The sequence below is a fragment of the Curtobacterium sp. NPDC089185 genome (assembly GCF_040685235.1).
Classification (GTDB): domain Bacteria; phylum Actinomycetota; class Actinomycetes; order Actinomycetales; family Microbacteriaceae; genus Curtobacterium; species Curtobacterium citri.
The window spans coordinates 1-56,468 of record NZ_JBFBHK010000013.1; the positions used below are offsets into that span (position 1 = coordinate 1).

Here is a 56,468-nt window from a genome sequence, read left to right on the forward strand (position 1 = left end):
GCGTGCAGGTCACCGTGGAGCAGAAGGGAACCCTGGCATGACCACCACCAACCGCGGCTTCAACCGGGTCCTGCTGTTCCTGATCGGCCTGATCGCAATCGTCGCCGGGGTCGTGATCGGCGCCGGGGTGCTGCAACCCGTCCGCGACGCGGTGCAGCAGTACGTGACCCTCCCGCAGCAGGTCACCGTGCCGGACACGGCACTGTGGATCATCGCCGCCGTCTGCGCAGTCGTGATCGTCCTCGCGTTGGTCGTGGTGTTCACCCGCGGTGGTGGCGGCACCAGCGTCGCGGTCCGGGAACGCACCGGTGACGACCAGGTCACCGTCAACGTCGCCCTCGTCCGCGACGTCATCGACCACGAACTCGCCGACGTCCACGACATCGTCACCACCAAGGTCGACACGTACCTGGTGAAGAAGCAGCGGGCGGCCCGGATCCGGGTCCACGTCCGCCGCGGCGGCGACGCGGTCACCGTCCTCGACGCCGTCGACCACGCCGTCACCACCCTCGACCACACCCTCGGCCGAGAAGTACCGGTCCTGGTCCACCTCACCGGCGGCACCCGCACCGCACTCGCACGCACCACCCGCGTCCACTGACGCACACCACCACACCACCACCGCCGGGGACGACCCCGGCCCATCAGGGAGAGGAACCCACCATGGGACTCGACGACAAGATCAAGAACGCCGCCCAGGACATCGCGGGCAAGGCCAAGGAGGCCTTCGGCAACGCCACGAACGACGACTCGAAGGTCGCCGAGGGCAAGAAGGACCAGACCGCTGCGAGCGCGAAGCAGACCGGCGAGGACATCAAGGACGTCTTCAAGAACTAGCGGACCACGGCCGTCGCTCCCCCTGCGGGAGCGACGGCCCTGCTGTCCCGAGGAGGAAGCCATGCAGCACGATCCGAACGCACGGACCCAGGTGACCGAGGTCGACCTGCCGTCCGAGCTGACCACCCCGCTCCCCGACGACGCCGGGCCCCTGGTGGTCGCCGCCCGCACCGCGGCGGAGACGGCGCTCGGCGTGCCGGGTGTCCACCACCTGGGCAGCCTCGCGGCCCGCGCCGCCGACCGCGTCCGCTCCCAGCTCGGGCGGTCCGCCGGAGCACCCGGGGTGCAGGTGGACGACGCCGAGGACACCATCGACGTGACCGTGTCGGTCGTCGTCGAGTACCCGCGGAACGTGCGCGAGGTCGCCGCGGCGGTCCGCGACCAGGTGTCCGCGGCGGTCTCGCAGCTGGGCGACGGCAAGCCGACCACGGTCGACGTCCGCGTGCTCGACGTGCACGGGCCGTTCGACGACGAACCGTCGGCCATCGACCGCGCCACCGACGCCGTCGGGGCCGCCGCGAGCCGCACGAAGGACGCCGTGGCCGGTGCCGCGGAGGACGTCCGCGCGAGCGCCGCCGACGTCGCCGAGCGTGCACGGGACGCAGCGCAGGACGCCGCCGCCGCCACGCGTGAGGCCGCCGGCAAGGCGAAGGACGCAGCGGGTGACGCCGTCGACGCCACCCGCGCCACGACGGCCGACCTGGGCGACCGCGCCGCGGACGCGCTCGACACCGCACGCGCCGCGACCGCCGACGCCGTCGACGCCGCTCGGACCCGCACCGCCGACGCGGTGCACGACGCCCGGGCAGCGGCCTCCGACGCCGCGGACCACGCGGCGCGGAAGTCCTCGGAAGCAGGTGACGCGGCGCAGGACGCCGTCAGCGCCGCGAAGGACGCCGCAGCCGACGCGACCGCCGAGGTGCGCGACCGCGCGTCCGGTGCCGCTGCTGCCGCGACCGACGCGGCGGCCGAGGCCGGGGCAGCGGCGTCCGACGCCACCGACTCGGCGGTCACAGCGACGCAGGCCGCGACCGCCGATGCGAGCCCGGACGCAAGCCCGGACGCGCACTCGGGTGCACCCACCGCGCACGACACCGGGTCGCCGGCCGAGGACGGCCGTGTCGCTGACGATCGTGTCGCTGACGAGCGCGTCGCCGACGCCCTCGACGACGCCGCGGACCGCATCGAGCACGCAGCCGACGTCGTCCGCGACGAGGCCGCCGCCCGCCAGCCGGACGGGGACGGCGGAGCCGCACGGTGATGACCGCGTGGGTGGGGCGGCGGGGCCCGTCCCGGCGGCCCCGCCCGCGCGGCGTCTGGGTCGCATCGGGCACCGGCATCGTGCTCGTGCTCGTCGTGGCCCTCGGCGCGTACCTGCCGCTCGTCGGCTTCCTCGGCGGGGTCACCGCCACGACCGCCGGGCTCGTGCCCTTCCCCGTCGTCCGCATCACCCTCGTGACGCTGCTCGGGGTCGTCGTTGTCGTCGCCCTGCTGCTGCTCGCCCTCACCCGCCGCCACACCGCGACGTCGGTGGTCGCCGTCGTGGTCGCGGTGCTGGTCAGCCTCGCCGTGACCGCCTACCCGGTGGTGACGATCGCTGTCGCCTCCGCCGACCGTGCCGGCGACGTCTGGCCGGTCGTGACCGAGCTCTGGCAGCGGTTCACCGGCTGACCACCACCACCGGCGGGACGGACGGCGCTCATCACGGATCGGTGACGGATCCGGCGCGTCGTGTCAGGATCCGCGCGCTGCCGACATCGTTCAGGTGGAGGGAGCACCGTGGACGACACCGCAGACGACGACACCGGCCTCGCACGGCGCCTCGCGACGGGGGACCGAGCAGCACTGGCGATCGCCTTCGATCGCTTCGCGCCGACGCTCACCCGGTACGCCTGGGCGATCGCGGGGAGCAAGCAGGACGTCGAGGAACTCGTGCAGGACACGTTCCTGACCCTCTGGCAGAAGGCCGACAGCGTGCAGCTGCCGACCGGGGAGCTGCTCCCCTGGCTGCTCGTGGTGTGCCGCGACCACGCCAGGAACCTGGCTCGGCGCAGCGCGGAGCACGCCGGGGACGAGCTGCCCGAGGAACTCGCCGCGCCGGCCGGTCCGTCGGAGGGAGCGGACGAGCTCCGGTGGGTCCGTGACGAGATCGCGGCCCTGCCCGAGGCCGACCGGCTGATCTGCGAGCTCTGCCTGGTTCGCGGGTACTCCTACGCCGAGGCCGCGCAGCTCCTCGGCGTCGGTTCGGTGACGCAGCGCGTCTCCCGGTCCCGACGACGACTGCGCAAGGCGGTGACGCACGATGAACACTGAGCCCCCCGTGGGAGACGAGCTGCAGCGCATGCTCGTGTCGATGAAGCAGCACGTGCTGGAGCGCGCGGAGTCCCGGCCGCGTCGACGCCGTCTGACCGGCATCGCGATCGGCGTCGTGTCGGTCCTGCTCCTCGGCGCTGCCGGTGGCGGGGTCGCGCTCGGGCTCATCCCGACGTCGCTCACCGCGGAACCGACCCCGACGGCGACGAGCACTCCGGAGCAGACGGCCTCCGAGACACCGTCCGGTGCGCCCGTCATCGGACGCCCGACGCCGCGGTCCACGCCGACCTCGACGCCGACCTCCACCCGTGCGCCCTACTCGGTCGCGGACCCGTCCACCTGGACGATCTCGGGGAACGAGGTCGGTCCGATCGCCCTCGGGGCGCCGATCGCCGGGGAGCTGGACGACCTCGGGAGCGCCTACACGCGCGAGGTCGAGTACGCGTGCCCTGCTCCCGAGGTCACGAACTGGGACCGCCCGGACAGCCCTGGGATGACGGTCATCGAGGGGGACGACGGGACCGTCAGTGCTGTCGCCATCGGTTCCGGCCCCGCCGGGGACGATCCCGGTCCGACCACCGCCGAAGGGTTCGGGACGGGCAGCACGGTCGAGGAACTACGCGCCGCCTACCCGGACCTGACGTTCGTCCCCTCGAGCTACGGTCCCGAACCGGACGGGCCCTCCGCCCAGTGGACGATCGAGCGGAACGGGTACCACGTCACCTTCGTGACCGGTGAGGACGGACGGACGGTCGGGATCGTCTGGGTCAGCTCGGTCGCGCAGGCTCCCCCGGAGTTCTGCGGCTGACCCCGGGCCGACGACATCGAGGCGAGGGACAGCGCGTGCAGCGCGGCGCGGGACAGCGGTCGCAGCCGCGTCAGCAGGTCGCCGCCGCCAAGCGGTCCAGGCCCTCGTCGACGGACATCGCCGGCGACCAGTGGAGGTCCCGCCGGGTGCGACGCTGGTCGAACCAGTGCGCCGTCGAGAGCTGCTCCGCGAGGAACCGCGTCATCGGCGGCTCGTCCGCCCCGGGCCGCACCCGCCACACGGCCTCGACGACCGAGCCGGCCACCCGGGCGAGCCCGGCGGGGACGTGCAGTCGCGGTGCCGGCACCCCGGACGCCGTGCAGATGCCGGCGAGCAGTTCGGCGACGGGTCGCGGCTCGCCGTTGGTCACGACGTAGGCGTTGCCGTGCACGGCGTCGTCAGCGGCGTGCTCGAGGGCCGCGACCATCGCCGAGGCGGCGTTGTCGACGAAGAGCGTGTCGATGAGCGCTGCGCCGGAGTCGAGCAGCGGCAGCCGTCCGGCCCGTGCACGCGCGACGATGCGGCCCACGAGCTGCGTGTCCCCGGGCCCCCACACCAGGTGCGGCCGGACCGCGACGACCGCGAACCCGGGCTCGTCGGCGGCCAGCGCCAGGAGCTCCGCGGCGGCCTTCGTCCGGGCGTAGTGCCCGCGCGCGGCCGTCGGTTCGGCGGGGTCCGCTCCTGCGCCCGAGAGCGACGAGCCGGTGTGCGCCACCGACGGCGACGAGACGAAGACGAACCGGCCGACGCCCGCGGTCCGCGCTGCGGCGAGCAGCGTGCGGGTGCCGTCGACGTTGACCCGGGCGAAGTCGGCCGGGTCGCCGGCGAGCGAGACCTTCGCGGCGAGGTGCACGACCGCGTCGACCCCGGCCACGGCCCGCTCGACCGCGGCGGCATCGGTCATGGTGCCGAGGGAGTCCTCCACCCCGTCGACGCCCGAGGGTCGGCGCTGGAACGTCCGGACGTCGTGCCCGGCGTCGCGCACGGCGGCGGCGGTCGCGCGGCCGAGGAACCCGCTCGCGCCGGTGACGAGCACCCTCACGGACGCACCATCCGCCCGCCGCCGAGCACCGTGGTCGCCCACCGCGACAGGCGTGCACGGTCGACCTTCGAGTTGTGCCGGACGTCGGTCGGCAGCACGGGGACGACGAGCACCGCCGCGACCGGCACGCCGGCTGCTGCACGCACCGCACGGGCCAGAGCGGCCGGTGCGAGTCCGGGACGACGCGCGGCCGGCACGGTCTCGACGACCGCCACGACCTGCTGCGTCCCACGCGGCCCGGTGCCCGCGATGCCGACGCGTCCGACGCCGGCCACCCGCTCGATCCGCTGCTCGGGACCGACGGGTGTCACGACGCCCTCCGCCGTGGTCACGACGTGCTGCAGCCGCCCCTCGATCCACAGGCGCCCCTCGGCGTCCAGGTGGCCGACGTCACCGGTCCGGTGCCCGCGCGGGTCGTCGACGCCCATGCGGGAGACCCGGTCCGTGCGCCAGAGACGGTCGTAGTGGTCGCGCACGTGCGGCGCCGCCACGACGACCTCGCCGGTGACCCCGGCGGCGTCGGTCGGGGCACCGCTCGGTGCACCGTCGTCGTCGAGCGGTGCGATCCGCACGCGGACGCCGGTGGCCGGGGCCCCGACGCAGATCCCCTGCTCGTCGACACCGTCGGTGGCTGCGGCACGCACCCCGTCCAGGTCGACGTCGGTCATGAGCAGCCCCTCGGTCATGCCGTAGGGGGTGTGGGCCGACGCGTTCGGCATGAGCGCGGTCGCCGCGGTCAGGAGCGACGCCGACACCGGCGCGCCGGCGGACAGGAACAGGCGGACCCGGCCGAGCGCCTCGCGGTCGCGGTCGGTCAGCGCCGACGAGGTCGCGACCACGTTCGCCAGGGCCGCGGGCGAGAGGAACACGACGGTCGCGTCGGCCGCGGCGACGGCGTCCGCCACCGCGCGGGCGGTCAGGGTCCGGGGTGCGGTGACGTCCATGTCGGGTGCGACCGAGCGAGCGCCGAGGGCGGGGCCGAGCAGGGCGAACGGCGCGAAGCCGGCGACCAGGCCCGTGCCGACACCGACGTCGTACTGCGCCGCCAGGACGTCACGCACCGCGGCGAGCTGCCCGTGCGTGTAGACGACGCCCTTCGCGGGGCCGGTCGACCCGGAGGTGAACAGGACGGCCGCGGGGGCGTCCGGCGCCGGTGCGACGGGCAGGGCGGCCCCCGCGGCGAGCCGTCGGGCACCGCGACGAGCGACCTCGACGAGCGTGTGCTCGACACCGAGCGCCGCGCGCGCGACTGCCGGGAGCGCGAGGGTCGCGATGCGTCGGCCCGGCCACCCGAGGGCCCGAGCGGCACCGAGGCCCGGCAGCGCACCGATCACCCAGTCCGGACGCGCACCGCGGACGGCGCGGGTCAGGCCGCGCAGGCCCAGCCCGGCGTCCGCGACGACCACGACCGCACCGATCCGGACGCTCGCGTAGAGCGCGGCCGTCAGGTCCGCGCCGGGCGTGACGAGGAGCGAGACGCGGTCGCCCGGACGGACGCCGACGTCGAGCAACCCGGCGGCGACCTCGTCGACGCGTCGGGCCAGGAGTCGCCAGCTGATCGTCCGGGGACCGCCGGCGGCGGCCATCTCGATGAGCGCCGGCTCCTCCGAGTGGCGCAGCCCGTCGAGGGCGGCCCACAACGGGTGCGTTCCCCCCGCCCCGGCCTCGGCGCGGTCCGGGAGGCGCGGGTCGTCCCCGCGGGTCGTCGTCCCGTCCGGCAGGCGGTCGCCCAGCCAGTCGAGCACCGTCCCGGCGACGTCGGCGTCGTCGGGCAGCAGGTGGCCGGCACCCTCGAAGCGGTGGACGTCGGCGTGCGGCAGCCGGTCGACCAGGTCGTCGAGGTACCGCTCCAGGAACACCGGGTCGCGCGGCCCCCACATCACGAGCGCGGGCACCTCGAGCGCGGCGACGCCGGCGGCGATCCGGTCGAGCTCGGCCGCGCTGGGGTGGGACGCGTCGACCGGGATGTCCGCGACGAAGCCCCCGATACCGCCGCGACGAGCCGCACCGCGGTAGGGCGCACGGTAGGCGTCGGCGGTCGCGCGGTCGAGCCGCGGGTGGGCGATCGCGAGGGTCGTCTCGAGGAACGCCGGCGTGACGACCGTCCCGCGGCCGAGCACCTCCGGGCGCAGCGCGAGCCGGAGGGGTGCCGGGACCGGGGCGTCGTCGGGCTGGTGCACGGCGGTGTTGCACGTCGCGACACCGACCACGAGGTCCGGGTGGTCGACCGCCCAACCGAGCGACACCACGCCGCCCCAGTCGTGCCCGAGGGTCACGACGGGGCCGGTGAGTCCGAGTTCGTCGGTCAGGGCGCCGAGGTCGCGCACCCGGTCGGCCAGGAGGTGCTGGTCGGCGGTGCGCTCCGAGAAGCCCATGTCGAGCTGGTCGACGGCGACCACGCGCCAAGCCGGGCCTCCCGCCCGGGCGGCGTCGAGCGTGCGGGCCGCGACGGACCGCCAGAGGTACGACCAGGTCGGGTTGCCGTGCACGCAGAGCAGGGTGCCGACCGGGGTGACGCCGAGCGCCTCGAGGGAACCGGCCGTGTCGAGGAGGTGCCAGGTGCGCGCGGGGCGAGCCGCGCCTCCCGGCCGACCGTCGTCACCACCCGGAACGGTGACCAGTCGCGACCACGCCGGGTCGAGTCCGGGCAGGGGCGGCGGGAGCGTCGCCGGGGCCGTGCTGGCGGCGACGCTCGGGAGGCCGGACCTCACCAGCGCAGTTCCATCATCGCCGTGTTGATGCCCGAGCCCACGCCGCCCAGGAACACGCGGTCGCCACGGGTGATGCCGCCGCGGGCGACCTCGTCGGCCAGGGTGATCGGGATCGACGCCGGACCGACGTTGCCGAAGCGCTGGTAGGTCGTCGGCACCTTGTCGCGCGGGACGCCGATCGCCTCGACGAAGGCGTTCGTGTGCACGTCGGAGACCTGGTGCAGGACGTAGCGGTCCATGTCCGCCCAGTCGAAGTGCGCGCGGGCCTCGTTCCAGGCCGCGACGACGAGCTCCATGCCGCCCTTGAGCAGCATCTTCGCGTCCGTGAACATGCCGTCGACGCTGCCGACGCACAGGTCGTACCACTGCGTCGCCGCGCGGGTGACGCCGCCGACGATGCGGTGGCCCTCGGGGTGGACGTCGCTCGGGCCGAGCACGGCGGCCGCGGCACCCGACCCGAGGGTCAGGCTCGCGAACTCGCTCATGAAGTCCTTGCGGTTCCGGCCGCCCTGGTTCAGGCGGTCGATCGTGTTGAGCTGCACCTGGTCGGCGTCCTCGCCGTCCACGACGAGCGCGTACTTGATCTGCCCGGAGTCGATCATGCCCGCGGCGACGCTCATGGCGTTGACGAACCCGAGGCAGGCGTTCGCGATGTCGAAGTTGATCGCCGACGTCGGCAGCCCGAGACCGTGGTGCAGGCGGACCGCGACCGAGGGCTCGAGGTGCGGACGGGTGACGGAGGTGTTGATGAGGAGCCCGATCTCCTCCGGACGCACCCCGGCCTCGGCCATCGCCCGACGGCCGGCGTCGATCGCGGCGTCCTGGAAGGTCTGCCCCTCGCCCCAGTTGCGGCGCTCGGTCACCCCCGCGACCCGCTCGAGCAGGCCCATCGGCAGGCGGAGCCGACGGAGGGCCCCACGGAGGCGCTCCTCGATGTCGGCGGACGTCGTGACACGCTCGGCGGTGGTGGTCGCCACCGACAGCAGCGACACGTTCTGGTGCTTCGCCGTGGCGTTGCCGGGGCGCTCCGGTTCGCTGCTCGTCGCCTGGTCGACCGGCCGTTCCGTCATGATCGTCACCGACACATACTTCCGCATCCGACCTGGGTGCGCGATCCGGGTGCGCTGGGCGGCACCGGTCAGGCGTCCTTCGGGAGCTTGCGGACCTTCGATCGGCGTCGCCGCCGGTCCGGGATCATCGACCGCATCTCCTCCAGCTTGCCGAAGCAGAGCAGGCGGTCGCTGGCCTGCAGTTCGACGCCGCTGCGCGGGTTCGGGATCACGGACGCGCCGCGGTGCAGGGTCAGCACGGTGATGTCCCGGTCCCAGAGGCCGGACTCCTTGATGGTCCTGCCGACGAGGTCGGCGTTCGTGTGCACGAGCAGCTCGGCGACGCCGTACCCGGTCGAGACGCTGAGGCGCTGCCGGACGTCGATCTCCGGGAACGCGACCTGGTTGCCGATGAAGTCGATGATCGCGCCGGCGACGTCGAGTCCCGTGGCGCGCTCGATGCCCTCGAGACCGGGCGACGAGTTGACCTCCATGACGAGGGGACCGTCGTTGCCCTCGAGCATGTCGACGCCGGCGACGCGCAGGCCCATGATCTGCGCGGAGCGGACCGCCGCCTCCTCGTACTCGGGCGTCAGCGTGACCTTCTCGACGGTGCCGCCGCGGTGGACGTTCGAGCGGAACTCGTCGCCGCTGGCGCTCCGGCGCATCGCGGCCACCACGCGGTCGCCGACGACGAGCGCGCGGATGTCCTTCCCGCGGCTCTCCGAGATGAACGACTGGATGAGCACGTTCTGCTTCGTCGAGTGCAGGGTCTCGACGATCGACTCGGCGACCTTCGCCTCGGGCGCGAGGATCACGCCGATGCCCTGGGTGCCCTCGAGCAGCTTGATGACGACGGGCGCGCCGCCGACCCGGTCGATCGCCCCGCGCACGTCGGCGCGGCTGTTGACGAACGTGGTCGCCGGCATGCCGATGTGGTGCCGGGACAGGATCTGGTTCGCCCGGAGCTTGTCGCGCGAGTTCGTGATGCCCGTCGCGGTGTTCGGCGTGTAGACGTCCATCTGCTCGAACTGCCGGACGACCGCGGTGCCGTAGTACGTGATCGAGTTGCCGATGCGCGGGAGCACGGCGTCGTAGTCGCTGAGGAGCTTGCCGCGGTAGAGCAGGTCGGGCTCGTCGGCGGTCAGGTCGATGGCGAACCGCAGGGTGTTCAGCACCTTGACGTCGTGCCCGCGGTCGATCGCCGCCGCGCGGAGACGCTGCGTCGAGTACGCGTGCGGGGCGCGCGACAGGATGGCGAGTTTCATCGGGGTGCTCCACGGGTTCGAGGACGACGACGGCGACGTCTCATCCAAGCATGCGACAGGATGGGGCCATGGCCCGGAACACGACGATCGCAGGTTGGCGTGAGTGGGCTGCCCTGCCCGGGCTGGACCTGCCGTGGATCAAGGTGAAGCTCGACACGGGCGCACGCAGCTCGGCGCTCCACGCCTTCGACCTCGAGGAGCTCCCCGGCGACCGGGTGCGGTTCTCGGTGCACCCGTGGCAGGACACCGACGCCGACGCGGTCACGCACGAGTGCGCCGTGCACGACCGACGCACCGTCCGGAGCTCGACCGGGCACACCCAGGAGCGGATCGTCGTCCTCACGCCGATCACCCTGGCCGGTCGCACGATCAACGCCGAGGTCACGCTGAGCAACCGCGACCAGATGGGCTTCCGCATGCTCGTCGGCCGCGAGGCGCTGCGGCAGGGGTTCCTGGTCGACCCCGCGCGGTCGTTCCTGGCCGGGCGGGCGCCGAAGGAGATCCGGCGGCGCAACCGCGGTCGCGCCTGAGCGGTCGCGCCTGAGCGGTCGCGCCTGCACGGCGGTGGCTCGGCGGTCCCGGCTCGTCGATGACGCCGCGTGACGCCACCCGTACCGGCGGCGCGCCGCGGTGCCTACGCTCACCCCACCGGCGCCGTCGCCGGATGCGTCCCGGACCCGAGGAGAACGACGTGACCGACCAGACCATCGCCCGCCAGGTGGACGAGTTCAACGCGGGCTTCACCGCGCAGATCGGCCCGGAGCTGTCCGCGGTCTTCGACGGTGAGCAGGCCGACCTGCGCGCCGCGGGCGTGCCCGACGGGGTCGTCGCGGTCGGCGACGACGCACCCGACGCCCCGCTCGTCACCCCGACGGGCTCCGCGACCTCGTTGGCGGACGTCCGCGGTGACGCCCCCACCGTCCTCGTGTTCTACCGCGGCGCCTGGTGCCCCTACTGCAACATCACGCTGCGCACCTACCAGCAGGAACTCCTGCCGGCCCTGCGAGAGCGCGGGGTGCAGCTCGTCGCCGTGTCGCCCCAGACGCCGGAGGCGGCCGAGCAGTCGATCGCGAACGGCGAGCTCGCCTTCCCGGTGCTGACCGACCCCGAGAACGTGCTGGCGGGCCGCTTCGGCATCGTCACCGCGCCGAGCGACGCCGCCCGTGGGGCGCACACCCGGCTCGGCTTCGACGTCGCCGACAGCAACGCGGACGACACCGCGGCGATCCCGTTCCCGTCCGTGTTCGTCATCGACGCCGCGGGCACGGTCCGGTTCGCGGACGTGCACGTCGACTACACGACCCGGACCGAGGTCGCCGAGGTGCTCGCCGCCGTCGACGAGCAGCTCGCTCCGGCGAGCTGACCCCGCCTGCGAGGCGCGAGCACCGCGGTCCGACGGGAGGCCCGCCCAGGGGTGACGCGCGTGCGTCACCCTGGGCGGGCCTCCCGTCCGTCCACGGCTCGCTCAGGCGGTCAGGTGTCGACCCAGGAACGCGATCTGGTCCGGCGCCGTCCGGCGCCAGTAGGCGCGGTCGTGGCCGCCGGGCTCGAGGCCGCCGGCCGGGGCGACGCTGAAACCCTGTCGGTAGGCCCGCACCGCGGGCTCGAAGCCGTCCCCGGTGCCGCAGTCGACCCGCACCGCGACCCCGTCGAGTGCGCGCTGCCGACCGAGCACGGTGTTCGCCCGGAAGTCCGCCGCGTCGTCGAACGCACCGCGGGCGGTGTCCCCGGCGGTCGTCCAGAGGGCCGGGCTGAGCGCTGCGACGACCCGGACGCGCTCGGCGCCGAGCACGCCGCCGAGGTGCAGTGCGCCGTAGCCGCCCATCGAGTTGCCGGTCAGGCCGAGCCGCGTGGTGTCGAGGCCGCGGTCACCCAGGAGCGGCAGGAACTCGTCGACGACCATCGACGCCGGGTCGTCCCCGTCGGCACGGCGGTGCCAGTACCGGTTGCCCCCGTCGACCGCCGCGACGGCGAACGGCGCGCCCCCGCTGCGCAGGTGCGCGGCGAGGAAGCGGTCGTACCCGAGCGCGTTCCCGGAGAAGGTGCGGTGGTCGCCGCCGTACCCGTGCAGGGCGACCGCGACGGGCAGCGGCGTCGCCGAGTGCGGCGCGGTGATCGTCCAGCCCACCGTCCGACCGCCCCGTGCCGCGGAGACGAACGTGCCCGAGGTCGAGGGCACCGGTGGCACGTCCGGGATCCTGCCGGCGGGACCGTCGAGGCCGAGCACGCGGTACATCGTCGACCGACCGGGGAGGAGCCGCTGGTCGACCGCCTCGAACGCCCCACCGGCGAGGAGCAGCGAGCCGCCGGCGGCGAGGAGCGCGCGACGGGTGATCGTCGTGGCGCGGGACGGGGTCGGCACGTGCTCATCGTGTCGGGCGGGAGGGGTGCTCCGCTGCAGATCCGCCCGGACGGAGCCGCGGGAACGCTCAGGGAAGGAGCGCCTCCGCGACCGCGCGGGCGGTCGAGGAGTCGGCGCCCGGGTCGCGGAGGCGCATCGCGAGCGATCCCGACACGACGAGCAGCAGCTGTGCGGCGAGCGCCGGAGCGCCGTCGCCGACGAGCGGGCGGGCCGCCTCGGTGAGCCGCCGTCGGAGCGTGTCGGTCTCGCGGTCGAGGACGGTCCGGAGCTCCTGCGGCGCGTCCACGTACTCGGCCGCGGTGCCGAGGAAGGCGCACCAGCGCGAGCCCGTCGGGGTGGACCGGAACGCGTCGAGCGCGTCGAACACGGCGAGCAAGCGTGCGCGGTCGTCCGTCGCCCGCTCGACCGCACGGTCCCAGGCCGCGGTCCACTCGTCGTGGCGGCGGTCGAGGGCCGCGGCGACGAGGGCCTCCTTGCTCGGGTACCCGCGGTACAGCGTCGCCGACGACACCCCGGCGCGCTCGAGGACGGCGTCGATCGGGGTCGCCGCGATCCCCCGGGTGAAGAAGAGCTCCTCGGCGGCGTCGAGCACCCGCTGCTCGGTCCCTGGACGCATCACCACGCAGCCAGCCTAGGGTCGCAGAAGTGAAACGATCGTTTTCTTTGTCGGACCGCGTCCTGCTCGCCGCCGGACTCGGACTCGTCGCCGCGACCTACGGTCTCGTGCGCCTGGCGTACGGGCTGTTCCTGCCCGACGTGCAGCACGACCTCGGGTTCGGCGCGGACGTCGGTGGCGCGGTGTCGTCCGGTGCCTCCGTCGTCTACTGCGTCGGTGCCGTGGCGGGGTCCGTGCTCGCGGCACGGGCGGCGCGGTGGCTCGTCGTCGCCGCAACCGTCACCGCCGGCGTCGGGGCGCTCGTGATGGCGTCGAGCCCGACGACCGCGGTGTTCGGGACCGCCGCGGTCGTCGCCTCGGCCGGGGCGGGCCTGGCGTCACCAGCGATGGCGCAGCTCGTGACCGACCGCATCCCGGCGGACCGTCGCGGGCGGGCGCAGGCGGTCGTGAACTCGGGGACCGGGCCGGGACTCGTCGCGGCCGGGGTCCTCGCCCTCGTGCTGCTGCCGGACTGGCGCACCGCATGGGCGGTGGCCGGCGTCCTCACGCTCGCCGTCGGCGCCGTGCTGTTCCTCGCCGCGGGCCGTCCGGAGCGCGGCAGGACCCCGGCGCTCCCCGGGAGGTCGTGGTTCGTCGCGCAGACGGTCCCGGTCGTCGTCGCGCTGCTCTTCGGCGCGGGGTCGGCCGTCGTCTGGACCTACGGCCGATCGACGCTGGTCGACGCCGGGGTCCCGACGACGGCGACGGTCGTCGCGTGGATCGCGCTCGGTGTCGGTGGTTCGACGGTCGCCGCGACGGCGCGGTGGACGAGTGCGATGGCACCTCGACGTCAGTGGGTGCTGACGACGACCGTGGCCGCGGGGGCGGTGCTCGCGCTCGGGCTCCTGCCGGGGTCGGTCGAGGTCGCACTCGCGTCCTGCGCCCTGTTCGGCTGGGGGTACACCGCGGCGACCGGCGCGCTGATCGCCTGGACCGCGGCGATCGATCCCGAGCAGGTCGCAGCGGGCACCTCGGTCCTGTTCGTCGTGCTCGTCGCCGGGCAAGCCGTCGGCGCCGCGGTGGCCGGGGTGCTCGTCGGGACGATCGGGACGACCACGACGTTCGTCGCCGGGGGCGTGCTCGTCGCGGTGTCGTCGGGGCTCTCGCTCCGCACCGGGGACCTGCGGACGGCGGTCGCCACCCGCTAGCGTGGACCGCATGGGGCGGACGACGGAGGAGTGGTCGAGGCTGCCCGTCGGGCGCCGTGAGCACCGGCAGGACGCCCTGCTCGCACTCGTCCTCGGCGTCGGCCTCGCAGTGACGACGACGCTGTACGGCGCCGCCGGGGTTTACGGTGACGAGCAGGCAGCGTGGTGGGTCTCCGCGCTCATGGTGGTCGCGAACGCCGCACCGATCGCGTTCCGCCGCCGCTGGCCGATGACGGTCGCCGTCGTGTCCGCGCTGGCCTTCACGGCGACGCAGCTGCTCCACGTGCCCGAGATCGTCCTCGTCAACTTCACCCTCTTCATCGCGCTCTACACGGTCGGCGCGTGGTGCTCGGACCGCGTCCGTTCCGAGGTCGTCCGCTGGGTCGTGATCGGCGGCATGTTCGCCTGGCTCTTCCTCGCCATCTCGTTCGGGTGGTCGGTGCCGAGCGCCCTGCCGAACGACGACGACGCACTCATCCCGCCCTACGTCGCGTACTCGCTCGTCAACGTCCTCATCAACGTCCTGTACTTCGGCGGTGCATGGTACGCCGGCAACCGGGCGTGGTCGGCCGCCCTCGCCAAGCACGAGCTGGCGGAGCGCACGGACGAGCTCGCGGCGGAGCGAGAGCGGACGGCGGCCCAGGCCGTGACGCTCGAGCGTGTCCGGATCGCCCGCGAACTGCACGACGTCGTCGCGCACCACGTCTCGCTGATGGGCGTGCAGGCCGGCGCCGCCCGACGGGTGGTCGACCGCGACCCCGCGCAGGCGACGGTGTCGCTCGGCGTGGTCGAGGACAGCGCCCGGACGGCGGTCGAGGAACTGCGGCGGATGCTCGGCACCCTGCGCGAGGACGACCGGACCACGGGCGGAGCGGGCCCGTCGGACACGGCGCCCAGCACCGCCGGACTCGGACGGATGCCGGAGCTCGTCGAGGCGGCCCGCACCGCCGGCCACGGTGCCGGGTACGTCGTGGTCGGCGCGGAGCGTCCGGTCCCGCCGACCGTCGGGGCCGTCGCCTTCCGGATCGCGCAGGAGGCCGTCACGAACGTCCTCAAGCACGCCGGGCCGACGGCGCGGGCCGACCTGCGGCTGCGGTACCTCGACGACGGCATCGAGGTCGAGGTCGCCGACGACGGGCACGGTGCCGGGGCGGCGCGCGACACGAGCGGCAGCGGACTCGGGCACGTCGGCATGCGCGAACGCGTGGCCGCGGTCGGTGGCCGGATCGAGATCGGGCCACGCGCCCGGGGAGGGTTCCTGGTGCGGGCATGGCTGCCGACGACCTGACGATCGTGCTCGCCGACGACCAGGACCTGGTCCGGGCGGGCTTCCGCGTCATCCTCGAGTCCGAACCCGGCTTCCGGGTGGTCGGCGAGGCCGCGGACGGCGCCGCCGCCGTCGAGGCCGTCGTCGCCCTCCGACCCGACGTCGTCTGCCTCGACGTGCAGATGCCCGGCGTCGACGGGCTCGAGGCCGCGCGGCGGATCGGTGCCCTCCCGGAGCCGCCGGCCGTCCTGGTGCTGACCACCTTCGACGACGACGGCGCGCTCTTCGCGGCGCTCGAGGCAGGGGCGAGCGGCTTCCTGCTCAAGAACGCCTCCCCCGAACGGCTGATCGACGCCGTCCGCACCGTCGCGGCCGGGGACGCCCTGCTCGCCCCGGACGTCACCCGACGGGTCATCAGCCGTGCGACCGCCGGCCACGGCCCCGGCTGTCCGGGCAGCGGCCACGCCGGGGCGCCGTCGGGCGGCGAGCCCGTGACCGCCGGTGTGGACCCCGTCGCCGCGGCGGGCCTGACGGAGCGGGAGGCCGAGGTGCTCCGGCTGCTCGCCCGGGGGCTGAGCAACGCCGAGATCGCCCGCGAGCTCTTCGTGGGCGAGGCCACCGTGAAGACCCACGTGTCGAACGTCCTGCAGAAGACCGGGGTCCGCGACCGGATCCAGGCGGTCGTCTGGGCCTTCGAGCGCGGCGTCGCCTCCGCGAGCTGACGGAGCCCGCTCCCCCGTGCGGTGGAGTCGGGGCGTCGGGAAGTCCCGCCTCCCGCCGGAGGTGGGCCGCGCCTCCCGGCCCGTAGCGTCGAGACGTCGGCGAGGACCGCCGGCGGAAGGGGAACGGGCGATGCTCACCATCGAAGGGGTCACGAAGCACTTCGGCGACCGCCGGGTGCTCGACGACGTGGGGTTCACGGTCGGCAGCGGTCGGTTGACCGGGTTCGTCGGCGGCAACGGCGCCGGCAAGACGACGACCATGCGGATCCTGCTCGGCGTCCTGCAGGCCGATGCCGGTCGCGTGTCGATCGGCGGCACGGAGGTCGGTCCGGCCGACCGTCGGCGGTTCGGCTACATGCCGGAGGAACGCGGGCTGTACCCGAAGATGCCGGTCGCCGAGCAGATCACCTACCTCGCGCGCCTCCACGGCGTCGACAAGCGGACCGCCGGTCAGCGCACGACCGCGCTGCTCGAGCGTCTCGACCTGGGCCAGCACGCCGGCGACGCCGTCGAGAAGCTCTCGCTCGGCAACCAGCAGCGCGTGCAGGTGGCCGCGGCGCTCGTGCACGACCCCGAGGTGCTCGTGCTCGACGAGCCGTTCTCGGGCCTCGACCCGATGGCCGTCGACACGGTGCTCGGCGTCCTCCGCGAGCACGCCGCCAAGGGTGTCCCGGTGCTCTTCTCGAGCCACCAGCTCGACGTCGTCGAACGGCTCTGCGACGACGTGGTCGTGATCGCCGACGGCACCATCCGCGCCGCAGGGCCGCAGGAGGAACTCCGCCGGAACGCCGGACCGGCCGCGTGGGAGCTCCTCGTCGACGGCGACGTCGCCTGGCTCCGCGACGAGGCCGGTGTCACCGTCCGCGAGTTCGACGGCGGGTACGCCGTGTTCGAGGCCGACGACCACACCGCGCAGCGTGTCCTGCAGCGCGCCGTCCAGCACGGCACCGTGGGGTCCTTCGCCCCGCGGGTCCCCCGTCTCAGCGAGGTCTTCCGGGAGGTCGTCCGATGACCAGCCACTTCGTCGACGCCGTCCGGCTCGTCACCGTCCGCGAGATCCAGGCGCGGGTCCGCAGCAAGGCCTTCGTCGTCTCGGCCGCGATCCTGGTGCTGGCCGTCGTCGCGTCCGTCGTGATCGCCGGCATCGTCGGCAAGGCGACCGCGGACGACACCACGCCGGTCGCGGTGGTCGACGGCGTCTCGCTCCGCTCCGACGACGGATTGTCGGTCACACCGACCCGGACCGTCGCGCAGGCCGAACGCCTTGTGCGCAGCGGTGACGTCGACGCCGCGATAGTGCCGTCGGACGACGCGATCGGCTACGAGGTCGTCGGTCTCGAGGACGCCCCGACCGACGTCGTCCAGGCCCTCAGCGTCGCGCCCAGGGTGGAGCTCCTGGAGCCCGGCGCCCTGTCGGCGGGTCTGGTGTCCGCCATCGGCATCCTGTTCGGTGTCGTCTTCTTCACCTCAGCGGTGACCTTCGGATCGTCGATCGCACAGAGCGTCGTCGAGGAGAAGTCGACACGGGTCGTGGAGATCCTCATGGCCGCGATCCCCGCCCGGGCCCTGCTGGCCGGCAAGGTGCTCGGCAGCAGCATCATGGCCTTCGCGCAGATCATCGCGATCGCGATCGCCGGCGCCGTGGCACTCGCCGTGACCGGGCAGACGAACTACTTCTCGATGCTCGGTCCGAGCGTGCTCTGGTTCGTCGGCTTCTTCGCCGTCGGGTTCGTGCTCATCGCCGCGCTGTTCGCCGCGTCCGCCGTGCTGGTCTCCCGCCAGGAGGACGTCGGCAGCGTGACGATGCCGGTCATGCTGCTCGTGATGATCCCGTACATCCTCATCGTCTCGGCGGCGGACAACGAGACGATCGTGGGGATCATGTCGTACGTCCCGTTCAGTGCGCCGATCGGGATGCCGATGCGGATCTTCCTCGGGACCGCCGAGTGGTGGGAGCCGATCCTGTCGCTCGTGGTCGTCGCCGCGTCGGTCGTCGTCGTGGTCGCCGTGGGTGCGCGCATCTACGAGAACGCGCTGCTGCGGACCGGCGGGCGGGTGAAGCTGGCGGAGGCGATCCGGGGTTGACACCGCCGGACGGACGAGCGGACGGATGGGAGGCGCGGTGCCGGCTGGCACCGCGCCTCCCGTCCGTCGTGTGGGCGGGGCGGGCGCGGGGCGCGCCGCACGACGCTCGGCACGTCGCGCCACGGGATCGCGTGGCGCGACGTGCCTACGGTTGCGCGGGAGCGACCCGCGTTGCGCGGCCGCCAGCGCCCGGCCCCGCTCCCGCTCCCGCTCCCGCGTCAGAGCTGCCCGAAGGCCGCCTGCACCCCGAGACTCGTGACCGCGACGAGCACCCAGAGCGCGATGCCGAGCAGCATCGGCCGGAACCCGGCACGGCGCAGCGCCGCGAAGTCCGTCGAGACCCCGACCGCGGCGAGCGCCACCGTGATGAGGAAGGTGGCCGCGGTGGAGAACGCCGGGGCCACCGACGCCGGCAGGACCCCGACGGTCCGGAGCAGCACCACGACGAGGAAGCCGACCAGGAACCACGGCACCAACCGGAACACGCGGACGCCCCCGGCGCGACCCGAGCCGTCGACGGAGGCGGGCTGCGAGCGGGCGGTGCGGCGGGCCTCCAGACCGGCGAGCCCGACGACGATCGGGATGATCATGAGGGTCCGGACCAGCTTGACGACGACCGCGGTGTCGGTCGCCTGGCGCCCGTAGATCGTGGCCGTGGCGACGACGGAGGAGGTGTCGTTCACGGCGGTGCCGGCGAAGACGCCGAAGGCGTGCTGCGACAGCCCGAGCGCGTGTCCGACCAGGGGGAAGACGAACACCGCTGCGATGTTGCAGAGGAAGATCGTCGACAGGGCGTAGGCGACCTCGGCGCTGGCGGCACCGACCACGGGCGTGACCGCCGCGATCGCCGAGGCGCCGCAGATCCCGGTCCCGACGCCGATGAGCGTGCGGAGCGTGCTCGAGACCCGGAGCAGCCGTCCGATCCCCCACGCGGCGACCAGGCACACCACGAGGGTGGTCAGCATCACGGGGAGGGTCTCGCCGCCGATGCGCAGGACCTCGCCGATCGAGAGCTGCGCCCCGAGCAGGACGACCGCGGCCTGCAGCACCCGACTCGACGCGAACTTCACGCCCGGCTGGAGCCCGCCGAGGTCCGCCGCACCGCCGTCCTCCTGCCGCCGACGCCGCACGAGCCACCCGACCACCGCCCCGAGCAGGACGGCCGGCACCGGCCCGCCCACGACGGGGACGGCGCGGCCGACCAGGGTCGCGGCGAGGCCGATCACGACGGCGAGCGCGACACCGGGCAGGGCGGCGACGACCGCCGGGCGGGACAGGGGCATGACGACCAGCATCCCACCGCGGTGCGTCCAGGGGGCACGGGCAGGATGGCGCGGTGCAGGTCGAGTCGTCCCCGTGGGTGCAGCGGCTGCGGGACGGGGTGGTCCCGCCGCTCCGGCCGTTCGTGCTCGGAGCAGTGGGTCTGCTCGCCCTCTCGGTCGGCGTGCTGGTGGTCGAGGCGCTGCACGCGGACGCGATCGCGTCCGTCGGTCGGGTGTCGGTCGTCGTCATCGTGCCGTTGCTCGGCGCCGTGTTCTGCGTCGTCGTGCCGATCAGCGCGTGGCGGGACACCCGGCAGGACCGGCGAGCCCTCGCACACGCCCACCGGCACGGGCAGCCGGCGTTGCACCTGCCGGTCAGCGCACGCGGCATCAGCGCACCGCAGGACCTGCCCGACCGGCGGATCACCCTGTTCACCGTCGACCGCTCGGGGCTGCTCGGCTGGACCGCGGTCTCGCCCGACCCGGTGATGACCATCCCGTGGTCGAGCATCGAGCGGATCGACCTGGCGACGAAGGACGACCGCGGCCGTCGCGTGGACTACGGGCTCTGGCTCACGACGACCGACGGGGCGGTGGTGCTGCAGCCGCGGTCCGCCCTCGGGCGGCCGTTCGAGGCGGGCCAGCCGAAGCTCGACACGCTCCGACGGGTGCTGCGGTCCCTGCGACCCTGATCGTCAGGGCGTCGGCGGGACGTCGCCGGTCATCTCGACGCGACCGGCGCCGTCGTCCCACGTGTAGGTCGCAGTCGCGCGACCGGTCGGGTCGGCGTTGCTGTCCGCGGGCATCGCGTAGCGGTACTCGACCCGGAGGGCGTCCGGCGCGGTGCGCGTGACACCCGGCACGAAGGCGTACTGCTCCTTCGTGGCGGTGCCGAGGTAGGTGCCGTCGTGGAAGAGCAGGACCGCGACCGGCGAGCTGGCGGTGGCGTCGACCACCGAGACCGTCACCGCCGAGAGCGCGGCGCACCCGTCGTACGCCGTGGTGTCGGCACGGGACGCGTCCCATCGAGCGCCCTCGAGCCCGGCCGGCACCGGCAGGTCGGCGATCGGTCCCGCAGCCGCAGCGGCACCGTCGGCGGGACCGCACGTCGGGGTGGACGACGGGGTCGTCGACGGGGTGGACGACGACCCCGCCCCGGTCGCGGTCGTCGGCGAGGCCGCCACGGTCCGCGTCACGGTGGCGGTCGGGTCGGAGCCGGCACCACCGGTGCACCCGGCGAGCGCGACGGTGCCGGCGATCGCGAGGACGAGGAGACCGGTGGTGCGGACGGTGCTGGTGGTGCGCATGGGACCAGGATGCTCGCCGCGCTCTCCGGATGTCCGTCCACCGGGCGCACCGTGCCCTGGATGGACGCCCGGGCGAGGCGTACCATGCAGCCGGAAGCAAGGGCGGTTCCAGTCATTCCCCGACGCCCTGACACCCGAGGGCCCGGGTCGAGCAGACCAGATCAGAGCACGCCGTGACCGAACACCTCATCGAGTACGTCGCCCGCGACCGCACGGGCATCACCGCCGTCGTCACCACGACCGGCGTCGTCGACGTCGACACCGTCATCGACCACATCCACGCGGGCCACGCCGGCTACTACGTCGCCGCCGACTCGTGGAAGCGCACCCCCGTGCGGAGCATGTCGTTCATCGGCGGCTCGTACCTCTTCGCGAACTGGGACGGGTCGAAGCGGAACATGCTGCACGACCTCGCGTTCCGGATGCCGACGCGAACCGTGCAGGTCGTCGACCGGCCGGAACGTGGGGGTCGGCTCGGGCGCGCGCTGCGCGCGCTGTTCACCCGGGCAGCCTGACACCGGGCTGGACCACGGAACGGACGGGACCACGGAACGGACGGGAGGCCCGGTGCCAGCTGGCACCGGGCCTCCCGTCCGTCGGGTCGTCGCGTCAGACGTCGCGCCGCTTGACCGTCGCGAGCGCGAGCGCGCCCAGCGCGACGACCCAGGCGGCGAGGACGCCGAAGCCGGCCCAGCCGTCCAGGACGACGCCCTCGGTCTGCTGGGTACCGGACGACTCGTACGTGTACAGCTGACCGCCCGCCTGGTCGGGCAGGAACCGCGAGACGTCGAGCAGCCACTGCTGGTTCACCAGGCTGGCGACGAGCTGCAGCACGATCGGGAGCACGAGGAGCACGCCGAGGGCGATCGCGATGCCGCCGGCGCTCGACCGCACGAGCAGTCCGATGCCGAACGCTAGCAGGGCGATGAGCGTCACGAACACGGACGACCCGAGGATCGGCATGAAGACCGACGGGTCGGCGAGGTCGGCGTGCACGCCCTTGTCCGCCTGGAACAGCGCCACCAGCGCCACCCCGATCCAGGTCGCGACCGCACTGACCACGAAGGTGGCCACGGCCAGGACGACCGCCTTGGCCAGGACCGCACCGGTGCGGCGCGGGTCGGCGGTGAAGGTCGACCGGATCTGACCGGTGCCGTACTCGCCCGTGATGATGAGCACGCCGAGCACGGCCGCCACCAGGACGGTGAACCCGACGGACGAGGTGCTGAGCATGACGATCTGGCGGTTCGCGACCTCCTGGGTCACCTCGGCACCATCGGGCAGACCGATGACCGGTGCGTTGAGGCCGATGAGCGCCCCGAGCCCGATCGTCAGCGCGACGATGATGGCGTAGCACCAGAACGTGGAACGGATGCTGCGGAACTTGATCCACTCGCTGCGGACCAGTCGGCCGGCGCCGAGCCCGACCCGGCCGGGCATCGCGGTGGTCGTCGCGGCGCTCATCGGGTGACCTCCGCCTGGTACTCGACCTCGTCCTTCGTGAGGGCCATGTACGCCTCCTCGAGGCTCGCACCCATCGGGGTGAGTTCGTGGAGCACCGCGCCGGTCTGCGCCGCGACGGTGCCGATCTGCTGGGCGTCGGGGCCGACGACCACGAAGGCACCGTCCTCGCGCGGGGTGATCGAGGTCGCCGCCGACCCGACCGCGGTGAAGAGCTGGTCCGGGTGCGGCGTGCGCACCAGCGTCCGCGCTGCCCCACCCTGGCCGCTGCCGGCGACGAACTCGGCGATCGGGGCGTCGGCGAGGACCTTGCCCCGGCCGAGCACCACGACGCGGTCGGCCGTCTGGGCCATCTCGCTCATCAGGTGGCTGGAGAGGAACACCGTGCGCCCCTCCGACGCCAGGTGCCGCGCGAGCTGGCGGACCCACACGACGCCGTCCGGGTCGAGGCCGTTGACCGGCTCGTCGAGGATCAGGGTCTTCGGGTCGCCGAGCAGTGCCGCCGCGATGCCGAGCCGCTGCCCCATGCCGAGGGAGAAGCCCCCGACGCGCTTCTTCGCGACCGACTCGAGCCCGGTGAGCTCGATCACCGTGTGCACCCGGGACTTCGGGATGCCGTGCGTGGCCGCCAGCGAGAGCAGGTGGTTGAAGGCACTGCGTCCGGAGTGGACGGCCTTCGCCTCGAGCAGGGCACCGACCTGGCGGAGCGGGTCGCGGAACGAGCGGTAGTCCTGCCCGTTCACCCGGACGCTCCCCGCGGAGGGGGTGTCGAGGCCCATGATCATCCGCATGGTCGTGGACTTGCCGGCACCGTTCGGCCCGAGGAAGCCGGTCACGATGCCGGGACGGACGACGAAGGACACGTCGTCGACGGCGGTCTTGGCGCCGTAGCGCTTGGACAGATGCTCGATCTCGATCACGACGGCAACGCTATTGCCGCGTCCGGCCGGAGCGCGTCCCCCCACGGGTGGAGACCGCGCCTCATCCCCGAGGAGGACGCCGGATTGCGTGACGAGGGGGACGAAGTCGGATCAGATCTGACCAATCCGGCTGGACAACTGCTACGAAAGACCTGAGAGACGACGCCACCACCATCGCGCGGTGGCCCGGGAACGTCGTCAGGCGACACATTCGGAAGGACTGGCATCATGACCAGCAACGCAGCAACACGCACCACCGGTTACGGCTCGACGCTGACGCAGAAGGGCGCGCTCCTGTTCGGGGTGGTCTTCCTGATCGTCGGCATCGCGGGCTTCATCCCGGGCCTGACGATGGACATGGGTACCATGTCGTTCGCCGGCAACGGGTCGATGGCGATGCTCCTCGGCCTGTTCCAGGTCTCGGCGCTCCACAACATCGTGCACCTGCTCTTCGGCATCGTCGGTCTGCTCGCCGCACGCACCGCCGGTGGGTCCCGCTCCTACCTCCTCATCGGCGGCATCATCTACGCCGTGCTGTTCGTCTTCGGCCTGTTCGTCGCGAACATGGCCGGCGCGGCGAACTTCGTGCCGCTGAACAGCGCCGACAACGTGCTGCACGCCTTCCTCGCCGTCGCGATGATCGTGCTCGGCCTGGTCCTCCCCCGCGCCGGTCGTACCGCGCGCTGACCCGTCGACGTTCCGTCGGTGCTGGACGGTCCGTCACGAGAGCGGTGGCCACCACGGGATCAGGGGTCACCGGACGCCCCCGTCGCAGCAGCGGCGGGGGCGTCGTCGTGTCCCGGCGCCCCGACGCCGTCGTCCTGCGCTTCGTCGACCCTGACGACATGCGTCGCTGCGTCACGGTTCTCCACAGCGATGTACGAGATTCGTGCGTCGGTGGAGACGGGCCGTTAGCCTGCTGAATGACCGAGGGGGGCCGATGGCACAGGGTTGGAACGTCGACATTGCGGGGGCGGAAGCGGTCGTCAGGCGAGCTGCACAGGCCGGAACGACGATGCAAGCCGCCGCACTCGACGTCGACAGCGCGATGCGCGCAGTTGTGGCGTCACTGAGCGGGACCGACGCATCGACAGCCGCGCAGTCCTTCCGCACCTCACGCCAGGGCGATGCACCGGCAGCAGTCCGCGGAGTCGTCGACGCGGTCACCGCAGCGACCGGCGCCGCAAACGCCTTTGCGACAGCAGACAGCGAGATGGCGGATCGGGTCGCCGCGGCCACCAGGCACGGCGACGGCGTTCCCGGAGCTGAGCCACGATGAGCGCGACCTTGATCGATGCCTCGGCGCTACCGGCCGTCAGTCCCACGGCGGGAAACGTGAGCGATGGTGCCAGCGCACTGCTGAGCGCGACGGCAGGCGTGCGGTCAGCCGCCGGTGATGCAACCAGGGCCTGGGCAGGCATCGGGTCGGTCCTTCGTTCCCCGGGCGCGACCGACGCCCTGCCGAGGGCCATGGACGCCGTCGGCAGGACCGCAAGCGACCTGGCCTCGGCCGGGGCCGCGGTCTCCGCCGCACTCGAGGCCTTCGCCGTCGAGGTCGCGACGGTACGGAAGCGCCGACGTGCACTGCTCGCGGACATCGAAGAGCTCCGAGCTCGTGTCGCAGCGTCCGACTCGGACGACGCGGTCCCGCACGAGTACCGCGCCGACAACGACGACCTCCACACCCGCGCTCGACGTCTCCGCGCCGAGTGGGAGCAGGCGCAGGACGACCTGACCAGAGTCATCCGCTCCCAGGTCGGGGACGGCTCACCGTTCCTGCCCGGGCTCGGGGGCGGGATGATCGCGCCACCACTAGTGATGACCGACTTCGGCCGCGTCGCACGGAACTTCGGTGACGCTCTCCGGCTGCCGTTGCTCAAGGAGCTCGCGGCTCGGGGGCCGCAGGCACTCGAGCAGTGGGCTGCCGAGCACCCGGACCGAGCAAGACGCCTGCTCGACGCTCCGCCCGACGCAGAGACGGTGAAGGGGTGGTGGAACGCGCTCAGCGCCGACGAGCGTACGGCGCTGATCACCGGGCTGTCGGCGGTGGTCGGCAACCTGAACGGCGTGCTCTACGCCGACCGTGGTCTAGCGAACCGGCACACGCTCGAGGTCGAGCTTCCCAGGGCACGTGCGAGGTACGAGGAACTGTCGGCTCGAGTCGCGAGAGCAGAACCGCTCTCGGTCGCGGAAAGGCAGGAGTACGCGGCGCTCGCCGAGCGGGTCGGGGCGCTCGAAGCACTGAAGCGAACCCTCCTCGCGTCCACGGCTGCAGCGCCGCGCACGATCATCGCGCTGACCCTAGGGCATCCGCCACTCGCTGCGGTGGCCGTGGGGAACATGGACACGGCGACCAACGTCACCGTCGACGTCCCCGGGATGGGAAGCTCGGTCGCGGGCAGCATGGAGGCCTGGACGGGCGGAGCGGAGAACCTCTACAACGAGCAACGCAAAGTCGCGCAGCAGACGGGTGCGAGCCGCGATGTCGCGACGGTCGCATGGCTCGGTTACGAGGCGCCTGCCATGCCCTTGTCGACCGAAGTACTGCGCTCCACCAAGGCCGAAGCCGGCGCACGCCACCTCGGCGACTTCCTCGACGGAGTGGCCGCCGCACGCGGATGGCCCCACGGCGAGCACCTCTCGGTCGTAGCGCACTCGTACGGCACGACCACCGCGACGTTGGCCGCGGCACACACTCCGGTCGACAACCTCGTCCTGCTCGCGTCGGCGGGTGTGGACCCGCGCGTTCCAAACGTCGGTGCTGTGTCGGTGCCCGAAGGGCATGTCTGGGCATCGCAGGCGAAGTCGGACTTCACGGCGAATGTCGGCCGTGGGGCCATCGAAGTGCCGAAACCCGGCTTCGGCGGCGACCAACCGATCAGCGAGGCGAACCCCTTCGCCTCGAACAGGACCCTGGTGCTGCCCCTTCCGAGCACGCACCCGCTCAACCCCGGTTCGGACGCCTGGGGAGCCCGGACGTTCTCGTCCAACGACGAGCGCGTCGACGGCGATGATCTGCCAGGCTCGGACGGGCACGGCGCGACGCCTGCGACCGAGGCTGCTCTGGCGGGCAACCCCGTCACCGAGCGTGGTTACCTCGACGCCGAGACGTCCTCCATCCGCAACACTGCCTACACGAGTCTCGGGTACACCCCGGACGGGAAGAAGCTTCCGTGAATCTCCGTGGAGCCACGATCCTGCCCGCCGTCGCCGTGTGCGCCGGGATCGTCGCACTGACAGCCTGTTCGTCCGCCCCCGTACCGAAGGAGCCCGCCGTGTCTGGAACTGATCAGGACGCCGCAAAGAAGGTCTGGCGGACGATGAACGCCGAGGTCGAATCGTCGCAGGACGTCGTCGGGTCGGGGTGGCTCGCGTCGGACACAGCTGCGCGTGCATGCGGGACTCGTGGGGTGCAGTGGGTGATCAATCGCTACGGCCCGGCGACGACCGGGGCGGAGCGGACCAGGGTGCTCGACGACCTGGAACGTCGCTGGACAGCGCTCGGATGGCAGCCCGTGCGTGCCGCCATCACCGGCGACGCGCCGGGCCAGCGCCTGCGCTACCCAGCAACGCGGTCGCTCGACGACGGGTTCTTCGTCGAGTTCGGGACCACCGAGCACGGGTCGACGCTGCAACTGCAGACGCCGTGCACGCCGGGCGACATCACCGCGCTCAACACCGAGAAGTACGCGGAGCGCCACACGAACACACCGCCGGACGTCCCCGGGGCGACCCCGGCCTCGACGCCCTCGGCCGGCGCCGGCTCCTGACCGGACTCCCGGCAGGGACGCGCGGGACCGGCCACACGACGGACGGGAGACCCGGTGCCAGCCGGCACCGAGCCTCCCGTCCGTCGCCCGGTCACCTACACCGCGGCGGACGCACCCTCCAGGGTCGCCGCGAGCGGGTCGAAGTCCTCGGGCAGCGACGCGATCGGCGCGACCGTCGACTCGACGGGCACGAACGCCCGGCGCTCGACCGACTCCTCGACCGCGACCATCGTGTCGAGCACGTGGTAGCCGACCTCGCCCGTGGCGATGTGCGAGCCGCCCCCGCGGATGGCCCGCGCCATGTCGAGGATGCCGAGCCCGCGGCCGACCGTGGGCTCCTCGTCGGACAGCGTCTCCCACTCCTGCTCGAACGGGAACGACACGTCCGCACCCAGCGGTCGAGCGATCCGGATCGGGTGCCCGCCGCCGAAGGTGTTCGGGTCCGGGAGCACGATGGTGCCCTCGGTGCCGTTCACCTCGAAGACGCCGTGCCGGAACAGCGGGGTGTCGAACGACAGCAGCGACTGGGCGTTGCCGCCCTGCTCGAAGGACGTCAGGACGGAGAGGTGCGTGGGCACCTCGACCGGGAACTCCTGACCGGCGTTCGGGCCGACCACGAGCTGGCGGGTGTCGCGGGACCTCGTGCCCGTCGCGACCACCGACTCGACGGGGCCGAGCAGGTGCACGAGCGCCGTGAAGTAGTACGGGCCCATGTCGAACAGCGGCCCGGCACCCTTGGCGTAGAGGAAGGACGCGTTCGGGTGGAACACGTCGGGCCCCTGCCACTGGAAGCTCGTGACGGCGGTCAGGGGCGTGCCGATCGCGCCTGCCTCGATCGCGCGCTTGGCGGTCTGCCAGCCGGTGCCGAGCACCGTGTCGGGCGCGATTCCGAGCTTGAGGCCGAGTTCGTCGGCGAGCGCCACCAGGCCGGCCGCACTGGCACGGTCGACACCGATCGGCTTCTCGCTCCACACGTGCTTGCCGGCACGGAGTGCGGCCGTCGAGACCTCGACGTGGGTGGCGGGCAACGTCAGGTTGACGACGATCTCGACGTCGGGGTCGGCGAGGACCTCGTCACCGGTGCCGGAGGCCGCGACGCCCCACTTCGCGGCCGATGCTGCGGCACGCTCCGTGTCGATGTCGCCGATCCGGACGACCTCGACGTCGGGGAACGTGGTGAGGTTGGTCAGGTACTGCTCGCTGATCATGCCGGCGCCGATGAAGCCGACGCCGACGCGGCCGGTGCGGGTCATGCGGACACCTCGGTCGCGGCCGTCTCGTCGGATCCGGCGAGGGTGGCGCGCAGCCACCGGTAGGACTGCTCGACACCGTCGAAGACGTCGCCGTCGAAGCCGTCGAACTCGATGACGGCGTACTCGAGGGCCGGGGCCGCGGCGAGCGCGTCGGCCAGGCGGACGTCACCCTGGCCGGCCGGGGTCTGGTCGGTCGGCACCTGTGCGGTGGAGATCCCGTCGCGCATCGGCCCGTCCTTGACGTGCACGGCGACGATGCGGTCCCCGAGCTCCTGGACGAACGCGACCACGTCGATGCCGGCGGCGGTCGCCCAGTACAGGTCGAGCTCGAGCACGACGCGGGGGTCGAGCAGCTCGGCGAGCACCTGCAGCGCGGGCTTGCCGTCGATGTGCGGGCGGAGCTCGTGGTCGTGGTTGTGGTAGCCGACGCGCATGCCGTGGGCGGCGGCTTCCTCCGCAGCGGCGTTCAGGCGAGCGGCGACACGTTCGACGCCCTCGCGGGTGGTCCAGGCGGCGGGTCCGACGAACGGGTCGATGACGATCTCGATGCCGAGTACCTGCGCCGCGGCGAAGGTGTCGGCGTGCGACGGCGCGGTCATCGAGGTGCCGTCCGGCAGCGGGACGGACTCCTCGACCAGGAAGGCGTGACCGGTCTTCGCGCTGATGCCGTGCGCGTCGAAGGCCTGCTTCAGCTGCGGGGCCCGGTCGACGAAGGCGAACGCCTCGACGGTGTCGAAGCCGATCGCGGCGAGCCGGGCGACGCCGGCGTCGAGGTCGGGCTCCAGCGCGGCGTTGACCGTGTAGAGCTGCAGGGAGACGGTGGGGCGCACGGGGGTCACCGGACCTTCTTGATCGGGAGGATGACGAGCGCACCGAGGAGCACGGCGACGCCGGCACCCCAGAGCATGAGGGTGTAGTTCTGGCCGCCGCCGATGCCGAGCAGGAACAGGCCGACCGCCGGGGCGAGCGACTGCGGCAGGGCGTTGGCGATGTTGATGACGCCGAGGTCCTTGCCGGGACGCTCCGGGTCGGGCAGCACGTCGACGACGAGCGCGGTGTCGATGGCGGCGTAGATGCCGTAGGCGAACCCGAGGACGATCTCGGCGAAGTAGAACCCGCCGACGGTGTCGATGTGGGCGAGGATCACGAGGCCGACCGCGGTGAGGGCCGTCGAGCCCCAGACGAACACCTTGCGGCGGCGCACGCGGTCCGAGACCCAGCCGGAGACTGCGGCGCTGACGAGCAGGGCGACCGTGTACAGGAGCACACCGAACGCGACGGTCGCCGTGGCCTCCTGCAGGCTCTCGATGCCCAGGTGCTCCTGCATGTAGAGGAGTCGGTACGTCGTGAACATGAACGTGCCGAAGGTGATGAGGAAGCGGCCCCACCAGGCGAGCCCGAAGTCGGGGTTCTTGATCGGGTTCGTCCAGAACGAGGCGATCAGGGTGAACCAGCTGAAGGGCTTCGTGGTCGACGGCAGGTCGTCGCGGGCGACGAACGCGTAGACCAGGATCACGACGATCGCCAGGACGCCCGGGGCGATGAAGAGGACCGGCAGGTTCCCGACCAGGTACACGGCCAGGTAGAGGCCGGCGAGGATGGCGGTGTTCTGCGCGAGGGCGATGACGCTCGACGCCTTGCCGCGCTGGAACTCGGGCACGTTGTCGGCGAAGCTCGCCGTCAGCGTCGCGAGGACCGCGTTCGCGGCGACCTGGGCGAGGACCCACGCGAGCGTGAGCTGCAGCACGTCCGGCGAGAACGCCAGCCAGGCGAGGGCGACGACGAAGACGACGACACCGGCGACCATCCAGGGCCGGCGGCGGCCCCAGCGGGTGCGGGTGCGGTCGGAGAGCGCTCCGGCGAGGGGGTTCGCGAGCAGTGCGCCGAGGGCACCGAACGGCAGGACCGAGCCGACGATCGTCTCGGGGCTGTCCGGGTTGAGCTGCGTCGCCTTGATCGACATGCTCACGAAGACCGGGGTGAGCAGTGCGGCGAACAGGCCGAACTGGGCGAGGCTGAGCGCCCACAGGTAGCCGGCACCGACGCGCATGGTGCTGACCGACTGGGTGAGGCCCTCGACCGAGAACGCACGCGATGCGGCGGCGGGGTCGGAGCTCGTCGCTCCGGCGGCGGCGGTGACCGGCGGGTTCGCGGTACCGGCGAGACCGGACTGCGGTTCTTCCTTCGACGTCGGTGTCGACATGACTCCTCCTCGAGTCATCGGGGGCGGGGGCCCTCTGAATACCTAGCGGTGCTAGGTGAAGAGGACGGTAGCACGCAAAACCTTCCTCCGGAAGCTTTTTGTCACACCGGTCTCGGACGAGGGCGGCGGGACCGGCTCGGAACACGGACGGGTGCCCGGCGGTTGGCTCGACGGGTGGCCGAGGTGCGGCCGCCGCAGACGAAAGGTGCACCCGTGACCCAGACGGTCTTCCTCGAGGTCCAGTTCCGCGACGACGTCGACCAGGACGCCATCGACGCGGCGGTCCGCGAGACCCTCGCCCAGACGGCAGGCTTCCCCGGCAACGAGTCGCTCGAGGTGCTGGTCGACGACGCCGACCAGCACCGTGCCGTGGTGCTCGAGCGGTGGACGACGGCCGGCGACCACGACGCGTACGTCGCCTGGCGTGCGACCCCCGAGGGCGCGGCGAACGCCCTCGCCGCGGTGCTCGCCGGCCCGCCCGTCACCCGGACGTTCGGCCGCACGCTCGACCTCGACTGACGCGCGCCCACGGGTCCGTCGCACCGCCCGGGAACGGGTACCGTCGTCGGGGGCCTGCCTGCGCCCCTCGCCGAGCGATCGAGCGACCGAGAGACCTGGGAGACCCACCGTGCGCCGAGCGGCTCGATGGACCGCCGACCGACCCCTGCTCGGACTCGCGGTCCTGATCGGCGTGCTCCTGCCGGTGACGGTCGCTGCGCTGAGCGGCAACCTCGCGATCCCCCACAACGACGGCTGGGCGTACAGCCGGATCGCCGAGACCTTCGGCAGGACCGGTCGCGTCGAGCTCGTCGGCTGGAACCGATCGACCCTCCTCGGCCAGGTCGTGCCGCTCGGACCCCTCGCCCGGTCGATCGTCGCGCAGCAGCTGTTCATCGCGGTCTGCTCGCTCGTCTTCCTGACGAGCGTGCACGAGCTCCTGCTCCCTCGTCTCGGTGCGGCCCGTGCCGGGGTCGCGACGATCGTCGTCGCGCTCTGGCCCGGGTACGCCCTGCTCAGCACGTCGTTCATGGGCGACATCCCCGCCCTCGCGCTCGCCGGCGTCACGGTGCTCGTCGGCACGCGGGCACTCGAACGCGACTCGCCCTGGCTGTTCGTCGTCGCGATGCTGATCGGCCTGTGGGGGTGCACCGTGCGCCTGCAGGCGATCGCAGCACCGGCGGCCGTCGCCCTCGCGTTCCTCCTCGCGACCAGACGGAGCGCTCCCCGACGCGTGGTGCGAACGCGGCCCGTCCTCGTCCTGGGCGTCGCGGTGGGCCTGACGGCCGTGTTCGCCCTCTACCTGGTCTGGTTCAGCCACCTGCCGAACAGCGATCCGGCCGAGTTCGGCCTGCGGCGGCACGCACTGGTCGAGACCGCCTCGCAGGCCGCCCGCGGGTACTTCGAGCTCGCCCTCGTGGGCGCGCCGGCCGCACTCCTGTTCGCTCGTCCCTGGCAGTGGCGCTGGCGGGGCGCGACCGCGATCGTCGTCGTCGTCGGCGTCGGCCTGTGGTCCCTGCACCGGAACGGCGCCGGGCGCTTCTTCCTGCCGAACTACCTGTCCAGCGGTGGGGCGTACGCCGACGCGGTGCCGCCCGGTCGCGTCGTGTTCGCGCCCGAGGTCTGGCAGGTCGTGGCCGTCGTGTCCATCGTCGCGGGCGCACTGCTCGCCGCGTGCTGGGCCGAGCGCACCCGGACCCCCCTCCGCCTGCCGGTCCTGACGTCGTACACCGTGTTCGCCGTCGTCGGGACGCTCCTCGTCTTCGCCACCCCCCAGCAGTCCTACGGCCGGTACCTGATCGCGGTGCTGCCCTTCGTCCTCGCCGGCTGCCTCCTCCCCGGCGCGCGACGCCGTGCCGAGGCCGGGGACCGCGCGGTCCGGTCACCCCGACGGCTCCCGCGACGGCTCCCCCGCGCGCTGACGACGCTGACCGCGGCCTGCCTGACCGTGGTCGTCGGGACCCTGTCCGCCGGCATCACCCTGAACGCGTTCTCCTACGACATCGCCCGCTGGCGAGCCGGGGAGCGCGCGGTCGCAGCCGGGTTCCCGGCGTCGCGGGTGGACGCCGGCTTCGAGTGGGTCGGGATGCACGCGGCCGGTGGCGTCGTCAACCGCAACGCCTTCGAGCCGGGCTGGGGCTTCGAGGCCAAGTTCTCCGACACCCCGGCCTGCGTCGTCGTGACCGACGCGACACCGCGACAGATGCAGCGGTACCGCCCGGGCAACCGCTGGACCGTGCGCGAACACGTGCCGTACGCGACCTGGCTCGTCGCCGGGCAGCGGCAGTTCGTCGTCTACGAGACCCACGAGACCGGCTGCCCCTGACGGACGGACGGGAGGCGCGTGGCGGGCCCGCCACGCGCCTCCCGACTGCGAGCGCGTCGACCCCGCCACGGCTCGGGTTCGTGACGGGGCGGATGCTCCGGTACCGACCCTGCACCTCGCGTGGCCGTTCCGGGGCGGTCGTGTGCGCTTTCGAGTGATCGACCGCCGGTCCGTCCGCCCGGGCCGGACCGCCGGCGGGCGTCGACACGAGCGACGACCCCCGAGGAGTTCCCGGGGGCCGTCGTGTCAGGCCCGTCGGCCGCCGGCTACTGCGCCACTCCGTTCGTGTAGGTCGTCACGGTCTGCGGCTGTCCCGACACCGCCCCGGTCGCGGCGGTCCCCTCGCCGTTGATCACGTGGTCGATCGTCCCCGCGTTCGTGTTGAGGGCGACCGTCGTCAGGTCGTGCATGACGACACCCGGTCGGTCCGGCACCTCGAACGACTGCGTCGCGTGGAGGCTCGGGTCGACGTTCGTGTAGATGTAGCTGCCGAGGCCCCACGCTTCGTGGGTCCTGACCGAGTCCGCCACCTTGTACGCGGCCCAGCCGTCGACCTTCCCGTGGCGCCACGCAGCCTGGTCGGGTGCGTCGTACGGTAGCTCGTTCTGGAAGAACACGGTCCGTCCGCGCTCGCCGTTCCACACCACGTTGTACCTCTGGTAGTGCTCGACGAACAGCCCGGTTGCGGTGACGTCGTCGCCGTTCACGACGACTCCCGTGTCGGCGGTGTTCACGGTCCATCCGACGGATCCGGGGACCCCGTGGTCGGCGCGCCAGGCCCAGACGTCGTCGAGGATCGTGTGGTCCGAGTTCACCTCGAGGCTCGTCGTCGCCTTGCCGACGTGCGGGCCGCCGATACGGAAGAAGACGTCCTGCAGCGCGGTCGGGTCGGCGGCACTGGCGACGTGCGGACCGCCCTTGTCGTGGCCGCTTCCGATGCGCAGCAGGGTCGGCGAGTCCACGGTCCCGGCGTCGAAGGTGAGGCCGGCGATGTCGACCCCACGCACGTCGGCGACCGTCATCGGTACGGCGCCGTTCTGCGCCGTGAGGGTCGCCAGGCCGAGTCCGAGCACCACGGTGTCGGCCCGCTTGATCGCGATGCTCTGCGCGACGTCGTACACACCGGGGGTCATCAGCAGGTTCTTCCCCTGCGCGAGCGCGGAGTTGATCCGCGCGATCGGGTCACCCGGGTGTGCCACGAAGAAGCTGCTCATCGGCAGCGAGGTACCGGCCGTGTGCCCGTCCGCCCAACTCGTGCCGACCGAGTTCGTCCGCGCACTCGGGACGAAGACCCGGTAGGCACCCGCGGCATCGACGTACAGGTACGGCTTCTCGCGGGAGACCGGGGTCGCGGTGAGCGTCGTGTACGGCGGCACCGGGAACGACTGCGCCGGGGCGTTCAGGTCGCCGGAGAACACCTGGTTCCAGACGCCGTTCGACCAGCCGGCACCCAGGTCCGTGTTGCGGACGTAGAACTGCTGCTGGGACCCGTTGAGCGCCCCGCCCTCGAGCCGGGAGTCGGCGACGAAGCCCCCGCTGGCGTAGTTCGGGCTCTCGCAGTACGGCATGAACGTCGTGTAGTCCTTCACGTCCACCCGCCGCATCGGCGCGGCCTGGGACACCGCCCACATCTCGTTGCCGGTGTGGCAGGCGTCCGCGGTCGGCACGACCTTGATCGTGAGGTTCGACACCGACCGCCAGAAGGTGTCGAGCGAGCCGCTGCCGTTGCGACCCGTCGCGGTGACGCCGCCGTTGATCGTGACACCAGATGGGTCCTGCCCGAGGCCGTCGACCTCGGTGTTGTACCCGACGCGGACGTCGAGCGGGTCGGACGCCGAACCGTAGACGCCGGGCCGGAACAGCAGCGCGTACCGGCCGGTGCCCATCTCGTCGTCGACCTGCCGGTCGTGGACGGCGTCGACCTTCGCCTGGATGTCGGCCTGGGGCATGTCGGGCGAGAAGACGAGGACGTTCGGACCGAGGTCGGTGGGCGGCGGCATGAGCGGTGCCGCGACGGCGAGCTGCGCCGGGCCGACGACGCCGAGTGCCGCGGCGCCGACGACCGCGACGATGCCGAGCGCGCGACCCGCCGTGCGGGTCCTCCCGGCTGACGAGTTGATGGATGAGGACACGCTGACCTGCTTCCTTGCAGACACGTGGCCGCTCGCGCGGAGGGAGGACGTCGCTGTCCTCGGGGCGCTCGTCGACGGCCGCCGGTGGTGGGTGGCAGCAGCGTAGCGCGGCGGCGGCCCGGTACGACCGGTCCGGTACGTATCGCGCAGTCAGGACCCGGTACCCGACGGACGGGAGGCGCGTGGCGGCCCCGCCCCGCGCCTCCCGTCCGCCGTCCGCTCACCCGGCGGGCGCGACCAGTTCCTGCTGCCCCGGTGCACGACCGACGGCGAACGCCGTCGACGCACCACGCACGTCCGCCCGGTACTCCCCCCGGAACCCCCGCACCGACACCCGGCCCCGCTCGTCCGTGCGCAGCACGGTCGGCGCCGTCCACCACTCGTCCTTCACCAACCGCCGCAGCGCCTCGTAGGACGGCTTCGGCGACCCGTCCGCGCGCACCAGGCCGATCGGTGCCCCGAGCCACGCGCCCGCGTCGGTGATCCCCCAGTACGTGACCGACTCGACCGCCGGGTGCCCGACCAGGCTCCGGTAGTGCCGCTCGACCTCGTCGGCCTGCCGGGCCTCACCCTCGGGCGTCGACGGCCACGAGGGGACCTGGTGGTCGTTGAGGTCCACGATGTGCGCGGGCATGAGGTCACCCGACACGAGCGACGTCTCGGTCAGGTGCAGCGGCAACCCGTAGCGGGCGAACCGGTCGACCATCGCGAGCATCGTCTCCTCGCCCCAGTACCCCTGGTGCATGTGGGTCTGCAGCCCGATGGCGTCGATCTGCACGCCGGCCTCGAGCACGCCCTCGATCAGGCACTCGTACGCGCTCGACAGGTCGAAGTCGTTGAGCAGCAGGGTCGCGTGCGGGTTGGTCGCGCGCGCCTCCTCGAAGGCCATCCGGATCGTCGGGATGCGCCCCTTCGCCCGGGCGAGCGGGGTGATCGCGTTGTCGCCGTTGTCGAACACCGGCATGATGACGACCTCGTTGATGGCGTCCCAGGTGTCGACGAGCCCCGCGAACTCGCCGACCTCGCGGCGGATGCGCTCGCGCTGCAGCCGCTCGACCTCGTCGAGGGGCAGACCGAGCAGCCAGTCCGGCTGCACGGTGTGCCAGACGAGCGGGTGCCCCTTGAGCGCGACACCGCGGTCGCGGAACCACTCGGCGGTGCGCCGGAGCCGGGCGGTGTCGGGTCGGCCGCGCTCGGGCTCGAAGCGACCCCAGTAGAACGGCAGCGTCGCGGTGGTGAAGACGTCGGTGTACAGGTCGGCGAGGTGCTCGGCGGCGGCGGCCGCGCTCCCGGTCAGTTCACCGTTCGCCAGCTCGAGGAAGTCGAAGCCGATGTTGCCGAAACCGAAGTCGTGGCGGGTCTGCTCGACGGTGACCTCGGTGTCCGCCAGCGGCGTCCCGTGGTGGTCGACGACGGTCAGGACCGTCTCGCCCGTGCGGTGTGCGACGGCCTGCTGCGGGGACCCGCCCGTGCTCGTGGTCGCTCCGGTCATGGTGCTCCTTACGACGTCATCGTCTGTCCAGGATTTGTTGTGCGGCCGAACATAGCGGGTGCTCGGCCGGTTGCCCAGCCCCGAGTGCAGATCGTCCGGCGACCGCGACCCGCACCAGCACCCGGTACCGCACCTGAACGAACCCGCGGTACCGGGCCTCCCCGTGCACGGCTCCTCCATCGACTCCGGCGGGACGCTCGCCGCATGACGACGAACGACCCCGCCCGCTGGTGGCGGCAGACCCGCGGGGAGCGTGCCACGCTCGCCGCGATCGTGGTGCTCGGCGCGGTGCTCTCGAGCTGGAACCTCGGGCGCGGCGGCGACCTGTCCTTCTACGCGGCCGCTGCGCGGTCGATGTCGGAGTCCCTGCCCGCGTTGATGTCCGGCTCGTTCGACCCGGGCGCGACCGTCACGCTCGACAAGCTCGCGGGCTTCGCGGTCCCCCAGGCGATCAGCATCCACCTGTTCGGCATGTCCACGGCCTCGCTCGCGCTGCCGCAGGTCGTCGAGGGGGCCGTCACCACCCTCGCGGTCTCGGTCGTCGTGCTCCGGTGGCTCGGCGCCCGTGCCGGCCTGGTCGCGGCCGCCCTGGCCGCCGGGACCCCGATCTTCGTGTCGATGTTCGGGCACCCGATGGAGGACGGCCTGCTCACGGCGGCCCTGGCCGTCGCCCTGGTCTGGTGGCAGCGGGCCGCGCTCACCCGGACGTGGTGGCCGCTGCTCCTGGCGGGACTGGCCGTCGGCGTCGGCTTCCAGGCGAAGATGCTGCAGGCGTGGATGGTGCTGCCCGCGCTGGTGCTCGGCACGGTCCTCGCCACCACCGGTCCCGGGCCGCGCCGGCGCCGCGCCGTCGGGCACGTCGCGGTGCTCGTCGGCGCGACGGTCGTCGCGAGCCTCGGCTGGTCGGTGGTCGTCGCGCTGCTGCCGACGGCGGACCACCCGTACGTCGACGGGTCGACCGACGACAGCGTCTTCGCGATGGTGTTCGGCTACAACGGCGTCGACCGGTTCCTGCCCGGCGCGTGGCCCGGTGCGGTCGGCGCGCTCGGGCACGCCTCGGCCCACGCCGCGGATGCGTGGCGTGCCGTCGCCGGGCACCGGCCCGGTCACTCCCTGCTGCAGCTCGTCACACCGCGCTACGCGTCGCAGGTCGGCTGGTCGTGGCCCGCGGCGCTCACCGGCATCGTCGTGGGTGCGGTCCGCTGGTGGCCGGGGCGCACCGTCCGGGAGGCCCGGGTCCCCACCGCCACGTTCCTCACCCTGGTCGTGTGGCTGGGCACCGGGTTCGTGGTGCTGTCCGCCCTCACCCTCCCGCACACCGCGTACGTCGCCGGCATCGGCGTCCAGCTCGCGGCCCTCGCGGCGCTCGGGTGGTGGAGCGCCGCCCGGCTCGTCGACGCACCCGACCGCCGGCTGCGGCTGGTGCCCGTCGCGTTGCTCGTCGTCCAGGGCGCGTGGTGGGCGTGGCTCGCGCGCGCGTCCTCGGAGCCGACGCTCCTCGCCGTCCTCGCCGTCGGTGCCACGGTGGCCGCCCTCGTCGCGCTCCTCGTGCGGTGGCGCCGGGCGGCGGGTGCGCCCTCGACGCGGGTCGCCGGCAGCCGGAGGACCGCCGCCGGCCTGCTCGTCGCCGCCGTGGTGCTGGGGCCCGCGTGCTTCTCGCTGCAGGTGCTCGACGCGTCCCGGGACGGCAGCGGGTCGGACGCCTCGGTCGGGGTCGCGCAAGGGGCGTTCGCCCGTTCCGGTGGGGCCCCGACACGGGCGCTCGCCATCGGCCGCTCGCCGGTCGGCCGCTCGCCGGTCGGCCGCGGACCGGGGCACACGGACACCACCGGCTTCTCGGTCTCCGCGCCGGACCCGTGGGGCGGACAGACGACCCTGCCCGGCGAGGACCGGGAGCTCGTCGCCGCTGCACGGCGTGACGGGGGCGGCCGGGACGGCGCACCGCTCTTCCTCACCGACTCCTGGCGGCTCGCCGCGGACGTCATCGGTGCCACCGGGGACGAGGTCCTGACGGACGGCGGGTTCTCCGGGCAGGTGCCGGTGTTCACCACGGCGCAGGTCGAGTCCCTCGTGCGGTCGGGTCGCACCCGCCTCCTGGTCGTCGCGGCCGGGACGCCTCCGACCGACCCCGTTCGCCAGGCCGCCACGGACCTCGGGTGCCGGGTGGTGCAGCGGTGGGGGTCCGCCCTGGGGCAGTCGCAGCCATGGCAGAGCAGGGGCGGGTCGGCCTCCACGCTGGAGCGCTGCTCCTGACCCCGTGGTCCCGCTCGGGCCGTCGGTTGCGGGCCGCCGTGGCTAGGGTGCAGGCATGGCCGGGACGGTGAGCGTGGCGCACGACGCCGTCCTGCTCGCCGGCGGGCGGGCGTCGCGCATGGGTGGGGCCGACAAGACGGCGCTCGTCTCGGGGGGCCTGACACTGTCGGACCACGCGGTCGCCGCGGCCGGACGGGCAGCGACGGTCGTGCTCGTCGGGCTCCGTGACGGGCGCTCGGCCCCCGACGGGGTCGTCCACGCCCGCGAGGACCCGCCCTTCGGCGGACCGGTCGCCGCGATCGCCGCGGGCCTCGCCGCCGTCGCCGACCCGGCACCGTGGACGCTCGTGCTCGCGTGCGACCTGGTCCGCCCCGAGGCCGCCGTCGCGCAGCTGCTCGGCGCGGCCGACGACGCGGGTGACGACGCCGACGGGCTCGTCGCGGTCGACGAGGGCGGGCGCCGGCAACCGCTGCTCGCCCTGTACCGCTCGGACGCGCTGCACGCGGCGGTCCGGGCGCTCGGCGACCCCGACGGTGCGGCGGTCCGGCGGCTGACCGCGGACCTCAGGATCGTCGAGGTCCCGCTGGATGCCGGACTCTGTGCGGACGTGGACGAACCGGCCGATGCCAGGCGGGTCACCGACGGGTCGGGGCTGCTTGACTGACCGCATGACCACTGACGACGTCCTCGCCGCATGGACCGCCGAGCTCGCCGAGGCGCTCGGGTTCCCCGAGGACTTCACGCTCGACCGCGACGTCGTGCTCGACCTCGCCCGCGACGCCGCGCACGGGGTCGCCCGTCCGGCCGCCCCGCTCACCACCTTCCTGGTCGGGTACGCCGCGGGCCTCCGGGGCGGGTCGAGCGCCGACGTCAGCGACGCCGCGGCGACCGCCACGCGCCTGGCCCTGGCCAGCGGCGAGGCCCCCGCATCCTCCGAGCCCTCCGCATCCCCCGAACCCTCCGGGTCCTCCGAGCCCGACGCCCGGTGACGGCGGTCCTGCTCCCCTGGGACGACGCCCGCGCCGAGGCCCACCGGCAGGGCGGTCGGCTCGCCGCGGACACCGCCGTCCGGGACCTCGGTGCCGGTCCGGTGCGGCTCGACCTGGCCGGTGCGCTCGGACGGACGCTCGTCGGCGACCTGCTCGCACCGGGCGCGGTCCCCGGGCACGACGGTGCCGCCATGGACGGCTGGGCGGTCGCCGGTGACGGCCCGTGGGTGCTCGGGGCGGCCATCGTCGCCGGTGCGGTGCCGTCGGACGAACGCCTGACGCCCGGGCACGCTCGGCCGATCACGACCGGGGCCCCCGTGCCGCCGGGCACCGACGCCGTGGTCCGCTCCGAGGACGCCGCGGTCGACCACTCAGGGTTCCTCGTCCGGCACACGCCCTCGACGCGTCGCCACGTCCGACCGGCGGGCGAGGAGGTCGCGCTCGGGCAGGTGCTCTTCGCCGGCGGCACGGTGCTCACCCCGCCGCGCGCAGCACTGGCCGCGGCCTCCGGCGTCGACGACGTGCTCGTCGCGCCCGCCCCGACCGCCCGGGTGGCGGTGCTCGGGGACGAGATCGTCGGCAGCGGCGTGCCGCGCCCGGGGCAGGTCCGCGACGTCTTCACGCACACGCTGCCCGCGGTGCTCCGCTCGTTCGGCGCCGAGCCGGTGGCCACCGAGCGGGTGTCCGACGACGCCGACCACACCGCCCGGGTCCTGGACACCGCCCGCGAGCGCCTCGTCGTGACCACCGGCGGCACGGCGGGGTCGTCGACCGACCACGTCCGCGGTGCGCTCGACCGCATCGGCGCCGAGCTCCTCGTCGACCGGGTGGACGTGCGCCCCGGACGCCCGATGCTCCTCGCCCGCCGGGGCGCCACCCTGTACCTCTGCCTGCCCGGCAACCCGATGGCCGCGATGGTCGGCCTCGTGCTGCTCGGCGGGCCGCTCGTCGCGGGGCTGCTCGGACGCCCGCTCGAGCCGACCGGGTCGGTCCGACTGGCGGTCGACGTGCCGAACGACCGTCCGGGAGGACTGGTGCTCGCGTACCGGGCGACGCCCGACGGTGCCGTGCCGGCGTCCCACCAGACGTCGGCGATGCTGCGCGGCCTGGCCGACGCGGACGGTCTGCTGGTCGTCGGGTCCGGGGGCCGCGTGGCGGGCGATGCCGTGCCTCCCGTCCGACTGCCGTGGACCTGAGGACCGGGACAGGCAGGACGGCGAGATCCGCACCGCCCTGGCGGCAGTCGGACGTGGATGGTAGACCCGGACCATGAGCCGGATCACCGCGCGGAAGCGCGTCACCCGCATCACGGTCGCGACGTCGCGCTCCGTGCGCGACGACCTGCTGGCGGTCGAGGAACCGCTCGAGATCCGCGTCGGCGGCAACTCGCTCGCGATCACCATGCGGACCCCGGGCAACGACATCGACCTCGCCGCCGGGTTCCTGGTGTCCGAGGGCGTCATCGCCCGCGGTGACGACTTCGCCGCCGCGCGGTACTGCGCCGGCGCGACCGACGAGGGCCTGAACACGTACAACGTGCTCGACGTGACGCTGGCCGCGGGCGTCCCCGCGCCGGACCCGAGCCTCGAGCGGGCCTTCTACACGACGAGCTCCTGCGGCCTGTGCGGCAAGGCGAGCATCGACGCCGTCCGGACCACCTCGCAGCACGCGGTGCAGCACGACGACCTCGTGCTCGATCCGGGCCTCCTCGCGACGTTCCCGGACCGGCTCCGCGAGGCCCAGGACGTCTTCGAGAAGACCGGCGGCCTGCACGCGGCGGCCCTGTTCGACGGCCGGACCGGGCGCATGCTCGTCCTCCGCGAGGACGTCGGGCGGCACAACGCCGTCGACAAGGTCGTGGGCTGGGCGGTGAAGGAGGGACGGCTGCCCCTCAGCGGCACCGTCCTCATGGTCTCCGGGCGGGCGAGCTTCGAGCTGACGCAGAAGGCGTCGATGGCCGGGATCCCGGTGCTCGCCGCGGTGTCCGCACCGTCGTCGCTCGCCGTCGACCTGGCGAAGGAGGTCGGCATCACGATCGTCGGCTTCCTGCGCGGCCAGAGCATGGTCGTCTACAGCCGACCGGAGCGGATCGTCGAGCCCGCCCGCACCGCAGAGCCCCAGCGAGAGACAGTGAGCGCACCGTGACCGAACAGCCTCCGAAGGACGACGTGACCGACGCCGAGATGACGGTCGGCGAGCCGAAGGAGTGGGCGGCCGGCGTCCCCGGTGTCCTGCACTCGATGACCCCGGCGATCGAGCAGCTCGGCGTCGCGCGCACCGCCAAGCTCATGCTGAACCTGAACCAGAAGGGCGGGTTCGACTGCATGAGCTGCGCCTGGCCGGACCCGGACAAGCGCAAGACCGCCGAGTTCTGCGAGAACGGCGCCAAGGCGGTCGTGTGGGAGGCCACCCCGGTGCTCGTGCCGCGGTCGTTCTGGGCGGAGCACTCGGTCGACGACCTCGCCGACAAGACCGAGTACTGGCTCGGCATGCAGGGCCGCATCACCGAGCCGGTCTGGAAGCCCGCGGGCAAGGACCACTACGAGCCGGTCAGCTGGGAGCGGGCGTTCCGGATCATCGCCGACAAGCTGAACGGGCTCGACTCCCCCGACCAGGCCTCGTTCTACACGTCCGGGCGCACCTCGAACGAGGCGGCCTTCGTCTACCAGCTGTTCGTCCGGGCCTTCGGCACGAACAACCTGCCCGACTGCTCGAACATGTGCCACGAGTCGACGAGCCTGGCGATGGCCGAGGTCGTCGGCATCGGCAAGTCGACCATCGCGTACGACGACTTCGAGGAGACCGAGCTCATCATCGTGATGGGCCAGAACCCCGGCACGAACCACCCCCGGATGCTCACCGCGCTCGAGGACGCCAAGGAGAACGGCGCCGAGATCGTCGCCGTGAACCCGCTGCCCGAGTCGAGCCTGAAGCGCTACAAGAACCCGCAGAAGGTCCGGGGCATCGTCGGCCGCGGGACCGAGATCGCCGACCAGTTCGTGCAGATCCGGCTCGGCGGCGACATGGCGCTGCTGCAGGCGCTGTCGAAGCGCGTCGTGCAGGCCGAGCTCGCCGCCCCCGGCACCGTCGTCGACCACGCCTTCATCGCCGAGCACACCAGCGGGTACGAGGCGTTCGTCGAGCACGTCCTGCAGGTGGACGACGACGAGGTCGTGCGCGCGACCGGGCTCACCCTCGAGGAGATCGACGAGCTCGCCGAGCGCTACATGCGCTCCGAGCGGACGATCATCACGTGGGCGATGGGCATCACGCAGCACACCAAGGCCGTCGACACGATCAAGGAGATCATCAACCTCCTGCTCCTCCGCGGGAACATCGGCCGTCCGGGCGCCGGCGCCTCGCCGATCCGCGGGCACAGCAACGTGCAGGGCGACCGCACGATGGGCATCTGGGAGCAGATGCCCGACTCGTTCCTCGACGCACTGGCGAAGGAGTTCCACTTCGAGCCGCCGCGCGAGCACGGGGTCGATGCGCTCAAGGGCATCAAGGCGATGCAGCGCGGCGAGATCAAGTTCTGGATGGGGATGGGCGGCAACCTCGTCGCCGCCATCTCGGACTCGAAGCTCGCCGAGGCGGCGTTCCGCGGCACCGAGATGACCGTGCAGGTGTCGACGAAGCTCAACCGCTCGCACGCCGTGGTCGGCGACGAAGCCCTGATCCTGCCCACGATGGGCCGCACCGAGATCGACGTGCAGGCCGCGGGCCCGCAGTTCGTCTCCGTCGAGGACACCGTCTGCTCCGTGCACGGCAGCCACGGCCAGGTGCCGCCGGTCGCCCCGGGCCTGCTGTCCGAGGTCGCGATCGTCTGCGAGCTGGCGAAGGCCACGCTCGGCGACCGCGTGGCCGTCGACTGGCAGGGCATGCGTGACGACTACGACGTCATCCGCGACCACATCAGCCACGTCGTCCCCGGCTTCGAGGACTACTCCCGCCGTGCCGCGAGCAAGGAGGGCTTCGTCCTGCCGAACGGTCCCCGCGACTCGCGGACCTTCGCCACGAAGACCGGCAAGGCGATGATCACCGTCAACGAGCTGGAGCACGTCGAGCGCCCCGAGGGCACCCTGCTGCTGCAGACGCTGCGCGCCCACGACCAGTACAACACCACGATCTACAGCCTGAACGACCGGTACCGGGGCATCAAGAAGGGGCGGCACGTCGTCTTCGTGAACCCGGACGACCTCACCGAGCTCGGGCTGCAGGACGGCGACCGGGTCGACGTCGCGACGGTGTGGGACGACGACGTCGAGCGGGTGCTGCGGGACTACCGCGTCGTGGCGTACCCGAGCGCCCGGGGCTGCGCGGCCGCGTACTTCCCGGAGGCGAACGTGCTCGTGCCGCTCGACAGCGCGGCGAAGGGCAGCAACACGCCGGTGTCGAAGGCGGTGCCGGTGCGGTTGACGCGGGTGGCGGTGCCCGCGGGGGTGTGAGGCGCGGGCAGGCCGGCCCGTCCGGCACGCGTCCTGCGACATGACCGCTGTCGTTCGACAGCGGACTTGTCGCATCATGCGCACGCATCCGATGCACGAGCATGGTGCGACAGAACAGCTGTCGTTCGACGAGTGCAATGTCGCAACGGGCGACGGACGGTCTGACCGTCGGACGGGAGGCGCGGTGCCAGCTGGCACCGCGCCTCCCGTCCGTTGCGGTGCCGGCCGGTCAGTCGCGCAGCGCCGGATCCACGGGTGGCTCGTACGGCATCGGGTGCTCGCCCTGCCAGATCGTGTCGACGTCGTCGAACTCCCGCGGGTAGCACTGGGTATCGAACGCCTCCACGCTCTCCGAGGCGATGCCGTACTGGTACCAGGGTCCGTCGCCGCCCGGCGTCGAGCTCCAGAGCCCGTCAGCGGAGTACGTGAGCGGGACCTCACCCATCGGGTGCCCCGCCTGCGCCATGCACGCCTGCAGTCGGTTGAACGCCGTCGTGTACTCCTGCAGCGTGACGACCCCGTCGGCGGTCTCGGCGGCCTGCTGCGGGGACGGCTCGGCGATCGTCGCCCGCTGCACCCACGACACCCAGACGGCGTAGTGCGCCGGCCCGGAGCCCGACAGCGTGACCGTGCTGTTGCCGGAGCCATCCACGGGGGTCATGCTCCACGACGTGCGGTCGACGTCCTCGGTCGAGGGCAGGCACGGGTCGCCGACATCCACGCGCGTCCCGTCGACCGCCACCCTGAGGTCCGCCCGGTCCAGGCACGTCCACGACACCGTGATCGCGTCGGCACCGCGCGGTCGGTCATCCAGCGTGATGGTCCGGTCGCCGTGCGTGACGAGGAAGGTCGGGGTCCCGAGCACCGTCGCGTGGTTGCTCTCCTCCACCTGGTAGCGCGCGGATGTCGCCAGCTGGCTCTCGACGGCGGCGTCCGGGTCTGCTCCGGGGAGCGCGGCCGCGGTCAAGCCGCCGGTGAGCCCGCCACCGACCACGAACGCCGCGAGGACGGCCAGCACCGTGGCCCGGGTCGGGCGTCGGCGCCGGACCGGAGTGGTGCCGGCAGCGCCGGTCCGGTCGACCTCGGCGACGAGCGCATCGCGCATCGCGGTCAGGCGTGGGGAGAAGTCGTCGTTCACAGTGCGCCTCCGAGGGGTTCCGCTGTGGCTGTGTACCGCTGGTGGAGCCGGGCCTTCGCCCGGTGGAGTCGGGACTTCACCGTCCCGGGCCGCACGCCGAGGACGGCGGCTGCCTCGCGTTCGCCGAGCCCCTCGAGCACACAGAGCGTCAGGACGCGCTGGTCGTCGAGCGAGAGCCGACCCATCGCGGCGACCGCGCCGCCGTCGGAGAACTGCTCTGCGGGGTCCGGCGCCGGTTCGGGCATGGGGAACCGGCCGAGGAAGGCACGGTGCCGACGAGTCGACCGGGTGACGTTGTGCGCCGTGTTCGTCGCCGTCACGAGGAGCCACGGCAGCAGGGAGTCGTCGACGAAACGGACGGTGTCCCGGCGGCGCCACGCCTCGAGGAACGTCATCGCGACGACGTCGTCCGCGTCGGCGACCGCCGAGGTCGGAACGAGGCCGACCGCGTGCCGCCGGAGCCTCGCGGCATGCCGGTCGAAGACCCTGCCGAAGGCCTGCCCGTCGCCCGCGAGGCTCAGGGCCCAGTCGGCCCGGTCCCCCGTGATCTGGTTCATGTCAGGTGGTGTCCGCAGACTGCCGACGGGTTCCCGGTCCGGCGTGTCGGACCGTCACCGGGCAGACGGGTCAGCCCCTGCCGTCGCTCCCGTGCTGTTCCGTGATCCGCTCCCCGGTCTGCGGGTCCCACCCGATCGTCCGCGGTTCGACCCGGCGCGGCCGACGCTCGGCCTTCGGGAACCACGGGCGGGCCGAGGGCAGGTAGGTCAGGACCGCGGCGACGCCGAGGGCGAGCGGCTCGATCATCGTCCAGCTGGGCTCCGCGAAGAAGACGGCGATCACCAGGTTGAGCACCGCGAAGGCGCTGACCAGCGCGAGCCAGAACCGGGCGGTCCCGGAGCCACGCGCCGTGCGCAGCGCGCCCCACGCGAGCAGCGCGCAGAAGCCGATCCCGAGCACCGCGCCGACCAGCCCGGCCGGCAGGATTGCGGGGTCCTCGCGGTCGAGCCGGACGATCCCGACGACGACGAGCACGGCCCGCACGGCGAGCACCGTCCACCAGATCGCGACCGCGACGGTCACGACCGTCGGCCGCCCCGCTCCACGCTGCTCCGACACGTCGTCCATGCTGCCCCCTCCGCCGGTCCCGGGGACGGCCCGGGTCACCTCTGCACCGCGAAGCTACCGGACCCGACGCGCTTCGACCCCGCACCCGACACGGAGACCGCGTGCTTCCCGACCGCCGTCGACGCCGAGACCGTCCAGGCGAGGGACACCCGACCACGACCGTCCGACGTCACACGACCGGCGACGCCCTGGTCGACCCGGAACAGCACGGACTCGCCGGCGCGGAAGCCCGAGGCGCTGAAGGTCACCCGCTTCCCGCGCTGCACGGTCGCTGCACTCGTCCCCACGGTGGTCGGGGCCGCGGTGGCCTCGGCGCAGGCGTCACCGGCCGTGCCCACGGGGACGGCCGAGGCGACGGTGCGACCACGGTCGTCACGGACGCCGTCGTCCTCGCGGACGGTCAGCGTGCCGACCCCGTCGCCGAGCACGGCGCCGCCCTGGGTGTTGCTCACGGTCATCGGGTAGCCGGTCGTCGGCGCGGTGGACGGGCGACGGTCGCCGAGCAGCGGCACGCTCACCGCCCTGCAGACCTCCCCCGGTCGGAACACCACGGGCTGCATGGTCGGGGTGAGGTGCTCGTCGTACACCTCGGACAGGTCGAAGTACGCGGTCGTGGTCTGCTGCGCGGGGCGCGAGAGCACGACGGCGGCGCGGACGGTGCCCCGGCCGGAACCCTCATCGACGGTGCGGTCGGCGATCCGGACCGTCGGACGGTCGACCACGGCGGGGTGCCCGACGGACGACGCCGGGAGCACCGACAGGTCGCTGAGCAACACGCCGCCGTTGCCCGCGGGGACGTCGACCGTGACCTCGCGCACCGCGGTCAGGTCGACGCCGGTGAAGGCGGTGAGCGGGACCTGCGCCTGCTGGAGCAAGGTCTTCCGCGGGGCGTTCCGTGACCCGGGCAGCCGCTGCCCGGAACGGCTGACGTCGGCGAGCCGCTGCGACGCGACGTGCCCGGCGGCGTCCCGCACGCGCAGCGTGACGTCGGCGTTCGTGCGCGATCCGTCGTCCGGTGCGATCCGGACGGACAGTGCCGAGAACCCGGACAGGTCGCCGCGGTCGGCGGGCACCGCGACGTGCACCTGGCCGCCGGTCGGGGTCCGGGTCGGGACGACGTGCAGCGAGGGGGTGGCGGGTACGGCCGGTGCGAGCCAGGCCGGCGTGAAGTCGGGTGCGTTCGACGACGACGCGACACAGGCGGGCAGTGCCGGCTTCGCCTGCACGTCCGTGGCGCTGGCGCACGTCGTCGCGGTGACCTGGCCGGTCGTCGTGACCGCCCGGTCAGCGGCGGCGAACAGCGCGAGGTCGCGGCGGCTCGCGCCGGGCAGCGACGCGCTGACCCGGAGGTCGGCCGACCCGAGTGCTGCCGGCTGCCGTCCGCTGCCGTCGAAGTACGGCAGGAACTGCTGCTCGCCGCCGAGCGTCAGTCGGAAGAACCCGCTGACCAGGCTCGTGCCGACGGCGGACTGCGCATCGGCGGACAGACGGGTGCTGGTCGACGACGACGTCCCGCACACCGGGTCGGTGTCGTCCCACCAGTCGTCCGACGAGGCCAGCGGGTACTTCCCCGGCGTCCACGTGGTGTTGAAGAAGTTGTGGTTCGCGCCCATCACGAGGATCGACGAACGGAGTACGTCGTCCCCGAACGCGGTACGGGAGTCGTCGAAGAAGTGCTGGCCCTGCAGGTCGGACACGTCACCGTCGCAGTACGGCAGGACGACGGCGGTGTCCGTGTCGGGCAGGGTCGTCCGCCCGAAGTCCGTCGGCGCGAGGGGCATCACGGCCCTGATGCCGAACGGCTGCGCGCGCTGCTCGTTGAGCAGGGCGGCGCGGACGACGCCGTCGCCACCGCGCGAGTGCCCCATGAGTCCGACGTCGCCGAGGTCGAGCCTGCCGACGAGCAGCGGTGACAGGCGCGGCTCGTGGCCGGCGTCCGCACGGCGGAGCAGGTCGAGGTGGTCGAGCACGAGCTGCCCGCGGGCGAGAGCTCCGCCGTCGTCGGCGTACGTGCCGTCGAGCGCGTTGATCGCGTTCGCGGAGACCGAGACGACGACGTAGCCGTTGCTCGCCAGCGCGGTCGCGGCGGCGTCGTAGCCGCGGTAGCTCGGGATCTCGGTCTGCCGACGGCCGCACGGCCACCCGGCGTTGCTCGGGGTCCCGCCCACGCAGGCCTCGTGCCGGCCGTGCAGGAACACGACCACCGGACGCTTCCCCGGGGCGTCCTCCGGCAGGAACACCGCGGCGCGCATCTCGCCTTTGCGGTTGCCCCCGAAGCCGCGCAGGGTCTCCACCTGGTCGCCGAGGTCGTAGTCGGCGCGCGCCACCGTGTACGGGCCGGCCGCTGCGGGATCCGCGTCGCTCGGCGCAGGAGCGTCGGACGGCGCAGGGGTCCCGGACGGCGCGGCCTGCGGGGCGTTCGGTGTGCCCGACGGCGCGGACGGGTCGACGTCGCTCGTCCACGCGAGCGACACGTCGTCGGCCCGGGCCACCGCGGGGTCGGTGGTGGTCACGGTCACCCGTCGTTGGTCGAGGCTCGTCCGGCCGACGCCCACGTCGTGTCCGTCGACCAGGAGCACGGGCGCCGCGGCCCGGATCGGCAGCGGTGCGTCGAGGTTGAGCGTGACGTCGTAGCCGCCTGCGGAGGGGGTCACGCTCCAGTCGTCGCCCTCCGCCACGGGGGCGACCACCGCCGCGACCGCGGGGGCGGCATGGGCGGGCGCGGCGAGCACGCACGTCAGGACGGCGGTCACCGCGAGGACAGTGGCGGATCGGATCGCGGACGATCGCTTCGTGTGTCGGGTCACGGTGCCTTCCCTGGCTCGGCCGCGGGGACACGCCCCCGCTGTCCGAAACCTAGGGGGCGCGGAGCACCCCGCGGATCATCCTGCGGGATGACGCGCGCCCGCCGTCCGGCCAGCTGGCCTGACAGAGGGGGCGACGCGACGGACGGGAGGCGCGGTGCCGGGCCGGCGCCGCGCCTCCCGTCCGCCACCGGGTCGCCGTGACGGCCCTGCGGTCAGGACCGACGGCGGCGCGCCAGGGCGGCGACCACGGACGCCAGGACGAGCACCCCGGCGAGCGCCGCCGAGCACCAGGCCACCACCCGGGCGGCCTGCGCCGCGTCGAACTGGCTGCGCGTCGCGACGAGCGCGAAGTCGCCGGAGTGCGCCCACGGGAACGCGGGTGCGAGCGGCCACGCGGTCCGCTCGGCCAGCACGGCGACGACGACCGCGCAGACGGCGAGGGCGGCCAGCACGAGCGCGGGCGTCTGTCGGCGGAGGCGGGAGCGCATCCGGGCAGGCTACCGGTGCGCCGGCGGGACGTCGCTCGTCGGGAGCGCCGGACCCGGTCGCCGACCAGACTGGTCACCGTGATCGAACACCTCAGTCTCCCCGCCCCGCTCGAGGTCCCCGACCGGGCGACGGTCCTGCGTCGCGCCACGTCGGACGACCTGGGTGCCATCGTGCGGCTGCTCGCCGACGACCCGGTGAGTGCCGGACGCGGTGACACGGCGGCCACGGACGACGTCGGGGCGTACGCGTCGGCGCTCGACGAGGTCATCCGCGACCCCGGTAACGACCTCCTCGTCGCGGTCGACGCCGACGGCTCCGTCGTCGCGACCCTGCAGCTGACACGCATTCCCGGCATGGCCCGTCGCGGCAGCACCCGGCTGCTGGTCGAGGCGGTCCGCGTGGCCAGCAGCCGTCGGTCCCTCGGGATCGGCGGCGGGCTGATGCGCTGGGTCGTCGACCGCGCGGCGCCCGAGCTCGGGGCGTCCCTCGTCCAGCTGACCTCGGACGCCGCGCGCGTCGACGCGCACCGGTTCTACCGGCGGCTCGGGTTCGTCGACTCGCACGTGGGGTTCAAGTACCGCCTCCCGACTGCGGACTGACGGCTGGTCAGACGGTCGCCTCCGTGTGCCGGACCTTGCCGACCACGACGTCGACGATGCCCGCCACGAGCGCGGCCGCGACGAACGCCAGGGACACCCCGAGCCCCAGCGGCAGCCCCTGCGCGTAGTCGCCCTTCGTGCTCGCGAGCGCCGAGTAGAAGACGCTGCCGACCGCCGCGATGCCGATCGCCGACCCGACGCGGGCGCCGACCTGGATGAGACCGCCGGCCGAGCCGCCCTGCTCCACCGGGACCTCGGAGAGCGTGAGCGTCTGGTTCGGCGAGATCGTGAGCCCGGAGCCGATGCCCCCGACCAGGAGCGGCAGCACCAGCCACCAGCCGAGGTTCGGTCCGTAGTGGTTCGCGACCACCCACACGACACCGCCGAGCCCGATGAGGACCAGGACCGTGCCGACGACGATGAGCTGCCGGCCGAATCGGTGCACGACCCGTCCACCGATCGTCGAGGCGACGCCGGAACCGATCGCGAAGGGCACCGAGGCCAGGCCGGCGAGCAGCGCCGAGTAGTGCAGGCCGGACTGCAGCGCGAGCGTCAGGACGAAGAACAGCGGGGTGAAGCCGGCGAAGTAGACCGTGGCCAGGCCGACGCCGAGCGAGAACGACCGACGGCGGAAGAGCCCGAGGTCGATGACCGGCTCCTTCGTCCGGCCGTAGCGGCGCTCCCAGAGCACGAACAGGACGGCGAACACGACTGCGGCGACGACCAGCCACCACTTCGCGTTGCTCTTCCACTGCTCCGACTGCACGAACGGCAGCAGCAGGGCGACCACCGCGGCACCGAGCAGCACGATGCCGACCGGGTCGAAGTCGTGCCGGCGACCGCGTTCCTTCGTCGCCGCGGCGGGCAGGTAGCGGAAGGCCAGGAGGATCGTGACGAGTCCCACGGGCAGGTTCACGAAGAAGACGAAGCGCCAGCCGTTCTCGGTGCCGAACGCGGTGATGAGCAGCCCGCCGATCAGGGGGCCGATCGCGGTCGCGATGCCGACGGTGGCACCGAACAGCCCGAACGCGGTGCCGCGCTCCTTGCCGCGGAACAGCTGCTGGATGAGCGCTGTCACCTGGGGTGTGAGCAGACCGCCCGCGAAGCCCTGCACGAGGCGGGCGATCACCAGGACGAGCCCGTTCGGGGCGAACCCGCAGAGCGCACTCGCGACCGTGAACAGTCCGACGCCGATGACGAACATCCGCCGTCGGCCCGAAGCGTCGCCGAGACGACCGCCGGGGACGAGCAGCAGGCCGAACGCCAGGGCGTAGCCGGACAGGATCCACTGCACGGCCTCGGGCGAGGCGCCGGGCAGGCCGCTCGAGATCGACTGCAGTGCGACGTTGACGATCGACACGTCGAGCAGCACGATGCCGCCGCCGAGCAGGCAGATGACGAGCGCCTTCCAGCGGTTCGGGTCCGGCTCGTCGCCGCCACCCCCAGGGCCGCCGCGCCGGTCGGCAGGCTCCTGCTGGGTGGACGACTGCTGGGTGGACGACTGCTCGGTGGTCGACTGCTCGGTGGGGTGCTGCTCGGCCTGCTCCACCTCGGGGTGCTCGGCGGTCGCGGCGTGGTGCGCGGTGTGGTGCGCGACGGTGGGAGCCCCATCGGGCTCGACGGATCTGCGGTGTTCGGCTGCCATGACGATCCCACGCTAGGCCGACCCCTCCCCGCGGTCCGCAGGATGTGCGGTCGCTGTCCCCCACTGCCCCAGACTGGGCCGATGGACACCTGCCCGTTCTGCCGCATCATCGACGGCAGCACCCCCGCGACGTGGGTCGAGCGCGAGGAGCACGCGGTCGCGTTCGCACCCCTGCCCGACTCGGCCCTCGCCCCCGGGCACACCCTCGTGGTGCCGGTCGCGCACACCGCGGACCTGCTGAGCGCCGACCCCACCTCGCTCGCCGCGTGCACGGCGCTCGCGCGACGGGTGGCCCGCGCGATGCGGGGCGCCCTCGACGCGACCGGCACCGTCCTGCTGCAGGCCTCCGGCGCCGACGCCGGGCAGAGCGTGCCGCACCTGCACTTCCACGTCGTGCCGTGCTGGTCGGACGACGGTACGACGCACTGGCCCGCGCGGCGGTCCGCACACGTCGTCGACGGCGACCCGTACGCGGCGGTCGCGTCGATGTTCGAGTAGCACGGTCCGCCGATGTCATCCCGCAGGAGCACGACGGTCCTCCTCTGAGACGATCCCCGCGCCGGCGCGGTCCGCTGTGATCAGAGCACACACCACGAAAGGCCCGACATGCCCCGCACCACCACGACCGTCCTGACCGTCGGCGCGCTCGCGCTCGCCGCGGTCGCCCTGACCGGCTGCTCCGCCCTCGGCGACGCCGCGCACGACCGCCTGACCTCCGAGGCGTCCAGCCGCGCCGACCTGGAGTCCGCTCCCGCGTGGCTGCCGGACGACGCGACGGCCATCACCTCCGTGACGGGCACCGGCGGCGGTCCCTCCGACACCGCACCGACGACGCTGGTCTTCACGAGCCGTGCCGGCGTGACCGCGGACGGCTGCCGGACCACCCCGCGGAAGTCGGCGCCGACCATGGACGCCGACGGCGCACCCGACGTCTACGAGGCGACGTCCGTGCTGCAGTGCGGCGGGTGGTCGATGACCGCGAAGGGCGACCGCTGGGTCGCGTGGACGCCGAACCCGGGCGACGGCGGGTCCTGAGCATGCCCCGTCACCGCGGCCGGCGTCGGCGAGGCGACCACCGCCTCCCGTTCCGGCTCCTCGTCGAGGACCCCGCCACCGTCTCGGTCGCCGCGCTGTCCGCCGGGCTCGGCGCCCTGGTGGTGACCGGGGCGGCGGCCGCACGGCGGATCGTCGAGCTCGGGGACCGCACCGGGTCGAGCGCCACGGTCGCCCTCATCCTGCCCGTCGTGGCGTGGGTGTTCATCGGGGTCGCGCTGTACGTCAGCGCCGTCGTCGCGTCGAACACCTGCGCGACCGTGATCGCCGGCCAGACCCGGTCCCTCGCCCTGCAGCGCCTGCTCGGCGCGACCGGCGCCCGGCTCCGCCGGCAGGTCACCCGGACCGGTCTGGTCAGCGGACTCGTCGGTGCCGTCGTCGGGACCGTGCTCGGCACGCTCGTCGCCGACGCCGCCCTCGCCGTCGCTGCCGCGGCCGGGACGCTCCCGCCGCTCGGCGTGCTCGCGCCGCCGGCACTCCTGCCGGTCGGGCTGCTCGTCGCCGCGATCACCACGCTCGCGTTCCGCATCGGTTCGCGGGCGGTCCTCGCCATCCCGCCGCTGCGCGCGCTCGAGTCCGGTGTCGAGCCGCCGCCCGGCACGACCCGGTCCGTGGGACGCACGGTCACCGCCGCGGCGCTCTTCCTGTCGGGCGCCACGGGACTCGGCGTCGCCGTCGTCCTCGGGGCGTCGACCGTCGACGCGCTGCTGCTCGCCGTGGGCTGCGGTGCCCTGTCGTTCACCGGGGTCGTCGTCGCGTCGCCGGTCCTGCTGCCCGCCGTCCTCCGCCTGGTGGCTGCCGCGACCGCCCGCTCGGTCGTCCCCGCCATGGCCGCGCGCAACTCCCTGCGTGCACCGAGGCGGACCGCCCGTGCGACCGTCGGCCTGCTCATCGCCGTCACGCTCATGGCGACGTTCGCGGTGGGCTTCGCGACGTACGCGAGCATGCTCTCGCAGCAGGCCGCCGGCGACCCGGAGTACTACCGCGGCATCGAGGAGCAGTTCGACCAGCTGGCGGTCATGTTCACCGGTCTCGTCGGCGCTGCCGGGGTCATCGCCGCCGCCGGCGTGGTCGCGGTCACCGCGCTGACGATCGCGCAGCGCGGCCGTGAGCTCGGCCTGCTCCGGGTGGTGGGCGCGACCCGGCAGCAGGTCCGCGCGCTCGTGCTCGTCGAGACGGCGATCACCATCGCCGTGGCCGTCGTGCTCGGCGTCCTGCTCGGCACGGCCTACGGCTGGGCGGGGGCGTACACGCTGCTCGGGGCCACGAAGGGTGCCACGCTCATCGCCCCCGTCGTGCCGGGGTGGCTGGTGGTCGTCGTGCTCGTCGGGGCGTCGGCGACCGGGCTCGCCGCCGCGCTCGGTCCGGCCGCACGGGCCGTCCGGGCAGCCCCGGTGGCGGCGCTCCGGTACGAGTAGGCGGAGCGGGACCGGGGCGGCTGGACGGCTGCGGCGGTGCGAGCGCTAGAACCAGCGGAGCAGGAGCTGCTCCACGACGTTCCGCGCGATCCCCAGTGGTCCGGCGACGGGCTCGCCGGAGTCCCGCCCCACCGCGCGGAGCAACGCGTCCTGCGCGGCCCGGTGGTCGTGCCGCTCGTCCTCGGACCACGACTCCGGCGGGGTCGTCCGGGCGGTGCTGACGGCCTCGACACGCGCCGCTCCGTACCGGAACCCGACGGGTCGCGGGGCGGACTCGATCATCGCGGCGACGCGCTCGTGGGAGTACGTGTCCGTGCACCCCGTCGCGCGTCGGACCAGGTCCGTCAGCCCGCGCAGGCCGGCCTCCGACGACACAGACCGCACCTGCACGATCCGCGCGCGGCTGCACAGGTCGTACAGCAGGCCCTCGTCGACCGCCGTCACCGGTCGCCGCCCCGACCGGAGCCGACCGCCGTCACCGGTCCTCGCCCGGGTCGGAGCCCGCGGCCCGGCGGACGAGGTCGCGGAGCCGTTCCTCGACGTCGTCGGTCCACTCGACGACCGCGTACGAGGTGGCCCACATCGCGCCGTCGTCGAGCGCCGCGTCCTGCTGGAACCCGACCGTGGCGTACCGGGACCCGAACTTCGCGGCCGGCTGCACGAACGTCACCACCTTGCCGTCCCGGGCGTACGACGGGAAGCCGTACCAGGTCTTCGGTTCGAGGTGCGGCGCGACCTCCGTCACCAGGACGTGGAACCGGGAGGCCAGGGTCCGGTCGAAGCCGGTCAGCTGTTCGATGGCGACGGTGCAGGCCTCGCGTTCGGCGTCCCGCTTCGCCGCACCCTTCAGACCCCTCGTCGCCCGGCGCTCGTCGGCGGCCTGCTGCATCGCGGCGCGTTCCGCCTCGCTGAACACGGTCCCCATCTCGACTCCCTCGTCAGGGGCGGTGCGTCCACCGCCGTCCTCGGCCGGTGCCACGCGGAACCGGTCACCGAGCATCATGCCGCACCCACGGCGAGCGCGGCGGTCGCACCGAGGGTCAGCCGGTCACGGGGTCCGTGCCGCTCCGACCTCGGCCGTCGCCCGCTCCCGGAACCGCTCCGCCGCCGGGGTCGGCACGCGGTCGAGCGTTCCGTCCGCCGCCTCCTCGAGCCGGACGAGCCCCATGCGGCGCAGGTACGGCGTCTTCCGGTCGCTCGCCGCGCGGTCGGCCACGACGTCCGCCGGCAGCACGAACTCCTCGACGTTCCGCCCACCCGCCGCGTACGACCAGTCGACGAAGTCGAAGAGCGGCCACCAGGTGAACCCGCGCAGGTCGACGCCGTCCGCCACGAGCCCGCGCACCGCGTCGGCTGCGTCCGCGACCCAGGCCGAGCGACGGTCGTCGTCGCCCTCGATCGAGGTCTCGGTGACGACCATGGGGATCCCGTACCGGTCGTCGAACCGACGGAGGGCCTCGACGAGCCCGGCGGTCCACCGGTCGTGCGCGTGCTGGACGACCCGGCCGTCCTCGACCGTGAGCTGCCGCGGCGTGAGGTCCGGGTAGTAGTTCACGCCGAGCAGGTCGACGGCGACCGCGCCCTCCACCAGCGCCCGCAGCGCGGTGGGTGTCGCCCCGTGGTCGAGGAGCCAGTCGTGCGCGGGGTGCTCTGCCGTGACCCGTCCGAGCACCAGGTCGGTCGGGACGGTCCCGAGCAGCTCGAGCAGGGCTGCCTCCGCCACCACCGCGGTGCCGCCGTCCACCGGTCGGACGAGCGTGCTCGCCTCGACGTGCACGATCACGGCCTGCGGGTTCGCCGCCCGGACGGCGCGGACGGTCCGCTGGATGCCGTCGACGATGCCGAGCACCACCCGGGTCCACCCGTCCCACCCGGTGAGGCCCGGGGGCCACACGCCCCGCAGCCCGGCGAACGAGGCCGTCGTGATCGGTTCGTTGAGGGGGGTGACGTGGTCGACCACACCGGCGTACCGCCGGGCGAAGGCCTCCGCGAACTCGGCCACGACCGCCGGGTACCGCGGGTCGGCGAACGAGTCGTCGAGCCACGTCGGTGTGCCGTAGTGCACCAGGTCGGCGATGACCGTCACCCCGCCGGCCGCGGCGTGCGGCAGGCGC

Annotated in this window: 54 protein-coding genes (1 of these 54 running past the window's edge); 30 read left to right on the forward strand and 24 right to left on the reverse strand. The window is 73.4% G+C overall.

Features of this window, described 5'->3' with window-relative positions:
- Positions 1-37: 37 nt before the first annotated feature.
- From AB0N84_RS12840 to AB0N84_RS12865, 6 genes are all read left to right on the forward strand, one after another.
- Complete coding sequence (locus AB0N84_RS12840; protein WP_363546883.1) at positions 38-601, forward strand: hypothetical protein; 564 nt, start codon at positions 38-40, stop codon at positions 599-601.
- Between the two features lie 62 nt (positions 602-663).
- The gene (locus tag AB0N84_RS12845; RefSeq protein ID WP_069712982.1) at positions 664-837 is read left to right on the forward strand and encodes a CsbD family protein; all 174 of its coding nucleotides are present in this window, start codon (positions 664-666) and stop codon (positions 835-837) included.
- Between the two features lie 61 nt (positions 838-898).
- Entirely contained in the window at positions 899-2,098 is a 1,200-nt protein-coding gene (locus AB0N84_RS12850; protein ID WP_363546886.1) for an Asp23/Gls24 family envelope stress response protein, read from the forward strand.
- Positions 2,098-2,508, forward strand: coding sequence for an MFS transporter permease (locus tag AB0N84_RS12855; protein ID WP_289459784.1), 411 nt, complete (start codon positions 2,098-2,100; stop codon positions 2,506-2,508). Before AB0N84_RS12850 ends, AB0N84_RS12855 begins: the two co-directional genes overlap by 1 nt.
- A 108-nt stretch (positions 2,509-2,616) precedes the next feature.
- A complete protein-coding gene (locus AB0N84_RS12860) occupies positions 2,617-3,150 on the forward strand; it encodes an RNA polymerase sigma factor (RefSeq protein ID WP_363546889.1) in 534 nt (177 codons plus the stop codon).
- A 7-nt stretch (positions 3,151-3,157) separates the two neighbouring features.
- A complete protein-coding gene (locus AB0N84_RS12865) occupies positions 3,158-3,958 on the forward strand; it encodes a hypothetical protein (protein WP_363546892.1) in 801 nt (266 codons plus the stop codon).
- Positions 3,959-4,028: 70 nt separating this feature from the next.
- Here the strand turns inward: AB0N84_RS12865 and AB0N84_RS12870 are convergent, their stop codons facing one another.
- The 4 genes from AB0N84_RS12870 to rimK form a co-directional block, all read right to left on the reverse strand.
- A complete protein-coding gene (locus AB0N84_RS12870) occupies positions 4,029-5,000 on the reverse strand; it encodes an NAD-dependent epimerase/dehydratase family protein (protein ID WP_363546895.1) in 972 nt (323 codons plus the stop codon).
- Entirely contained in the window at positions 4,997-7,711 is a 2,715-nt protein-coding gene (locus AB0N84_RS12875) for an alpha/beta fold hydrolase (RefSeq protein ID WP_363546898.1), read from the reverse strand. The genes AB0N84_RS12870 and AB0N84_RS12875 overlap by 4 nt, the downstream gene beginning before the upstream one ends.
- A complete protein-coding gene (locus AB0N84_RS12880) occupies positions 7,708-8,781 on the reverse strand; it encodes a 3-oxoacyl-ACP synthase III (protein ID WP_069713038.1) in 1,074 nt (357 codons plus the stop codon). Before AB0N84_RS12880 ends, AB0N84_RS12875 begins: the two co-directional genes overlap by 4 nt.
- Positions 8,782-8,849: 68 nt before the next feature.
- Positions 8,850-10,028, reverse strand: a complete 1,179-nt coding sequence (gene rimK / locus AB0N84_RS12885; RefSeq protein WP_182046210.1) for a 30S ribosomal protein S6--L-glutamate ligase — start codon at positions 10,026-10,028, stop codon at positions 8,850-8,852.
- Positions 10,029-10,096: 68 nt separating this feature from the next.
- Here rimK and AB0N84_RS12890 point away from each other — a divergent pair, with 68 nt between their 5' ends.
- Positions 10,097-10,558, forward strand: coding sequence for a RimK/LysX family protein (locus AB0N84_RS12890; protein WP_363546901.1), 462 nt, complete (start codon positions 10,097-10,099; stop codon positions 10,556-10,558).
- Between the two features lie 161 nt (positions 10,559-10,719).
- On the forward strand, positions 10,720-11,391 hold the full coding sequence (locus tag AB0N84_RS12895; protein ID WP_182046211.1) for a peroxiredoxin-like family protein: 672 nt from the start codon (positions 10,720-10,722) through the stop codon (positions 11,389-11,391).
- A gap of 102 nt (positions 11,392-11,493) precedes the next feature.
- On the opposite strand, the gene AB0N84_RS12900 is transcribed toward AB0N84_RS12895, so the two are convergent.
- Positions 11,494-12,390: an alpha/beta hydrolase-fold protein gene (locus AB0N84_RS12900; RefSeq protein WP_363546904.1), complete on the reverse strand. Its 897-nt coding sequence runs from the start codon at positions 12,388-12,390 to the stop codon at positions 11,494-11,496.
- A gap of 67 nt (positions 12,391-12,457) precedes the next feature.
- Complete coding sequence (locus AB0N84_RS12905; protein WP_363546999.1) at positions 12,458-13,006, reverse strand: helix-turn-helix domain-containing protein; 549 nt, start codon at positions 13,004-13,006, stop codon at positions 12,458-12,460.
- A gap of 47 nt (positions 13,007-13,053) precedes the next feature.
- On the opposite strand from AB0N84_RS12905, the gene AB0N84_RS12910 reads away from it, so the two are divergent.
- The 5 genes from AB0N84_RS12910 (at position 13,054) to AB0N84_RS12930 (ending at position 18,267) form a co-directional block, all read left to right on the forward strand.
- The gene (locus tag AB0N84_RS12910; protein WP_363546907.1) at positions 13,054-14,193 is read left to right on the forward strand and encodes an MFS transporter; all 1,140 of its coding nucleotides are present in this window, start codon (positions 13,054-13,056) and stop codon (positions 14,191-14,193) included.
- A gap of 10 nt (positions 14,194-14,203) precedes the next feature.
- Entirely contained in the window at positions 14,204-15,481 is a 1,278-nt protein-coding gene (locus tag AB0N84_RS12915; RefSeq protein WP_363546910.1) for a sensor histidine kinase, read from the forward strand.
- The gene (locus AB0N84_RS12920; RefSeq protein WP_182046214.1) at positions 15,463-16,182 is read left to right on the forward strand and encodes a response regulator transcription factor; all 720 of its coding nucleotides are present in this window, start codon (positions 15,463-15,465) and stop codon (positions 16,180-16,182) included. Before AB0N84_RS12915 ends, AB0N84_RS12920 begins: the two co-directional genes overlap by 19 nt.
- Positions 16,183-16,312: 130 nt before the next feature.
- Positions 16,313-17,194 (forward strand): ATP-binding cassette domain-containing protein, encoded by an 882-nt coding sequence (locus tag AB0N84_RS12925; RefSeq protein ID WP_182046215.1) that lies wholly within the window; start codon positions 16,313-16,315, stop codon positions 17,192-17,194.
- Positions 17,191-18,267, forward strand: coding sequence for an ABC transporter permease (locus AB0N84_RS12930; RefSeq protein ID WP_182046216.1), 1,077 nt, complete (start codon positions 17,191-17,193; stop codon positions 18,265-18,267). The genes AB0N84_RS12925 and AB0N84_RS12930 overlap by 4 nt, the downstream gene beginning before the upstream one ends.
- Positions 18,268-18,485: 218 nt before the next feature.
- Here AB0N84_RS12930 and AB0N84_RS12935 read toward each other — a convergent pair whose 3' ends face one another.
- Positions 18,486-19,550, reverse strand: coding sequence for a putative sulfate exporter family transporter (locus AB0N84_RS12935; protein ID WP_289459798.1), 1,065 nt, complete (start codon positions 19,548-19,550; stop codon positions 18,486-18,488).
- A gap of 53 nt (positions 19,551-19,603) precedes the next feature.
- Here AB0N84_RS12935 and AB0N84_RS12940 point away from each other — a divergent pair, with 53 nt between their 5' ends.
- On the forward strand, positions 19,604-20,221 hold the full coding sequence (locus AB0N84_RS12940; RefSeq protein WP_363546915.1) for a hypothetical protein: 618 nt from the start codon (positions 19,604-19,606) through the stop codon (positions 20,219-20,221).
- Between the two features lie 3 nt (positions 20,222-20,224).
- Here AB0N84_RS12940 and AB0N84_RS12945 read toward each other — a convergent pair whose 3' ends face one another.
- Positions 20,225-20,836, reverse strand: a complete 612-nt coding sequence (locus AB0N84_RS12945) for an LppP/LprE family lipoprotein (protein WP_363546918.1) — start codon at positions 20,834-20,836, stop codon at positions 20,225-20,227.
- Positions 20,837-21,009: 173 nt separating this feature from the next.
- Here AB0N84_RS12945 and AB0N84_RS12950 point away from each other — a divergent pair, with 173 nt between their 5' ends.
- The gene (locus AB0N84_RS12950) at positions 21,010-21,351 is read left to right on the forward strand and encodes a hypothetical protein (RefSeq protein WP_363546921.1); all 342 of its coding nucleotides are present in this window, start codon (positions 21,010-21,012) and stop codon (positions 21,349-21,351) included.
- A gap of 94 nt (positions 21,352-21,445) precedes the next feature.
- Here the strand turns inward: AB0N84_RS12950 and AB0N84_RS12955 are convergent, their stop codons facing one another.
- Both AB0N84_RS12955 and AB0N84_RS12960 read right to left on the reverse strand, forming a co-directional pair.
- The gene (locus AB0N84_RS12955) at positions 21,446-22,300 is read right to left on the reverse strand and encodes an ABC transporter permease subunit (protein ID WP_363546924.1); all 855 of its coding nucleotides are present in this window, start codon (positions 22,298-22,300) and stop codon (positions 21,446-21,448) included.
- Positions 22,297-23,217, reverse strand: a complete 921-nt coding sequence (locus tag AB0N84_RS12960) for an ABC transporter ATP-binding protein (protein WP_182046222.1) — start codon at positions 23,215-23,217, stop codon at positions 22,297-22,299. The genes AB0N84_RS12955 and AB0N84_RS12960 overlap by 4 nt, the downstream gene beginning before the upstream one ends.
- Positions 23,218-23,445: 228 nt before the next feature.
- Between AB0N84_RS12960 and AB0N84_RS12965 the strand changes: the two genes are divergently transcribed.
- The 3 genes from AB0N84_RS12965 (at position 23,446) to AB0N84_RS12975 (ending at position 26,987) form a co-directional block, all read left to right on the forward strand.
- The gene (locus AB0N84_RS12965; protein WP_182046223.1) at positions 23,446-23,904 is read left to right on the forward strand and encodes a DUF4383 domain-containing protein; all 459 of its coding nucleotides are present in this window, start codon (positions 23,446-23,448) and stop codon (positions 23,902-23,904) included.
- A gap of 1,131 nt (positions 23,905-25,035) precedes the next feature.
- The gene (locus AB0N84_RS12970; protein WP_363546928.1) at positions 25,036-26,394 is read left to right on the forward strand and encodes an alpha/beta hydrolase; all 1,359 of its coding nucleotides are present in this window, start codon (positions 25,036-25,038) and stop codon (positions 26,392-26,394) included.
- Positions 26,395-26,492: 98 nt separating this feature from the next.
- Positions 26,493-26,987 carry a hypothetical protein gene (locus AB0N84_RS12975; protein WP_363546931.1) on the forward strand — a complete coding sequence of 165 codons (495 nt, stop codon included), beginning with the start codon at positions 26,493-26,495 and terminating at the stop codon, positions 26,985-26,987.
- A 95-nt stretch (positions 26,988-27,082) separates the two neighbouring features.
- Here the strand turns inward: AB0N84_RS12975 and AB0N84_RS12980 are convergent, their stop codons facing one another.
- The 3 genes from AB0N84_RS12980 to AB0N84_RS12990 are packed head-to-tail and all read right to left on the reverse strand — an operon-like array spanning position 27,083 to position 30,443.
- Positions 27,083-28,240 (reverse strand): Gfo/Idh/MocA family oxidoreductase, encoded by a 1,158-nt coding sequence (locus AB0N84_RS12980; protein ID WP_363546934.1) that lies wholly within the window; start codon positions 28,238-28,240, stop codon positions 27,083-27,085.
- Positions 28,237-29,079 (reverse strand): sugar phosphate isomerase/epimerase, encoded by an 843-nt coding sequence (locus AB0N84_RS12985; protein WP_363546936.1) that lies wholly within the window; start codon positions 29,077-29,079, stop codon positions 28,237-28,239. The genes AB0N84_RS12980 and AB0N84_RS12985 overlap by 4 nt, the downstream gene beginning before the upstream one ends.
- Positions 29,076-30,443, reverse strand: coding sequence for an MFS transporter (locus AB0N84_RS12990; protein WP_289459817.1), 1,368 nt, complete (start codon positions 30,441-30,443; stop codon positions 29,076-29,078). The genes AB0N84_RS12985 and AB0N84_RS12990 overlap by 4 nt, the downstream gene beginning before the upstream one ends.
- A gap of 213 nt (positions 30,444-30,656) precedes the next feature.
- On the opposite strand from AB0N84_RS12990, the gene AB0N84_RS12995 reads away from it, so the two are divergent.
- On the forward strand, positions 30,657-30,962 hold the full coding sequence (locus AB0N84_RS12995) for an antibiotic biosynthesis monooxygenase (protein ID WP_289459819.1): 306 nt from the start codon (positions 30,657-30,659) through the stop codon (positions 30,960-30,962).
- Between the two features lie 109 nt (positions 30,963-31,071).
- Positions 31,072-32,766: a hypothetical protein gene (locus AB0N84_RS13000; protein WP_363546940.1), complete on the forward strand. Its 1,695-nt coding sequence runs from the start codon at positions 31,072-31,074 to the stop codon at positions 32,764-32,766.
- Positions 32,767-33,032: 266 nt separating this feature from the next.
- Here the strand turns inward: AB0N84_RS13000 and AB0N84_RS13005 are convergent, their stop codons facing one another.
- A complete protein-coding gene (locus tag AB0N84_RS13005) occupies positions 33,033-34,898 on the reverse strand; it encodes an adenylyl cyclase (RefSeq protein WP_363546943.1) in 1,866 nt (621 codons plus the stop codon).
- A gap of 220 nt (positions 34,899-35,118) precedes the next feature.
- Positions 35,119-36,390, reverse strand: coding sequence for an endo-1,4-beta-xylanase (locus AB0N84_RS13010; protein ID WP_363546946.1), 1,272 nt, complete (start codon positions 36,388-36,390; stop codon positions 35,119-35,121).
- Between the two features lie 204 nt (positions 36,391-36,594).
- On the opposite strand from AB0N84_RS13010, the gene AB0N84_RS13015 reads away from it, so the two are divergent.
- The 6 genes from AB0N84_RS13015 (at position 36,595) to AB0N84_RS13040 (ending at position 44,080) form a co-directional block, all read left to right on the forward strand.
- Positions 36,595-38,643: a glycosyltransferase family 39 protein gene (locus AB0N84_RS13015; RefSeq protein ID WP_363546949.1), complete on the forward strand. Its 2,049-nt coding sequence runs from the start codon at positions 36,595-36,597 to the stop codon at positions 38,641-38,643.
- A gap of 55 nt (positions 38,644-38,698) precedes the next feature.
- Entirely contained in the window at positions 38,699-39,307 is a 609-nt protein-coding gene (locus tag AB0N84_RS13020; RefSeq protein ID WP_259346110.1) for an NTP transferase domain-containing protein, read from the forward strand.
- A gap of 4 nt (positions 39,308-39,311) precedes the next feature.
- Positions 39,312-39,632: a DUF6457 domain-containing protein gene (locus AB0N84_RS13025; RefSeq protein WP_363546952.1), complete on the forward strand. Its 321-nt coding sequence runs from the start codon at positions 39,312-39,314 to the stop codon at positions 39,630-39,632.
- Complete coding sequence (locus AB0N84_RS13030; protein ID WP_363546955.1) at positions 39,629-40,828, forward strand: molybdopterin molybdotransferase MoeA; 1,200 nt, start codon at positions 39,629-39,631, stop codon at positions 40,826-40,828. Before AB0N84_RS13025 ends, AB0N84_RS13030 begins: the two co-directional genes overlap by 4 nt.
- A 73-nt stretch (positions 40,829-40,901) precedes the next feature.
- The gene (gene fdhD, locus AB0N84_RS13035) at positions 40,902-41,777 is read left to right on the forward strand and encodes a formate dehydrogenase accessory sulfurtransferase FdhD (RefSeq protein WP_363546958.1); all 876 of its coding nucleotides are present in this window, start codon (positions 40,902-40,904) and stop codon (positions 41,775-41,777) included.
- A gap of 38 nt (positions 41,778-41,815) precedes the next feature.
- Entirely contained in the window at positions 41,816-44,080 is a 2,265-nt protein-coding gene (locus AB0N84_RS13040; protein ID WP_363547002.1) for an FdhF/YdeP family oxidoreductase, read from the forward strand.
- 229 nt (positions 44,081-44,309) lie between these two features.
- Here AB0N84_RS13040 and AB0N84_RS13045 read toward each other — a convergent pair whose 3' ends face one another.
- The 5 genes from AB0N84_RS13045 to AB0N84_RS13065 form a co-directional block, all read right to left on the reverse strand.
- Entirely contained in the window at positions 44,310-45,218 is a 909-nt protein-coding gene (locus tag AB0N84_RS13045) for a hypothetical protein (protein WP_363546961.1), read from the reverse strand.
- On the reverse strand, positions 45,215-45,775 hold the full coding sequence (locus AB0N84_RS13050) for an RNA polymerase sigma factor (protein WP_069712936.1): 561 nt from the start codon (positions 45,773-45,775) through the stop codon (positions 45,215-45,217). Before AB0N84_RS13050 ends, AB0N84_RS13045 begins: the two co-directional genes overlap by 4 nt.
- 70 nt (positions 45,776-45,845) lie before the next feature.
- Positions 45,846-46,343, reverse strand: a complete 498-nt coding sequence (locus tag AB0N84_RS13055; RefSeq protein ID WP_363546964.1) for a hypothetical protein — start codon at positions 46,341-46,343, stop codon at positions 45,846-45,848.
- 35 nt (positions 46,344-46,378) lie between these two features.
- Positions 46,379-49,096, reverse strand: coding sequence for a hypothetical protein (locus tag AB0N84_RS13060; protein ID WP_363546967.1), 2,718 nt, complete (start codon positions 49,094-49,096; stop codon positions 46,379-46,381).
- A gap of 266 nt (positions 49,097-49,362) precedes the next feature.
- Complete coding sequence (locus tag AB0N84_RS13065; RefSeq protein WP_289459834.1) at positions 49,363-49,638, reverse strand: hypothetical protein; 276 nt, start codon at positions 49,636-49,638, stop codon at positions 49,363-49,365.
- 78 nt (positions 49,639-49,716) lie between these two features.
- Between AB0N84_RS13065 and AB0N84_RS13070 the strand changes: the two genes are divergently transcribed.
- Positions 49,717-50,238 (forward strand): GNAT family N-acetyltransferase, encoded by a 522-nt coding sequence (locus AB0N84_RS13070; RefSeq protein WP_363546970.1) that lies wholly within the window; start codon positions 49,717-49,719, stop codon positions 50,236-50,238.
- A 7-nt stretch (positions 50,239-50,245) separates the two neighbouring features.
- On the opposite strand, the gene AB0N84_RS13075 is transcribed toward AB0N84_RS13070, so the two are convergent.
- Positions 50,246-51,883, reverse strand: coding sequence for an MFS transporter (locus tag AB0N84_RS13075; protein ID WP_363546973.1), 1,638 nt, complete (start codon positions 51,881-51,883; stop codon positions 50,246-50,248).
- 81 nt (positions 51,884-51,964) lie between these two features.
- Between AB0N84_RS13075 and AB0N84_RS13080 the strand changes: the two genes are divergently transcribed.
- The 3 genes from AB0N84_RS13080 (at position 51,965) to AB0N84_RS13090 (ending at position 54,354) form a co-directional block, all read left to right on the forward strand.
- Positions 51,965-52,381: an HIT domain-containing protein gene (locus tag AB0N84_RS13080; RefSeq protein WP_363546976.1), complete on the forward strand. Its 417-nt coding sequence runs from the start codon at positions 51,965-51,967 to the stop codon at positions 52,379-52,381.
- A 108-nt stretch (positions 52,382-52,489) separates the two neighbouring features.
- Positions 52,490-52,918 (forward strand): hypothetical protein, encoded by a 429-nt coding sequence (locus AB0N84_RS13085; protein ID WP_363546979.1) that lies wholly within the window; start codon positions 52,490-52,492, stop codon positions 52,916-52,918.
- Between the two features lie 2 nt (positions 52,919-52,920).
- Positions 52,921-54,354: an FtsX-like permease family protein gene (locus AB0N84_RS13090; RefSeq protein ID WP_363546982.1), complete on the forward strand. Its 1,434-nt coding sequence runs from the start codon at positions 52,921-52,923 to the stop codon at positions 54,352-54,354.
- A 45-nt stretch (positions 54,355-54,399) separates the two neighbouring features.
- Here AB0N84_RS13090 and AB0N84_RS13095 read toward each other — a convergent pair whose 3' ends face one another.
- The 3 genes from AB0N84_RS13095 to AB0N84_RS13105 all read right to left on the reverse strand — a co-directional run.
- Entirely contained in the window at positions 54,400-54,798 is a 399-nt protein-coding gene (locus AB0N84_RS13095; protein ID WP_363546985.1) for a hypothetical protein, read from the reverse strand.
- A gap of 31 nt (positions 54,799-54,829) precedes the next feature.
- The gene (locus AB0N84_RS13100; RefSeq protein WP_363547005.1) at positions 54,830-55,279 is read right to left on the reverse strand and encodes a hypothetical protein; all 450 of its coding nucleotides are present in this window, start codon (positions 55,277-55,279) and stop codon (positions 54,830-54,832) included.
- A gap of 123 nt (positions 55,280-55,402) precedes the next feature.
- Positions 55,403-56,468, reverse strand: partial view of a family 1 glycosylhydrolase gene (locus tag AB0N84_RS13105; RefSeq protein ID WP_363546988.1) — the 3' portion only. Its footprint extends 251 nt past the window's final position; only the last 1,066 of its 1,317 coding nucleotides appear in the window; the start codon falls outside the window, past its right edge; the stop codon is at positions 55,403-55,405.

Coding starts and splice junctions, on each gene's coding strand:
- AB0N84_RS12840 (WP_363546883.1), top strand. CDS start 38: ATGACCACCACCAACCGCGGCTTCAACCGGGTCCTGCTGTTCCTGATC.
- AB0N84_RS12845 (WP_069712982.1), top strand. CDS start 664: ATGGGACTCGACGACAAGATCAAGAACGCCGCCCAGGACATCGCGGGC.
- AB0N84_RS12850 (WP_363546886.1), top strand. CDS start 899: ATGCAGCACGATCCGAACGCACGGACCCAGGTGACCGAGGTCGACCTG.
- AB0N84_RS12855 (WP_289459784.1), top strand. CDS start 2,098: ATGACCGCGTGGGTGGGGCGGCGGGGCCCGTCCCGGCGGCCCCGCCCG.
- AB0N84_RS12880 (WP_069713038.1), bottom strand. CDS start 8,781: ATGACGGAACGGCCGGTCGACCAGGCGACGAGCAGCGAACCGGAGCGC.
- rimK (WP_182046210.1), bottom strand. CDS start 10,028: ATGAAACTCGCCATCCTGTCGCGCGCCCCGCACGCGTACTCGACGCAG.
- AB0N84_RS12890 (WP_363546901.1), top strand. CDS start 10,097: ATGGCCCGGAACACGACGATCGCAGGTTGGCGTGAGTGGGCTGCCCTG.
- AB0N84_RS12905 (WP_363546999.1), bottom strand. CDS start 13,006: ATGCGTCCAGGGACCGAGCAGCGGGTGCTCGACGCCGCCGAGGAGCTC.
- AB0N84_RS12915 (WP_363546910.1), top strand. CDS start 14,204: ATGGGGCGGACGACGGAGGAGTGGTCGAGGCTGCCCGTCGGGCGCCGT.
- AB0N84_RS12920 (WP_182046214.1), top strand. CDS start 15,463: ATGGCTGCCGACGACCTGACGATCGTGCTCGCCGACGACCAGGACCTG.
- AB0N84_RS12925 (WP_182046215.1), top strand. CDS start 16,313: ATGCTCACCATCGAAGGGGTCACGAAGCACTTCGGCGACCGCCGGGTG.
- AB0N84_RS12930 (WP_182046216.1), top strand. CDS start 17,191: ATGACCAGCCACTTCGTCGACGCCGTCCGGCTCGTCACCGTCCGCGAG.
- AB0N84_RS12935 (WP_289459798.1), bottom strand. CDS start 19,550: ATGCCCCTGTCCCGCCCGGCGGTCGTCGCCGCCCTGCCCGGTGTCGCG.
- AB0N84_RS12945 (WP_363546918.1), bottom strand. CDS start 20,836: ATGCGCACCACCAGCACCGTCCGCACCACCGGTCTCCTCGTCCTCGCG.
- AB0N84_RS12955 (WP_363546924.1), bottom strand. CDS start 22,300: ATGAGCGCCGCGACGACCACCGCGATGCCCGGCCGGGTCGGGCTCGGC.
- AB0N84_RS12965 (WP_182046223.1), top strand. CDS start 23,446: ATGACCAGCAACGCAGCAACACGCACCACCGGTTACGGCTCGACGCTG.
- AB0N84_RS12970 (WP_363546928.1), top strand. CDS start 25,036: ATGACCGACTTCGGCCGCGTCGCACGGAACTTCGGTGACGCTCTCCGG.
- AB0N84_RS12980 (WP_363546934.1), bottom strand. CDS start 28,240: ATGACCCGCACCGGCCGCGTCGGCGTCGGCTTCATCGGCGCCGGCATG.
- AB0N84_RS12990 (WP_289459817.1), bottom strand. CDS start 30,443: ATGTCGACACCGACGTCGAAGGAAGAACCGCAGTCCGGTCTCGCCGGT.
- AB0N84_RS13010 (WP_363546946.1), bottom strand. CDS start 36,390: ATGACCGGAGCGACCACGAGCACGGGCGGGTCCCCGCAGCAGGCCGTC.
- AB0N84_RS13015 (WP_363546949.1), top strand. CDS start 36,595: ATGACGACGAACGACCCCGCCCGCTGGTGGCGGCAGACCCGCGGGGAG.
- AB0N84_RS13020 (WP_259346110.1), top strand. CDS start 38,699: ATGGCCGGGACGGTGAGCGTGGCGCACGACGCCGTCCTGCTCGCCGGC.
- AB0N84_RS13025 (WP_363546952.1), top strand. CDS start 39,312: ATGACCACTGACGACGTCCTCGCCGCATGGACCGCCGAGCTCGCCGAG.
- fdhD (WP_363546958.1), top strand. CDS start 40,902: ATGAGCCGGATCACCGCGCGGAAGCGCGTCACCCGCATCACGGTCGCG.
- AB0N84_RS13040 (WP_363547002.1), top strand. CDS start 41,816: ATGACGGTCGGCGAGCCGAAGGAGTGGGCGGCCGGCGTCCCCGGTGTC.
- AB0N84_RS13050 (WP_069712936.1), bottom strand. CDS start 45,775: ATGAACCAGATCACGGGGGACCGGGCCGACTGGGCCCTGAGCCTCGCG.
- AB0N84_RS13055 (WP_363546964.1), bottom strand. CDS start 46,343: ATGGACGACGTGTCGGAGCAGCGTGGAGCGGGGCGGCCGACGGTCGTG.
- AB0N84_RS13065 (WP_289459834.1), bottom strand. CDS start 49,638: ATGCGCTCCCGCCTCCGCCGACAGACGCCCGCGCTCGTGCTGGCCGCC.
- AB0N84_RS13075 (WP_363546973.1), bottom strand. CDS start 51,883: ATGGCAGCCGAACACCGCAGATCCGTCGAGCCCGATGGGGCTCCCACC.
- AB0N84_RS13080 (WP_363546976.1), top strand. CDS start 51,965: ATGGACACCTGCCCGTTCTGCCGCATCATCGACGGCAGCACCCCCGCG.
- AB0N84_RS13085 (WP_363546979.1), top strand. CDS start 52,490: ATGCCCCGCACCACCACGACCGTCCTGACCGTCGGCGCGCTCGCGCTC.
- AB0N84_RS13090 (WP_363546982.1), top strand. CDS start 52,921: ATGCCCCGTCACCGCGGCCGGCGTCGGCGAGGCGACCACCGCCTCCCG.
- AB0N84_RS13100 (WP_363547005.1), bottom strand. CDS start 55,279: ATGGGGACCGTGTTCAGCGAGGCGGAACGCGCCGCGATGCAGCAGGCC.